The sequence below is a fragment of the Crocosphaera sp. XPORK-15E genome, from assembly GCF_034931425.1.
GTDB lineage: Bacteria > Cyanobacteriota > Cyanobacteriia > Cyanobacteriales > Microcystaceae > UHCC-0190.
This window is the reverse complement of sequence record NZ_JAYGHQ010000039.1, coordinates 1-51,445: the sequence shown is the minus strand read 5'-3', so window position 1 is coordinate 51,445 and position 51,445 is coordinate 1. Positions and strand designations below refer to the sequence as shown.

Annotated in this window: 34 protein-coding genes and 3 pseudogenes; 25 read left to right on the top strand and 12 right to left on the bottom strand. The window is 35.7% G+C overall.

Annotated features, from left to right (window positions below; translation table 11 throughout):
- The first annotated feature begins 199 nt into the window (after positions 1-199).
- The 9 genes from VB691_RS23595 to VB691_RS23555 all read left to right on the top strand — a co-directional run bounded on the left by VB691_RS23595 (position 200) and on the right by VB691_RS23555 (position 12,759).
- Positions 200-1,282 (top strand): tyrosine-type recombinase/integrase, encoded by a 1,083-nt coding sequence (locus VB691_RS23595; protein ID WP_323293974.1) that lies wholly within the window; start codon positions 200-202, stop codon positions 1,280-1,282.
- Entirely contained in the window at positions 1,275-2,750 is a 1,476-nt protein-coding gene (locus VB691_RS23590) for a tyrosine-type recombinase/integrase (RefSeq protein WP_323293973.1), read from the top strand. The genes VB691_RS23595 and VB691_RS23590 overlap by 8 nt, the downstream gene beginning before the upstream one ends.
- 241 nt (positions 2,751-2,991) lie before the next feature.
- The gene (locus tag VB691_RS23585; RefSeq protein WP_323293972.1) at positions 2,992-4,713 is read left to right on the top strand and encodes a site-specific integrase; all 1,722 of its coding nucleotides are present in this window, start codon (positions 2,992-2,994) and stop codon (positions 4,711-4,713) included.
- A complete protein-coding gene (locus VB691_RS23580; protein WP_323293971.1) occupies positions 4,710-5,573 on the top strand; it encodes a DUF6262 family protein in 864 nt (287 codons plus the stop codon). The genes VB691_RS23585 and VB691_RS23580 overlap by 4 nt, the downstream gene beginning before the upstream one ends.
- A 2-nt stretch (positions 5,574-5,575) precedes the next feature.
- Positions 5,576-6,892, top strand: coding sequence for a replicative DNA helicase (gene dnaB / locus VB691_RS23575; RefSeq protein WP_323293970.1), 1,317 nt, complete (start codon positions 5,576-5,578; stop codon positions 6,890-6,892).
- A 105-nt stretch (positions 6,893-6,997) separates the two neighbouring features.
- Positions 6,998-9,430, top strand: coding sequence for a dynamin family protein (locus VB691_RS23570; protein ID WP_323293969.1), 2,433 nt, complete (start codon positions 6,998-7,000; stop codon positions 9,428-9,430).
- 94 nt (positions 9,431-9,524) lie between these two features.
- A complete protein-coding gene (locus tag VB691_RS23565) occupies positions 9,525-10,562 on the top strand; it encodes a diguanylate cyclase regulator RdcB family protein (RefSeq protein ID WP_323293968.1) in 1,038 nt (345 codons plus the stop codon).
- 7 nt (positions 10,563-10,569) lie between these two features.
- The gene (locus tag VB691_RS23560; protein WP_323293967.1) at positions 10,570-11,574 is read left to right on the top strand and encodes a patatin-like phospholipase family protein; all 1,005 of its coding nucleotides are present in this window, start codon (positions 10,570-10,572) and stop codon (positions 11,572-11,574) included.
- 243 nt (positions 11,575-11,817) lie between these two features.
- On the top strand, positions 11,818-12,759 hold the full coding sequence (locus tag VB691_RS23555; protein ID WP_323293966.1) for an ATP-dependent DNA helicase: 942 nt from the start codon (positions 11,818-11,820) through the stop codon (positions 12,757-12,759).
- Here VB691_RS23555 and VB691_RS23550 read toward each other — a convergent pair.
- Positions 12,701-13,577, bottom strand: a protein-coding gene (locus VB691_RS23550; protein WP_323293965.1) for an IS630 family transposase whose coding sequence is annotated in 2 segments (ribosomal slippage) — positions 12,701-13,315 and positions 13,317-13,577 — 876 coding nt in all. Because the reading frame shifts where the segments join, the coding sequence is not laid out codon by codon here. The two genes, VB691_RS23555 and VB691_RS23550, sit on opposite strands and share 59 nt — an antisense overlap.
- An 87-nt stretch (positions 13,578-13,664) precedes the next feature.
- On the opposite strand from VB691_RS23550, the gene VB691_RS23545 reads away from it, so the two are divergent.
- The gene (locus VB691_RS23545; protein ID WP_323293964.1) at positions 13,665-14,045 is read left to right on the top strand and encodes a hypothetical protein; all 381 of its coding nucleotides are present in this window, start codon (positions 13,665-13,667) and stop codon (positions 14,043-14,045) included.
- Positions 14,042-14,386, top strand: coding sequence for a hypothetical protein (locus tag VB691_RS23540; protein WP_323293963.1), 345 nt, complete (start codon positions 14,042-14,044; stop codon positions 14,384-14,386). Before VB691_RS23545 ends, VB691_RS23540 begins: the two co-directional genes overlap by 4 nt.
- Positions 14,387-14,543: 157 nt before the next feature.
- Here the strand turns inward: VB691_RS23540 and VB691_RS23535 are convergent, their stop codons facing one another.
- A complete protein-coding gene (locus VB691_RS23535) occupies positions 14,544-15,008 on the bottom strand; it encodes a type II toxin-antitoxin system HicB family antitoxin (protein WP_323293962.1) in 465 nt (154 codons plus the stop codon).
- A complete protein-coding gene (locus VB691_RS23530; RefSeq protein WP_323293961.1) occupies positions 14,977-15,210 on the bottom strand; it encodes a type II toxin-antitoxin system HicA family toxin in 234 nt (77 codons plus the stop codon). Before VB691_RS23530 ends, VB691_RS23535 begins: the two co-directional genes overlap by 32 nt.
- Positions 15,211-15,325: 115 nt before the next feature.
- Here VB691_RS23530 and VB691_RS23525 point away from each other — a divergent pair, with 115 nt between their 5' ends.
- A complete protein-coding gene (locus tag VB691_RS23525; protein WP_323293960.1) occupies positions 15,326-17,572 on the top strand; it encodes a protelomerase family protein in 2,247 nt (748 codons plus the stop codon).
- Positions 17,573-17,643: 71 nt separating this feature from the next.
- Here VB691_RS23525 and VB691_RS23520 read toward each other — a convergent pair whose 3' ends face one another.
- The 3 genes and pseudogenes from VB691_RS23520 to VB691_RS23510 form a co-directional block, all read right to left on the bottom strand.
- Positions 17,644-17,892: a hypothetical protein gene (locus VB691_RS23520; RefSeq protein ID WP_323293975.1), complete on the bottom strand. Its 249-nt coding sequence runs from the start codon at positions 17,890-17,892 to the stop codon at positions 17,644-17,646.
- Positions 17,837-17,998: pseudogene (locus VB691_RS23515) on the bottom strand (transposase-like zinc-binding domain-containing protein); the annotation flags it as partial. The gene VB691_RS23520 and the pseudogene VB691_RS23515, both read right to left, overlap by 56 nt.
- A gap of 101 nt (positions 17,999-18,099) precedes the next feature.
- A complete protein-coding gene (locus VB691_RS23510) occupies positions 18,100-18,573 on the bottom strand; it encodes a dTDP-4-dehydrorhamnose 3,5-epimerase (RefSeq protein WP_323293959.1) in 474 nt (157 codons plus the stop codon).
- A 322-nt stretch (positions 18,574-18,895) separates the two neighbouring features.
- Here VB691_RS23510 and VB691_RS23505 point away from each other — a divergent pair, with 322 nt between their 5' ends.
- The 10 genes from VB691_RS23505 to VB691_RS23465 all read left to right on the top strand — a co-directional run bounded on the left by VB691_RS23505 (position 18,896) and on the right by VB691_RS23465 (position 41,981).
- Positions 18,896-28,822 carry a non-ribosomal peptide synthetase/type I polyketide synthase gene (locus VB691_RS23505; RefSeq protein ID WP_323293958.1) on the top strand — a complete coding sequence of 3,309 codons (9,927 nt, stop codon included), beginning with the start codon at positions 18,896-18,898 and terminating at the stop codon, positions 28,820-28,822.
- Positions 28,819-35,097, top strand: a complete 6,279-nt coding sequence (locus tag VB691_RS23500; protein WP_323293957.1) for a non-ribosomal peptide synthetase — start codon at positions 28,819-28,821, stop codon at positions 35,095-35,097. Before VB691_RS23505 ends, VB691_RS23500 begins: the two co-directional genes overlap by 4 nt.
- 284 nt (positions 35,098-35,381) lie before the next feature.
- Positions 35,382-36,698, top strand: a complete 1,317-nt coding sequence (gene gntT / locus VB691_RS23495) for a guanitoxin biosynthesis MATE family efflux transporter GntT (protein ID WP_323293956.1) — start codon at positions 35,382-35,384, stop codon at positions 36,696-36,698.
- A gap of 68 nt (positions 36,699-36,766) precedes the next feature.
- A complete protein-coding gene (locus VB691_RS25895; RefSeq protein WP_416245469.1) occupies positions 36,767-36,874 on the top strand; it encodes an integrase core domain-containing protein in 108 nt (35 codons plus the stop codon).
- Between the two features lie 199 nt (positions 36,875-37,073).
- On the top strand, positions 37,074-37,835 hold the full coding sequence (locus tag VB691_RS23490; RefSeq protein ID WP_323293955.1) for an SDR family NAD(P)-dependent oxidoreductase: 762 nt from the start codon (positions 37,074-37,076) through the stop codon (positions 37,833-37,835).
- A gap of 1 nt (position 37,836) precedes the next feature.
- A complete protein-coding gene (locus VB691_RS23485; RefSeq protein WP_323293954.1) occupies positions 37,837-38,619 on the top strand; it encodes an SDR family NAD(P)-dependent oxidoreductase in 783 nt (260 codons plus the stop codon).
- Between the two features lie 66 nt (positions 38,620-38,685).
- A complete protein-coding gene (locus VB691_RS23480) occupies positions 38,686-39,792 on the top strand; it encodes an alkene reductase (protein WP_323293953.1) in 1,107 nt (368 codons plus the stop codon).
- Between the two features lie 40 nt (positions 39,793-39,832).
- Positions 39,833-40,441, top strand: coding sequence for a LysR family transcriptional regulator (locus tag VB691_RS23475; RefSeq protein WP_323293952.1), 609 nt, complete (start codon positions 39,833-39,835; stop codon positions 40,439-40,441).
- Positions 40,431-41,078: a cupin domain-containing protein gene (locus VB691_RS23470; protein ID WP_323293951.1), complete on the top strand. Its 648-nt coding sequence runs from the start codon at positions 40,431-40,433 to the stop codon at positions 41,076-41,078. Before VB691_RS23475 ends, VB691_RS23470 begins: the two co-directional genes overlap by 11 nt.
- 108 nt (positions 41,079-41,186) lie before the next feature.
- A complete protein-coding gene (locus VB691_RS23465) occupies positions 41,187-41,981 on the top strand; it encodes an SDR family oxidoreductase (RefSeq protein ID WP_323293950.1) in 795 nt (264 codons plus the stop codon).
- A 12-nt stretch (positions 41,982-41,993) separates the two neighbouring features.
- Here the strand turns inward: VB691_RS23465 and VB691_RS23460 are convergent, their stop codons facing one another.
- The 3 genes and pseudogenes from VB691_RS23460 to VB691_RS23450 form a co-directional block, all read right to left on the bottom strand.
- Complete coding sequence (locus VB691_RS23460) at positions 41,994-42,755, bottom strand: class II aldolase/adducin family protein (RefSeq protein ID WP_323293949.1); 762 nt, start codon at positions 42,753-42,755, stop codon at positions 41,994-41,996.
- A 174-nt stretch (positions 42,756-42,929) separates the two neighbouring features.
- Positions 42,930-44,534, bottom strand: coding sequence for a glycosyltransferase family 39 protein (locus tag VB691_RS23455; RefSeq protein ID WP_323293948.1), 1,605 nt, complete (start codon positions 44,532-44,534; stop codon positions 42,930-42,932).
- A 204-nt stretch (positions 44,535-44,738) separates the two neighbouring features.
- Positions 44,739-44,937 (bottom strand): annotated as a pseudogene (locus VB691_RS23450) (IS66 family transposase); the annotation flags it as partial.
- 315 nt (positions 44,938-45,252) lie between these two features.
- Between VB691_RS23450 and VB691_RS23445 the strand changes: the two are divergent.
- Genes VB691_RS23445 through VB691_RS23435 form a run of 3 tightly spaced genes read left to right on the top strand, consistent with a single transcriptional unit; the run spans position 45,253 to position 48,303 of the window.
- A complete protein-coding gene (locus VB691_RS23445; protein ID WP_323293947.1) occupies positions 45,253-46,404 on the top strand; it encodes an aminotransferase class I/II-fold pyridoxal phosphate-dependent enzyme in 1,152 nt (383 codons plus the stop codon).
- Positions 46,405-46,444: 40 nt separating this feature from the next.
- Positions 46,445-47,338 carry a dihydrodipicolinate synthase family protein gene (locus VB691_RS23440; RefSeq protein WP_323293946.1) on the top strand — a complete coding sequence of 298 codons (894 nt, stop codon included), beginning with the start codon at positions 46,445-46,447 and terminating at the stop codon, positions 47,336-47,338.
- Positions 47,339-47,370: 32 nt separating this feature from the next.
- Positions 47,371-48,303 (top strand): phytanoyl-CoA dioxygenase family protein, encoded by a 933-nt coding sequence (locus VB691_RS23435; protein ID WP_323293945.1) that lies wholly within the window; start codon positions 47,371-47,373, stop codon positions 48,301-48,303.
- Positions 48,304-48,422: 119 nt separating this feature from the next.
- Here VB691_RS23435 and VB691_RS23430 read toward each other — a convergent pair.
- From VB691_RS23430 to VB691_RS23420, 3 genes and pseudogenes are all read right to left on the bottom strand, one after another.
- Positions 48,423-49,022, bottom strand: a pseudogene (locus VB691_RS23430) (GtrA family protein); the annotation flags it as partial.
- Positions 49,012-49,203 (bottom strand): hypothetical protein, encoded by a 192-nt coding sequence (locus VB691_RS23425; RefSeq protein WP_323293943.1) that lies wholly within the window; start codon positions 49,201-49,203, stop codon positions 49,012-49,014. The gene VB691_RS23425 and the pseudogene VB691_RS23430, both read right to left, overlap by 11 nt.
- 19 nt (positions 49,204-49,222) lie before the next feature.
- Positions 49,223-50,845, bottom strand: a complete 1,623-nt coding sequence (locus VB691_RS23420) for a glycosyltransferase family 39 protein (protein WP_323293942.1) — start codon at positions 50,843-50,845, stop codon at positions 49,223-49,225.
- Positions 50,846-51,445: the final 600 nt, after the last annotated feature.

The following is a 51,445-nucleotide window of genomic DNA, read 5'->3' as shown; positions in this document are numbered from 1 at the left end:
ACGCATCAGTCTTTCACCGCAGCAGCAAGAAGCCGTAACAATGGCAGCAGCTTCACGAATTATGGTGTTGACGGGGGGGCCAGGTGTAGGTAATCTGATACAAAGAATATATAATAAACAACAACAACAACGATCTATTTTTTTTATTCATTGTTAAACTATATACAATGACACATTTTTATTTATATAATGTATAATTATGATAAGTCTTCAAAAAGGGGTTGACCCCCATACACAGGAGATCATCTGGCTAGTGTTAAATGAGAACTACCAAGTGATAGAGCCGATTCAGCGTTATCTCACCTTCCTGTGTGGGGCAAAATCCCCCAATACCGTCGAATCCTATGGTTATGGGTTAAAAGCATGGTGGGAGTTCCTCCAAAACAAAAACCTTGACTGGAAAGCTGTCAAACTAACGGATCTTGAAGACTTTGTTTATTGGTTAAGGGTAGGAGATACCAGTAACATCGTGTCCATGCAACCTGTGAAAGCGAAACGAAGCGAACGTAGCATTAATCTGGCGGTAACGGCAGTGACGACCTTTTATGAGTATCATGTGGCTCATGATAACGTTGACTCCAAGACTTTTGACCGACTCATCGTAACCAGAGGTACAACTCGTCGTGGCTTGTTAACTGGTATCAGTAAGTCAAAACCCACTCGACAGAAACTCGTTAAACTCAAAGAGCCGAAAAAATTCCCTGGCTGTTTAACCGATGAACAAGTAGAAATATTAGTCAATAGCTGTCACCGACTCAGGGATAAATTTTTGATTCTCTTACTCAATGGAACGGGAATGAGAATTGGTGAAGTGTTAGGATTACAACACGAAGATATAGGGGATGGAAATGATTACTTTGTCTATCCCAAGAAACGATTAAATTCTAATGGTGCAAGAATAAAAACCTTAGAAAGAGTCATTCCTGTTATCCCTGAACTTCTAAAAATGTATAACGATTACCTCATTTACGAATATCCAGAGGTAGAATCAGACTATGTTTTTGTTAACATTTGGGAAGGAGAAATAGGACAACCAATGAAAGCAGGGGTGATTAATACTATGTTTTCTCGGTTAAGTAAAAAGACAGAAATTAAAGTTTATCCCCATTTATTTAGACACACTTATGCTACCCGTCTTTTAAAGGCAGGTGCATCACCTGAACGAGTCAAGTATTTATTAGGACATAAGAGTATTCAAACTACTTTAGATGTCTATTCTCATGTCATTGAAGAAGCTAATTTAAGAACGGTGATTGATGAGGAGAAGAACAGCAATGAATAGTTTAATAGATAGGAATTTAAAGCCTGAAAGTTGGTTAATTGAGCAGAATAGTCAAGCAAGACAATTACTTAAAAATCCTTTGTTGAAAAAGGATGTATGGCACACAATTAATGATTTAGGATTAGAAGTCTATCAACATAAGAGAATTTTAACAATCAATTTTAAAAAAATACAACAAGATTGGCTAAAATTATTAATAAAATTATATACTCTATTGAGAAGCCAGCTAAAATTATCTCCTTCATATATTTACACTGAAGTTCTTCACTTAAGTCGATTTTCTACTTTTCTCATTAACCACTCTATTCTTGTTCCTGAACAAATTGACTTTCAAGTGTTTGAAGAATTTGAGCGTCACTTGCAAACTTTAAAGCTATCCGAAAAAACTATCATAGCGTATCAGACAACTTTAAAGAATTTTTTTAATGTTTGTAATAAAGAAGAATGGCTAAATATTAATACTTATTGGTTTGATGGTAAAATCAGACAAGTTAAAATCCAAAAATTAACAGTTAAATATATTCCAGAAGATGTTTGGCAACAATTAGATAAACATCTTCATCATTTACCTGAGCCATTACAAAGAATGGTATTAATCATTCGAGCAACAGGGTTAAGAATTGGAGAATTGCTTAATTTACCCTTAGATTGTCTTCGTCACAGAAATAATCAATGGCGTTTAAGATTTTTAACTGAAAAATACAAGATTGTTGATGAGATGCCTATTTGTGACGAATTGGTAGCTATTATTCAGGAACAACAAGAATATATAAAACAACATTTTAAAAATGATTATGATAACTTATTTGGTAGTAATGCTAGTAATGTTGGAACATCTAACTATATTCCAGCACCTAAAGTTATGTTACGAACCTCATTTAATCATTGGCTAAATAAGTTAGCTAAAAATCATAATATCTGTACCCAAAATGGTGAACTTTGGCATTTTCAGTCACATCAGTTTAGAAGAACAGTAGCTACAGTGATGGATAATGCGGGAGTGCGCTCTTTAATTATTCAAAAATATCTCAGACACCGCTCCCCTGATATGCAAGATCATTACAAACATTTGCTAAAAGAGGTTTTAGGAGAAGAATATCAAGAATTGATGAAAGAGACTAAATATGTTGATAGCACAGGTAAATTAGTAGCTACTCATAAACCCAAAAATCCGATTACTGAAATGATACGCCAAAAAATGTATCAAGTTACTACTCAGTATGGAGAATGTCATCGACCTCAATTAAAATCTCCTTGTCAAACTGTTAATGCTTGTTGGCGATGTGAACATTGGCGAACATCAACAGATGATTTAGATTACCTAAATCAAGATTTAGCTAGACTTGATGAAGAAATTAAAATCGCTCATCAGTTAGGTATGGTTAGACAAGAAAAAGGCTTAATAAGTGACCAAAAAAGTTTACAAATTCACCTTCAAGGATTGGAGGTAATTAATAATGGAAATTAATTGGAACAAAGATTACAATCGTGAATTTATTTGCCCTAAATGTACTAAAGGAGTTTTAAAGCTAGGTGGATTTGAAAAAAGCGGGAAAAGACTTTTAGTGTGCCTAAACTGTAAAAGACACACATCAACATCAAATCGTCTGAATGCTCGCTCTCGATATCTAAAAACAAATGATGAATATATAAATTGTAAGGAAGAATATCATGGTAAATTTATCTGTCCTGAGTGTAAGAATCTAGGAATGAGAGTGTGGTATATAGGGAACAGTGAAAAAACCCGTTTTTTTTGTGCTAGTTGCAATTATTCATGTCCTGAATCTTGTAACATACATATCAAAGCTGTCGAAGATATTCTTAACCCTGGAGTTATCTGGTACACAGATTATCGCTATCAAGAGTTTATTTGTCCAAAGTGTAAAGCCCAAGATATATCTTTCTGTTGTATAGCAAGAGGCAAAAAGATTTTTCGGTGTCGTACCTGTAATAAAAAAGAACAGGATTGTCTTGATTTAACAAGTAAGAATCTAGGACGTTATAGTCAGACAGACGCTGCTGTAATAACTTTTGATTTTAATAATGATAAGTGGGATTTAAGAAGTATTAACCCTAATTTTGATAGACAAGATGTACCACGACGTACTGCTAACTTTAGCAACATAGAACCTGATTGGTTCAAGCAAAACGTCAAGAAATATATTGAATATTTATGTCAAGCCAATAAATCTAATTCTTTAAAGACAATCCAAGGGCATTTATCTACTTTACGAATTTTTGCTCGCTATCTCAATAATAATAATATCCAAGAATTTTCAGAAATTACGCGCAGTCTAATGCTTAATTACTTAGCACAGGATGAAAAAGTAAATAAATCAAAACTAGGAGCATTAGGAAGTTTTTTTGAGACAGGTTCGGTGAGAGGATGGTTTATCGTAGAAAAAGATATTATTCGAGATGATGACTATCCAAAACAAAGGAGAGGGAATCCAGATCCTTTATCAGATATTGTCCGTGAAAAAATTGAGCAAAATTTACATAAATTACCAGAACCTATTGCCCGAATGTGGATTATTTGCTTTTTCGCTGCTATGCGTCCCTCAGAATTGGCATTACTTAAAAAAGATTGTTTAGTACAAGAAGGACAACACTGGAAAGTCGTATGGCAACGAAAAAAGTCTAATGATTATCATGAGATTCCTATCAGTAGAACAATTGCTAAAGTTATTCAAGAACAAACAGAATATATTAAAACCATTTTTGGAGAAGACTGGGAATATCTTTTCTGTCATTATCAAGGGTTATCCAAAATCGACTTTTCACGACTTAATTTAAAACCAGTTAAAAAAGTAATTACTTCTTCTTCTTATAATCCTCTTAGAATTGTGATTGATTGTCTAATTAAATCTGAGAATATTTTAGATGAAAATGGAAAATTAGCTAAATTTACAACAAAGATTTTAAGAACAACTCGCCTAACCCAACTCTTTGAACAAGGTCATGATTTAGCTGTAGTTAGTGCATGGGCCGGTCATAAACATTGGGCTATCACTAGCACTTATTACACCGAAGTCAGTTGTGAATTAATAGAACGAGAAGCCGGTCATATTCAACGTGCTTTAGTCAATGCAGAAGGACACCGTTTACCCTATGAATCTTTACCTAAATCTTTCTGGGAAAAGCCTCAATCTCATAAATTAGAACTTTCTGGCACTCATATTAATACCCCCATTTATGGCTATTGTGGACTAGATTTAGACCAAGATTGTGACAAATTTAGGGCTTGTTATACCTGTCAATCTTTTGTCGCTGTGCCTGAAAAGCTATCCCAATATATCAAGGTTCGTGATGAATTAAGAAGTAAAGAAGCCAAAGCCTTAGCCAATGGTCAAGACGTATTAGTTGAACAATTTAGCAAACAGGCAGATCAACTTGACAAAATCATCGCTAGTTTACAGGAGGCAGCATGAGTCAAAAAACCAAAGAGGAAAGAATTAAGACCCTAAAAGTAACACAAGAAGCCCGTAAACAAGCGACGTTAGCTAAGGTGAATAAAGCAATTGAAAGACTAATCAAAACAGGGGCAAAAATTAACTTTCAATCTATTGCTAGAGAAGCTAATGTTAGTGTTCCTTATCTATACAAATACCCTGAACTAAAAGAACGAATCCAACAGCTACGTTCAAATCAGACTAAGATGCCTAGTGGTCTAGTTAATCAACCACCTGTAAGTGCTAAAAGTCACTCTCAAATAGTTGGTCGTCTGAAAAAACGGATTCAACAATTAGAGGGAGAAAATAAGGAACTAAAACGGAAAAATGAAGCCTTAGCAGGACAGGTTTATCGGGTTCATACTTTACAAGAACAAGTTGAGAGACAAAAAGACCTAATTATTACTCTTGAATCTCGTCTTAAAGCTTCTCCTAAAGCCGATGTCATTCCCATTAATCGTAATGTAGTTGACTCAACTTATAATGACCCTACTCCTTCATCGCTAATGAACTTTATGGAAATAGTAGAACAGGAAAGTAAAGCAATGGGAATTATGCTAAATGCTACTCATAAAAAGCTTATTAAAAAAGCCTCAGAAGATATAGTTATTAATGCTTTAGAAGCAGTTAAAGAGCAATTAGATAAACGAGAAATTGATAATCCAGGTGGATTATTGACTAAAGCCATTAAGGAAAAATGGACAAAAGCTGAACCATTAATCCCTCAAGTAAATCAACAGAAGCCTAAAGTTTATACTTCTCCCAGTACAGAGGAAGAAAAAGAACGCATCTCTCCCCAAGACTTAGCTAAACTCAGTAACTTATTCAAAGATAAATAATCATGTCTAATAACATTCCCCCTCAAAATATAGAAGCAGAAGAAAGCATTTTAGGAGGTATTCTCTTAGATCCTAATGCTATAAGCAGAGTAGCAGATATATTACCCCCTGAAGCATTTTATGTAATGGCTCATCAACAAATCTATCAAGCTGCTTTAGACCTCTACCATAAAGACCAGCCTTGCGATTTTATGACAGTTAGAACTTGGTTAAAAGACCAACGTCTCTTGACAAAAGTAGGGGGAGAAAATAAGTTAACCCAGTTACTTGATAGAACGGTTTCTGCGGTAAATATAGACCGTTATGCAGCTTTAGTGGTCGATAAGTATCAGCGTCGCTTATTGATTAATGCAGCCCGTGAGATTGAGGAATTAGGGTATGATACAGTAACAGAATTACCTTCTGTTTTAGAACAGTCAGAAGATAAGTTATTTAAAGTCACAGTTGATGAAAAAGATCCTTTTCAACCTCAATCTATTCATGATTGTCTTCAAGATGTATTTAATGAATTAGAAGAAGGAAAAAGTCCTGGTTATTCCACTGGTTTAACTGACTTAGATAAGTTAACAGGAGGATTGACGAGAAAGGACTTAATTATTATTGCTGGTCGTGCTTCAATGGGTAAGACTTGGTTCTCTATTTATCTAGCTAACCATGTGGCTATGACTTACAAAGTTCCTGTGGTTTTCTTCTCAGCAGAAATGTCAAAAACCCAATTAACTAAACGATTTTTAGCCATACATTCAGGCATTGATTCATCACGATTAATGCGGAATGAAATCTATCAGGATGAATATGACGCTTTGGTTAAAGGGTTAGAAATACTGGCCGAGTTACCCATTATTATTGATGATACTCCTGCTAATACCTTAACCCCTTCGAGAATGCGGTCTGTGTTGCGTAGAATTAAGGCAGAAAAGGGAACTATTGGGTTAGTGGTGATGGATTATATTCAAAAGCTAGGTGATAGAGCAGCAGGAAATCGAGCGCAAGCTGTGGGTAAGTTTTCAGGGGCATTCAAGGACATGGCTAAGGAGTTTGATTGTCCCTTTATTGCCTTGGCACAAATTAACCGAGGCGTAGAAGGACAGGCTAACAAACGACCTTTTATGAGTGATATAAAAGACTCTGGGGACATTGAACAGGATATGGATTTAGGACTCTTACTGTACCGTGACGAATATTATAATTCTGACACCAAAGATAAAGGTATCATGGAGATTAACGTGGCTAAAAATAGGAATGGACAGACAGGAGTGTGTCAAGTGTTGTTTAATCCTATAGTTGGGTCATTTATTTTTAGCCCGAACAAGTTATAAAATTCTATTGGAACTAAATATCTACATCTCCTGTTAGAAATTGCAAAAAACTGGGAATACTATCAATAAAGACACACATTTTTACAACATAAGGACGTTATCTGGATGGTTGCTACTCCCGAAAAGCCTTCTCTTAAGCCCAATGCTCAAGACTTACAGGGCGACGTTATTGACTGTTTAGAAAAAATCGTTGAATTGATGGGACGAGCTAGAGATATTCTCAGTGGAGAGAGACATGGGGATAATTCTGGTGAGAAATACGGAGTATTTCAGCAAGAAATCAAAAATGCCGCGCAAAATGTCCAACAACTAGAGCTAAGAATGGCAGTTGTTGCTCCTATGAAGGCAGGAAAATCTACTATTGTTAATGCTATTGTCGGTCAAGATTTACTGCCTAGTCGTAATGCAGCAATGACAACCCTGCCAACGGAAATTGTGTTTAAGGATGGAATTCAAGAACCTATCTTAATACTCAGTGAAGAAATTCAACAAGTATTTCAGAATACTTTAGTTTCTCTCAACAATAAAATCCGAGAAGATGGGCCGGAAATAATACAAGAAAAAACGGCTCAATATCCTCATCTATTGGAGTTATTAAAAGAAATACAAACACAACCATTGTTTATTAGTAAGGGTTCAGTAACAGGACGTGAACGAATTACTGAACAGTTAACCAAGCTCAATGATATTGTTCGTCTCTGTAGCGTTATCGACCCAATAAAAGACCCTTTAAATCAATTATTTGATGTTATTCGGATTGAGACTCCATTTTTAAATTCTCAAGAAACAAATCAAACAGAAAATCTCGGTAAATTAGTCATTATAGACACACCTGGACCGAATGAAGCTGGAGAAAATCTTCGATTAACCGCAGTGGTGGAAGAACAATTAAAAAGAAGTTCTATTGTCTTGATTGTTCTAGATTTTACCCAACTGAATAACGAAGCAGCAGAAAAAGTTAAAAAGCAGGTTCAGCCTATTATTGATTTAATTGGAAAAAATAATCTCTATGTTCTGGTGAACAAAGTTGATCAAAGACGTAAAGGAGATATGTCTCCAGAACAGGTAAAAGAATTTGTATCTGCTGACTTAAATTTAAGTGAGTCAAGTAAAATAGACAGTGTGTTTGAAATAGCAGCAATTCGAGCTTTTACAGCAGCAAAATATTTATTGGAGTGTCAACAGAATAGTCATCTTGATTTAGATAAAAATGCGACTATTTTACAAACAGCAGAAGCATTAGCGCAAGAAGTTTTTGGAATAGACTGGGAAGAAGATTTAGAAGAAGCAACCATCGAAGAACTTCAGAAAAAAGCAAAAAGACTTTGGAAAAAATCTGGCTTTGATCTTTTCTTAGAAAAAGCGATTAATGCTTTAATGGAAAGTGCTGCTCCTCGTTGTATGCTCTCAGCGTTAAATTTGAGCCGAAATCGACTTCTAAACATTACAGATGACCTAAAACTTCGTAACAGTGCAATTCTCAAAGATGAACAAAAACTACGAGAAGAAGTAGATGCACTAGAGGCTGATTTAAAACGCATTGACTTATCTCGAATTCAGTTAAAAGAAGTAGAAAAAATTAGAGCAAATTTACAAAGTAATCTTAATAAAGTTCTTGAAAGTCTTAAAGAAGAAGCTCAAGTTAATATTGAAGATTATTTTAGAGAAGAAAGTTATCAACTAGCTCCTACTTTTCAAAAATTTGACATAATAATTAGAGAATTATTTTTAATTCCTATTTCAAATTTTGCTCCCTTTGGATTCTCTCACAAAATAAAATCTGCATTAGAGTATAAATCATCTAATACAATTGAATTTAAAACAAAACAAGAAGCTGATAATTTTGCTAATGATGCTATAGCTTGGGCAAAGCAAAGGGCTGAAACACTACTGGCTTCAACAAGAGACTATTCTATCAAAGAAATAGATAAAGCGCGTAAGGATTTAATTGAATTTTTGGAAAAAGAAACTAAGCCAATTATCGATAAAGCACGAAATAGGCTGAATCAAGAATTTGACGTTGAACTTTCTTTTCCACAGCCTCCATCTTGGGAGGATAATAATTTAGAAAAAACTCAGATATTAGTTAATCATTCAACGCGCAAGAAAACAATTCAGCGTTCAGATAAAAAAAGACGCTGGTATGTTCTTTGGTTATTGGAAGTAGAACATACTTGGGAAGATACAGTGGATGAAAATTACTATTATGTTTCTTTAGACTCATTGATCGATACATTTAATAATTCTATTACTAAGGCTGTTGCTAATATCAATAGTCAATTTATTCAATATATTGATGAGGAGTTTAAAGAAGAAATTGACCGCTATTTAGATTATCTTGATGAGTATCTTTGTCGTTATCGAGATAGTCTTAAACAAGCTCAACAAGATCAACAATTATCGCTTGAACAAAAAAATGAACTGACTCAGAACTTAAGCACATTAATTCCAGAAACATCTAACTATGTAGAAAAGGTAGATAGTTATCTAGAAAGAACTGAAAGCTTAATGCCTGAATCTGATGAAAAGTTACACTAAAAGATAATAAAAAACGAGAGCATATCTTCCTTTTACCAAATGTGATGCTTTCTAAAAGACTGTACTTATTCTATTTAAGTCTACCTATTTCCCTATGTTGATCACACCAATAACACAGAGTTTAACTAATGAGTTTTCTCGTTCCTCAACAGACTTTTTAGACCAATTACAGAGACGAGTTCCTGTAGTTGGAGATAAAGCCTTAATTGACCTAATTAATGGGGTTCAAGTAAGTCAAGATATTATCCGATATCGTAAAAACAGAGGCTTTTTAGGTCAAATTTTTGATAAGATTAATGGAAGTAACCATCAACGACAAATCCTTTTAGATGGCAATTTGATTGCTGGACAAGAGACATTGTATCAATGGGTTCTTGAAGTCACTGATTCTTTAAGAATTAGTCAAGTTGCACTTCAAGTAACTCAACAATCCTTGTTAGAAACTCGTCAAGCGGTTCGACAAATTAAACAAAGACTGGTAGGACAAGAAAAGGAATTTAACCAGCTTATTCAAGGTTTGTCCCAGTTACATAAACAACTCAATGTCAAATTTCAATACCTAGAAAAAAGGATTCATAACTTAGAGGTTAGAGTTACGGCTAATGAAGACCTAGAACGTATTTTTACTGCTTGGACAGCCGGACAAACCTATACTAAACTCCCTTGGACGATCCAAGTTGCATTAGTCGCTAAAGAAGTTTTTAGCAGTGCTGTCCTAACTTATGAGTTAGAAACAGGCGATACTAAACGATTTCGACCCTTATTAGTCAATAAAATTCTCTCTAGCTTTCCAGACTTACCCAAACAGTTCTTTGGACTTGCCGATGTACTAGACCATACATGGCAGGACATGACTACCCAAGACTGTGCTTTAGCCCATGCACTATTAGAAGTCCATTCCCTTCCACAACAGCGTCTTTTTAATGTTCCAACTCTCTTTTCACTGGGGAAGACTTTAGAACTGGCTACACTTCCAGAAGATGCTAGGCCCAATCGACCTGGACAAAGTGCAGTTGCTCTATGTCGCAGTCAAATTAATGCAATTTCTCGTACCACTGATACCAGAGAATTTATTACCACCATCATCGAAGAAACAGCAAATGACCATTTATTCATTATGTTACGAGGTTAATTAAGGGATGAATTCAATCGGACTGGTTTTAGTCGGGGGTGGTGCAAAAGGAGCTTATCAAGCAGGTGCATTAACCTATTTGGCAGAAATAGGATTTGAGCCTCAAGTTATTGCGGGAACAAGCATCGGGGCATTAAACGGAGCCGTTTTAGCTTCCCATGCCTCTTTTTTTCAAGGGGTTAATGCCCTTAACCAACTATGGGAAGACTTGGGAAACGCTCAAATAATTAAACCAAATATCGGTGGCATTGCTAGAAACCTAAGTTATGTGAGTAAAACAACTATTCCCCATTTTAATGAATGGATAGTGGATTATTTACAAGGGATGGGATTTCTTTCAGATAGTCATACTATTTTTGACCCAGAACCTATCGAATATTTTCTGAAAAATGCGATTAATTTTGAGCAAATACGCCAAGGATTAGAATTGTGGGTCACGGTTTTTCCGGCTTTGGATATCCCTGGTATTGACTATGATTTGTTGATGGTAGGACTGGACATTATACGAGCAAAAACAGGAACACAAGTTCACTGGTTATGCGCTCAAGATTTTTATGATAACGATACTTTATTCAATTTATTATTGGCGAGTGCTGCGATTCCGCTTATGTTTCCACAAAGAGAAGTCAATGGACAATTTTATGTTGATGGAGCCTTAGTTGATAACATTCCATTTGGTGTTTTAGCAGCTAAAGGGTGTACTCATGGGATTGTTATTCACTTAGATAATGGAGAGATTTGGAATCGTCATGATTTCCCAGAACAAACAATTATTGAGATTCGACCTTATAAGAAAATTAATCATTCTGATATACCGATTTGGGGCGCAATGAGTAGCATACTAGATTTTAGTGTGGACTATATAGCTGAATTAAAATACAGAGGATATAAAGATGCTAAACGATGTCTTAAACCTATTTTACAGAGCTTTAAACTAATCGGGCAACAGCGTCAAACAAACAACTCTCTGGTCTCTTCAACCTTTAATCTTCTTAATGATTCTCCTCTTTGATTTGACTCATCTCAATAAAGAATTAGTCTCATTCTCATAGTAAAAATAAAGACATAATAGAAATTAGTATAATTGAGAATTGTGATGTACAGACTGGAGTGTCTCAGATTCGCTTTAATTCTGTCATTGGTTCGGTGCGTTAACCTCTCCAATCCTTCTAGTTATTCTGAGGTATCATGATTTATGTCGTATAAAGTTTTGACTTTTGATCTTAATCCGTCATTGTATAAACCATAAATAACAATGAAAACCAAGTATATCAATCGTTATAAGTATTCTGTACTAGATAATGTAGGTAAGACTTTTTCATTAAAAACCCTTATCTGCTTATGGCAGGCCATGGGGAAAAAGATTGGTTTGGCTGCCCCAACCGGAAGGGCCGCCCAACGAATGGGAGAAATGGCCGGACTTGAAGCCAAAACTTTACACCGACTATTAGAATTTGACCCCGCCAAAAGAGGGTTTAAACGGGATAGTGACAACCCCTTGCCCTTTGATGCTGTCATTGTCGATGAAACTTCAATGGTGGATCTCTTTTTAGCACACTCTTTGATGAAGGCGATCGCAAAAGATACTCAACTTTTAATGGTGGGAGATAACGATCAATTACCCTCCGTCGGCCCTGGTAAAATTTTAGAGGACTTGATTGAATCAGGGAAAATTCCCGTAGTCCGGTTAACCCAAGTCTTTCGACAAGCGGCCAGCAGTGCCATTATCCGTAACGCTCACCAAATTAATCAGGGCCAATATCCTAAACTTGAACCAATTTCAGATAATCCTAAATCTGATTGTCTTTGGCATAATGGGGGGACGGAACCCGAACATAGTATACAAGCGATTTCAGAATTAGTTACCGAGTTTATCCCCCGTTTAGGCTTTAATCCGGCCACCGATGTACAGGTGTTATGTCCCATGACTAGGGGCGTGGTGGGAACTCGTAACTTAAACCAAGTATTGCAGCAGCTTCTTAACCCTCCTTCTCCTGAAAAACCGGAGATTACAAGAGCAGGAATGATTTTACGAATAGGCGATAGAGTTATTCAATTAAGAAATGATTACAACCGTCAGATATATAAGGTCGATTTAGGAATAGTTAAAGCCATTGATATAGCAACCGCCAAGGCGGTTAGGACGCTGTGCGAAGCACATCTTCCATTGCATCCCGAAGACAATCGAATTGACTAATTTTTTTACGAATACGACTCTTTAACCATGACCAGCATCGCTCAATTTTATTAAGATCAGGCGAATAGGGTGGCAAATATTTTAATTGACAACCGACTCCTTCAATTAATTCTTTAATCCGTCCACCTCGATGAAATGTTGCATTATCTGCTATTACTATTTGTCCAGGTTTTAGTGATGGTATCAAACAAGTTTCTAGCCAAATCTCAAACACGGTTCGATTACAGGCTCCCTCAATAGTAAATGGGGCGAATAATTTCCCATTACACCAAGCAGCTATCATATTAACTCGCCCTTGTCTCCTCCCATTTTTTAGGGCATGAAAGCGTTTTCCTTTTTCATTGTAACCATAGCTATAATCTTCCCTATTATCCATTCCGGCTTCATCTATATAAACTTTTTCCTCTTCTTTGTACATTCCTATTTCTTGGTTGAATTTTTGTCTTTTGATTTCATCTCGTTCTCGATAACCATAAGTTTTTTTTTTTCGAGTAAATCCAATTTTTTTTAAGGCTCTTGATATAGTGCGATCGCTAATTTCTTCTGGCCATAGTCGCAGCCCTTTCTTTTTGGGTCTTGTCGACCTTGGTGCGAGCAAACTCTTGAAATTTTGACCAATCAAGAATTTTGTGATTATTACCAGGAGGTTTATTCGGTAAGGCTTGAAAATCCCCTGTTTCTTGAAGCCGTTTGAACCATAAATCTATGGTATTACGACTAATGTTGAATAGTTCGCTTGCTTCACTCTTTTTCAGTCCATCTTGCGCGATCGCATCAATAACTTTCTTGCGGAGGTCATAACTGTAGGGTTTAGCCATAGAGGAAAGGGTTTTAAGGGGTTTTCTCTATTCTATGTCCTAATCGCCCTGGCGATTGCTATATCTAATGATGAGATTAAAAATCAATTGTGTACAGAACTTGAACAATTGGGAATTAAACATAATCTTTTAGAGATAATTAAAATTGCCAAAGTATCAAGTGGTTCAATTATTTTTCTTGAAAAAGGTAATAAGAAGTCAGGACTCATTCATATTCTAGAAAATCACCGACAAGACTTTATTAATCGAGGTATTCTAGAAACAGAAATTCCCGATTTTATTATCAAAGCTGTTGTTCAAGGAAACTTGATTGGTATTCAAGGGAAAAGTCGAAAGATCTATGAATTTGTCTTCAATAATTCAACTCATTATCTTTCTCTAGAAATTAGTACCAATGGCTATATTGTCAGTGCCAATCCTACACCGACTCGATTGATCGTGAAATACAAGCAAGGGGGTAAACTGTGAAACAACGAATTAAATTATGGGCAGATTATGGTTCTTATCCTCTTTGGGGAGTAGATGAAGTTGATAATTTTGCACCTGAAGAATTACCTTTATCTCCAGAAACAATTGCTGGCTTGCACCAATGGCAAGATTCTTATGATGCGACTTTAAATCAAGACTATCCCCCTTTATCTGGTTTTTCTAGTGCTGAAGTTGAAGCTAATTTTAAACAAGAGGGTGTTCAACTTTGGAAACAGTTAAGACAAGAACTTTCAGCCGAATATGAAGTCTATTATCAAATCAATGGACAATTATTTAAACATCCTTCGGAGCTTGATTTAAGTAAAGCGATCGCTTATTAACTTAACCCATCTAACCCTATTTTAGCCTTACCTCCACTGATTTATTAGGACTACCCTTAATCGTCTGCTTAAGGATTTTACAAGTATGAGTATAGGTTAAGAAAAAGGTAGTCGCCAAGGAGCGATCACCGATCCTCTACTGATCCGTCATCTCGATTTAACCTAACTCTGAGATTACCGTCAGTGAAATTTGTTGCCCTAAAGCTTTTAAAGCACGTTCTATGGTTGGTAACTTAGTCCCATGCTCTGGGTCTAATATTCTACGAACTTCTTTCTCATCAAGACCAAGAATCTCGGCTAATTGGACTTGAGATAATTTGGCCTCTTTCATAGCTAAATAGAGTGAGGCTTTGAGTGCTGTTTGAATCGGTAAACACACCCCATATTCTCCTTGAACGAGGGATGATGGTACAGGAATATCCCGCTTATCATCAATCCGTGCTGCGATCGCTTCTTCTAAGCAGTCGTCCGCTTCCCTTAATGCACCTTCTACATCATCTCCTTGGGTAATTGCCTCTGGCAAATCTCGGAAAGTTACTACCCATCCCCCATCTGTCTCATCAGGTGTTAATTTAGCTCCATAGGAAAATCTACTCATTGTCATCGCTTGTTGTAATGTCATTCTCTTTTAAATCCAATTGTTTCAACATCGCTTTTAACGTTCGAGTCTTCAATTCATCCGATGGGTTTCGGACAATTGTTAATCTATCTCCAAAGTATAGGGTTACATGACTACCTTTCCCCCTTTTTTTGTCAACATAAGCCTCAATCCCTCGCTTTTTAGCTAACTTCTTGATTTTACGAATAAATTCACTTCCTTTCATTCTAACATCTTCGGACATTATTGTCCGTTAGTCAATCCCTAAATCAACCTATACTTATTTAGTTGACTTATACTCAAAAATTAAGTATAATTAAATCAGCGTTGAACTTATACTCATGTCTAAGCCTGAGAGCATTATCCATTTTTGTGAACGAGAATCAGAGCTTGATTTAACCGAAGCTCTCGCTTGTGCGCGAACTCAATGGCTAAAATCTTGGCTTTATCTTCATTTGCCCGAAATCCTCCCCCTCACCGATACCCCTGAAGACCATTTGATTGCTCAACAATGGGACGCGATCGCTAAACAAATGATGGCTGATCGCGGTTTAGTCACCTTCTCTCAACAAAAGAACCCCCTGACGGATATCCGCAACGCTATTAAAACCATTGACCCGAACCATCCGACTTTACAAGATGTTGGGTTCACTGCTGAGGAATGGGAGGAAATCAATCGCCCTTCTGAACAGGTTGTTAGCGATCGCACTACAAAGTTTTTGACTAACCCTGATGCCATTGTTGACAAAGCGATCGCTCTCCTTGATAGCTATGATTGGTACGACTTAGCTGCGGGTTTGGCTGTCCTCACGGGTCGTCGTTGTGCTGAAATCCTCAAGACCGCTACTTTTGAGTATAAGTCTTCCTATTCGGTGACGTTTACAGGGGCGGTTAAACGCCGTGATGAAACTGTTCCTCTTTTTTTTGAGATTCCTACTTTGGCTCCTGCGGTTAAAATCATTGAGAGTTTAGCAGATCTTAGGGATTGGGTTAACACCGAGAATATGGATAATCGGGCGATTAATAATTGCTATGCTAACCCTGTTATTCAGTCGAGCGATCGCCATTTTAAGGGGTTGGTCCCTACCCGTGATGGGAAGGATAATCTCTATACCCATCTGTTTCGGGCGGTTTACGCGACCATCGCTTGTCACTGGTTTTGTCCCCCGTCTGTCCCTGAGTTGGAGTTTCGGGCTTACATTCAGGGTCATTTCAAAATTCTTGATGAGCAGAACCCTGAACTTCGACGTAGCTTGGCTGCTGGACGTAATTATTTTGATTACAAGATTGCTGATGGCCAAGGAAATGTTGATGGCCGCTTGGGTATTAAGTTAACTGACCCCGATGTTACTGTGGTTGAGGCGTTTGCCAGCTACTATCAACCGACTATACCCCCAATTTCCCCTGTCGAACCTGACTCTCAAGCTGAAACTACACTGCCGACTCCTGTGGGGGATAATGATTTGTTGCTTGATGCTTTGGCAAAAATGCTTGAAAGTAAGGCTTATACGGTTCTTTTGACAGGATTGATGGGGGTCACTGGACGGACTCCGGCTGAACTTCTGAAATCTGGGGTTTTTAAACGGGCTGACTCTGATAGAACGGTTTTGTTTTCTCCTACTGGTCTTTCTACTGAGCTTTCCCCTTTGCCTACTCTGATAGGGGGTGATGCTGTCTTGAGCGCGATCGCTTCCCTGCGAAAACACCGTAATGTCCAGTTTTTACTCTATCTGAGTCCTAACCAAATTAATGCCCATTGTCTCCCTTATGTGGAGAAGGCGGTGGTTCAATCCCTTGGTCTGATTGATGTTCAACAATTATACTCGTTCTATTCCTCAAGTTGTTCTACTCATACTCAAGTAGCTGCTCAACCCCCTCAATCCCCTGATTCTTCATCTTCCCATCTGCCCACCTCGAATTCCCTTACCTGGGAAAATGCTGCTCAACAGTTAGCCCACTCCCTTAACATTGATTCTCCGAATCAATTACTCGATTGGTTCAAGTCTCTCCCTGAACCGTCCCCAACTCCTGAGACTCCTGATGTCACCGAAACCCCCGATCTTACTTCAACTCCTCTGGAAATAGTTGATGATGCCCCTGTCGTCTCTCCACTGGCTGATGACCAACTCAAGCAAATGTTCCTCGCTCAACAACAGTCTTTAGAAGGTTTAACTCAGGCGATCGCGGATTTGGTTTCTTCCTTTTCTACTCCTTCTACTCCTTCTACTCCTTCTACTCCTACTGCTACTATTGCTCAACCCATGGACTCCCCTAAAACTTCTCCTAGTGAGTCTATATCCCATTCCTCCTCCACTAAATCCTCGAATGGTGAACAAAAGGTTGAGCGGGCGATCAATGCTATCATTCACTACAACAATCGGGTGGCTACCACTAAACGCGATAAATGGCGCATTGCTATTTCTTCTCTCAAGCAATTAACCAAGTGTAATCAAGCTCTCATTCAACGAGTTCTCACTCGCTGTCATGATGAGATTGAAGCCCATCATCATCTTCACGAGTTAGGCCAATTCCATAATTCTAAGGGTAAATCCGCTCCTAAAATTAGTGCGGTTATTTCCTTGGAGTAAACCATCATCTGATTTATCTCTATGGGTTCATCAGACTTTTGGCCCATCGATGCTCTCTAAACCTATTTTAACTATATTTTTACTTTTCTTTGCATTACTTTAGCTTTTTTAAAATTATAAACTCTCTTTTCTTGTTTAGTTTTCCCTAATAATTGTCCATAACTATTATCTATTCTACCTTTTAGACTTTTTTCTTTTGTTAATTTATGTGTGCCTAATGGATAGGGGTTATAAAAATCTGGCAACAGTATTCCTACTTGTTTTATACATTTTAAGACATTCTCGTTTAACATCTTCAGCGTAACCTCTATGGGGTTCATAACAATCTATAAATTGTCGGCCACAGTTCACACAAATATAGTTCTGTTTTCCTTTTTTATGCCCGTTTTTATTGATATGAGTCGACTTACATTCAGGACATTGCATTATATTTGATTCCCATAGGTGTTAGTTTTTGGTAATCGCGCCTTTCCCTAATCATACCTTAATTCAGCAACGCCGGAAATTTCTATTAGTCTTAAAAATTCTCATTTCTCATCTCTGAATTGGGGTTTCAAATCAATTTGTGAGAAATGCGGGTAAAGTCCCATTAGTTTATTCACTTTTAATTGATTAAAAGTGAAAGGTTTTTGAATAGGTTTATAATCTTTGTTATGGGGTTTTCCATGACGAATAACAGCATTAATATAAAAACAAGAATCAGAAGTTGGATTCATCACGGCATGAGGTATTCCCGGAGGGATTATCACTAATAGTGGGTTTTCTTGAGTCATCAGAACATAATGGTGATCACGATTTTGGATAAATACTAAAACTAAAGTCCCTCGAATTACAAATAATTTATCTGTCTGAAAACGATGACAAAATAAACCATCATCTGTATTCTTTGGAGGAATTTCATAGACAACTGTCTCATTACTTAGAACTGGACCAAAACGAGAAAGACTTTCATCTTTAAATCGTTCCAGTTTAACAAATTCGACTTGATTGATCAGACCCATATTTTGAGATTCTTAAAACTATTTCAATATTTTAACAAATTTTTGCTTCTTTATCCTACAATATTATAATCACTAAGTTTTGATTGTACAGATAGAAGAATCGGGGGTCTTCTTTCCCAGAAATCACCTTAACTATATCCTGTCACTCTAGGCAATTTTAACGAAGGCAAGCCTTTTCAGCCAACGAGAAATCGGGGTTTTACCCCAGTCTAACAGACGCGAGTTAAGTGCTTAAACAATTAAACAAAATTAATTCCCCACTCGGATTCTCTATAATGCTTACATCATCAGGGTTTTTGTTTTAGATAATGTGTAATTAATTTTGCGTACCTACTTAATACTCTGGAGACAAAATATGTATCCTGATGGCAACGAATCTTTTCCACTTTCATTTGAACAAGAAAGGATGTGGGTTTTACAACAACTGGAACCTGGCAATGCAGTATATAATATCCAAGCAGCTATTTCAATTAAGGGTTTACTTGATCAAGGTATTTTAGAAAAAAGCCTCAAGAAAATAATTAAACGCCATAAAATCTTACGCACTACTTTTGAAACTATTGATGAGAAACCAAGACAGGTAATAGGTTTACCCTTTAACCCAGATTTGTCGGTAGTCAACATAGAAACATTAACTAATCATCAACAAAGTCAAAAAGTAAAACAACTAACTACCCAATTTGTTCAGCAACCATTTAATCTTCACCAAGTTCCTCTATGGCGGTGTCTATGGCTAAAGATAGAACCTACTCAACATTTGATCATCTTAAGTATTCATAACATCATTTGTGATGGTGATTACTCGACAAGCATATTTTTCCGAGAGTTAGCAACCATTTATTCAGCAATGGTTGCAGGTAAACAGTCACCTCTTTTACCTTTACCAATTCAGTATCAAGAATTTGCTCTTTGGCAACAGCAATATTTTCAAGGGGAATTTTTTGCAACTCAACAAAACTACTGGAAACAAAAACTATCTCATAATTTACCTATCTTACAACTACCTACTGATCGCCTAAGACCAGCTATTCAAACTTATGAGGTAGCTAGTTGTCAACTGAATTTACCGCAGAATCTTAGTGAACAAATTAAAAATTTAAGTGAACAACAAAGTGTTACTTTATTTACTCTGTTATTAACAGTGTTTAAAATACTACTTTATCGCTACACTAAACAAGAAGATATTATCGTTGGTTCTAAAGTATTAGGACGCAATTTAACTAATACAGCAAATCTAATTGGTTACTTTGGTAATTTAATAGTTTTGCGTAGTGATCTATCGAAAAATCCAACTTTTCTCGAATTATTATCTCGTATTACTAAGGTAGTAAATGAAGCTCAAGAACATCAAGATTATCCTTTTCAAAAATTAGTAGAGGAACTAAAACCAGAAAGGGATACGAGTTTTCACCCTTTATTTCAGGTATTATTTGTTGTGCAAGAGCAACTGATGCCAACCATAGAATTGCCCTCACTCACCCTAACACCTGTAGATTTAGAGAGTAAATCAGCACTCTATGATTGGGTTGTTTCTCTCAAAGATACAGAACAAGGATTAATCTTGACATGGGAATATCATACTGATTTATTTGATTCAGAGACAATTAATCGCATTATCAAACATTTTCAGAATTTACTAGAAAATATTGTAACTAATCCCCAGGAATATATTGGTAAACTATCCCTTTTAACTAGAGAAGAACACAATCAACTATTAATTAACTATAACAATACCAAGATCAACTATCCACAAGTTTGTATTCATTCCTTATTTGAACAAATTGTCTCCCAAAAATCGGGATTTGTTGCTGTAGTTTACGAAAATCAACGGCTAACCTATGAAGAACTTAATCATAAAGCCAATCAATTAGCTCATTATCTTCAGACGTTAGGAGTAAAACCAGAGAGTTTAATTGGAATATGTATAGAGCGATCGCTCTATATGGTAATTTCTATCTTAGCTGTACTTAAATCCGGTGCTGGTTATGTTCCATTAGACCCTGCTTATCCTAGAGAACGTTTAGAATATATGGTATTAGATTCTAATGTGAACATAATTATAACCACCGAAACGTTATTAAATACATCATCATTTATAGCACAGATAGCAACGAACCATCTGTTAGTTTGTTTAGATAGGGATAAACAAATAATTGGTCAGTATAGTCAGGAAAATTTAGATATTCCCGTTACTCCCCAAAATTTAGCTTACGTTATTTACACCTCCGGCTCCACAGGTAAAGCGAAAGGAGTAATGATGGAACATAAAGCCTTAGTTAATATGATTAACTGGCATCTTCAACAGCGAAAAGTTGGGGTTAAAACATTACAATTTGCTTCTATAAGCTTTGATCTGTCCTTTCATGAAATGTTCTCAACTTGGTGTTCTGGTGGAACGCTGGTGTTGATTTCTGAGACTATTCGTTATAGTCCTGTTGACTTATTAGAGAGCATTATCAAAAATAAAATAGAAAAACTCTATCTTCCTGTTATCGCACTACAACAGTTAGTAGACGTTGTAGATGAACACAGGCTTCCTACTACAATTTGTGAAGTCATAACCGCAGGGGAACAGTTAAAAATAACACCAAAAATTACTGAGTTTTTCCAACAAATAGGTGCAACTCTCCACAATCATTATGGTGCAACGGAAGTTCCTGAAATCACCAGTTTCACTTTAACCGGAGATGCAAAAACTTGGGCTACGCTTCCTCCTATTGGTCGTCCTATTGATAATATTCAAGTTTATATTCTTGATGAGTTTTATCAACCTGTTCCCCTGGGGGTAGTAGGGGCAATTTATGTGGGAGGAGATGGAATTGCTAGGGGTTATTTTAATCGAGAGGATTTAACACAGGAAAGATTTATTCCTAACCCTTTTGGCACTGGTTATCTTTATCGAACAGGAGATAATGGCCGTTATAATAGCGATGGTAACATTGAACATCTTGGTCGTAGCGATCGCCAAGTTAAAATTCGAGGATTTCGCATTGAATTAGGTGAAATTGAAGGAGCATTAGGGCAACATTCTCTGGTGAACGAATGCACAGTGAGTATCCGTGAAGATATACTTGGAAACTCACGATTAATTGCTTATGTGGTGGGTATTCAGGAAGCAGAAAATGATGATTTAGAAGTAACTTTACGAAACTATCTTAAAACACAACTACCTCATTACATGATTCCCGCAGCCATAGTAAGGCTTGAAAAAATGCCTTTAACACCCAGTGGTAAGATAGATCATCGAGATCTTCCTGTTCCTGATAAATTGCGTCGGGAGATAGCTGAAGTGTTAATTAAACCCCAGTCTGACAGTGAAAAAATCATTGCTCAGGTATGGCAAGAAGTTCTGCAATTAGAGGAAGTAGGAATTGAGGATAACTTCTTTGACTTAGGTGGTAATTCCTTACTTTTAATTCAAGTTCATCAGCGATTAATTAAACATTTTTCCCACCTATCAATCTTAAACTTATTTCAGTATTCTACTATTCATAGTTTAGCTCAATATCTCAGCTATCAGAAAACTGAAAAAACCCAAGTAAAAGAGCAGAAAGAAGCTGATAGTTCCCCTAATTCTCCCTCAGATATTGCTATTATTGGGATGGCTGGTCGCTTTCCAAAAGCAGACAATATTGCTCAATTTTGGCAAAATTTGCGTGATGGTGTAGACTCAATTGCTTGGTTTTCTGAAGCAGAAATAGAGTTAGAAGATCATGAATTGCTAAAACAACCTAATTATATCAAAGCTGGTCAAATTTTATCAGATATTGATTTATTTGATGCTGATTTTTTTTGCTATTCTCCCAAAGAAGCACAAGTTACAGATCCTCAACAGCGTATTTTCTTAGAATGTGCTTGGGAAGCTTTTGAAAATGCTGGTTACAATCCCAAAACTTATAAAAAAGCCGTAGGGGTTTATGGTGGTGGAAGTCTCAGCACTTATTTAATTAATAATATTTGTCCTTCCCTCCAACAGAAACCTTTTTTAAGTCATCGGTTATTTAAAAATGCCAATGAGTTTCAAGTAGAGCAAGGAAATGGCAGCGATCATTTACCCATGCGTGTCTCTTATAAATTTAAATTGACAGGACCTAGTGTTAATGTTCAAACAACCTGTTCTACTTCATTGGTGGCAGTTCATTTAGCTTGTCAAAGTTTACTGAATGGGGAATGTGATTTGGCTTTAGCTGGAGGGATTTCGGTTAGTGTTCCTCATAAAGTCGGTTATCTTTACCATGAAGGGATGATTTTATCACCTGATGGACATTGTCGAGCTTTTGATGCTCAGGCTCAAGGCACAATCTTTGGCAACGGTTGTGGTATCGTTATTTTAAAACGTTTAGATGAGGCGATCGCTGATGGAGATAATATTTATGCAGTGATTAAAAGTTCAGCTATTAACAATGATGGGTCATTGAAAGTAGGCTATACTGCACCTAGTATTGAAGGACAAGCTAATGTTATTTCTCAAGCCTTAACTAAAGCTAAAATTGACCCTAGTACCATTAGTTATGTCGAAACTCATGGCACTGGAACACCACTAGGAGATCCAATTGAAATTGAAGCTCTAACTAAGGCTTGGAAGGCACATGGCAACAGCCTGAACAATGGTTTTTGTGCTATTGGTTCAGTTAAAACCAATGTAGGACATTTAGATGAGGCGGCGGGGATCACTGGGTTAATTAAAACAGTTCTAGCCCTCCAAAATCAAGCTATTCCTCCGAGTCTTCACTTTAGTGAGCCTAATCCTCAGATTGATTTTGCTAATAGTCCTTTTTATGTTAATACTCAACTCAGGGATTGGAAAAGTGAGGATAACCCTCGCCGTGCCGGAGTTAGTTCCTTCGGTATTGGAGGCACAAATTGTCATGTTTTACTCGAAGAAGCTCCTAATTTACTTGAAAATAAACCATCAAAGCTTGAAAATGACCGTCAGTTCCATCTTTTAACCTTATCAGCCAAAACAGAACAAGCACTCGAACAACTGATCCAAAATTATGTGACTTATCTGAACTCAGAAACGACCTTAGACATTGGAGATCTTTGTTTTACTGCTAATACAGGACGAGAGCATTTTAAATATCGTCAAGCAATTATTTGTGAGTCTAAACAACAACTTCACCAAAAATTGCTAAGTGTCTTAAATACTCAGAATAAGAACTCTCTAATTAATTCTAATCTTTCTTCTCAAAAAATTGCTTTTCTTTTCACAGGACAAGGCTCTCAGTATGTAGAAATGAGTTATCAACTTTATCAAACTCAACCTACTTTTAGAAAAATCATTGATCACTGTGATAAGATTCTACGTTCAGATTTTAATGTTCCTTTAACTTCAATTTTATTTACCGAAAACGAAAAGCAAAACCATGATTTCTCATTAGATGACACCATTTATACTCAACCTGCTTTGTTTGCTGTAGAATATGCTCTTGCTAAATTGTGGCAATCATGGGGCATTGAACCTGAGCTAGTTATGGGTCATAGTGTGGGAGAATATGTTGCTGCTACGATCGCTGGAATATTTAGCTTAGAAGATGGGTTAAAATTGATAACAACTAGGGGACGCTTAATGCAATCCTTACCCCAAAATGGAGCAATGGTAGCCCTTTTAGCCACTGAAGCACAGGCAAAAGAAGCGATCACTCCCTATGGTAATCAAGTTTCTCTTGCCGCTATTAATAGTCCTCAAAGTGTGGTCATTTCTGGAGAAAGAGAAGCGATTACTGCTATTGTTAATGATTTAGAAAAATCTGGAATCAAAACTAAACAATTAAAGGTTTCTCATGCCTTCCACTCCTCCTTAATGCTCCCAATGTTGGCAGAATTTGAGCAAGTTCTCAAGCAAGTAAAATTTTCTACGCCTCGAATTAAAATTTACAGCAATGTGACAGGAGAATTAGCAGATTCTGAGATCACCACTGCATCATATTGGTGTCGTCATATTCTGATGCCCGTTCAATTTGCTGCAACTATGGAAAGCTTGGCTCGGCAAGATATAAAGCTATTTATTGAAATTGGTTCTAAGCCAATTTTATTAGCAATGGGTCGTCAATGTTTGAGAGAATATCAAGCTCTTTGGCTACCGAGTTTACATCCAGAACAAAAAGATTGGGAATCCTTACTCACAAGCTTAGGACAACTATATGAAGCAGGATTTTCTATAGATTGGGGACAATTTGATAGGGACTATCGGCGATATCGTCAACCTTTACCTACTTATCCTTTTCAACGACAGCGTTATTGGATCGAAGCTCCCCAAAAGAAAGATGATCAAGGTTTAGTTTTGTCTGTCTCAAACCAGATGCTTCATCCCTTGCTCGGACAAGAACTATCTATGGCTGGAACAGAGCAAATTCGCTTCCAAAGTCAAATCAGTAAAAATTCTCCCCACTGGTTACAAGATCACCGAGTATTTGAAACAACAGTTGTTCCAGGGACTGCTTATTTAGAGATGGCTTTAGCTGCGGGAATAGCAGTTACTAAAAGTTTCAATATCTCAGTGGAAAATGTTTTAATTCGCCAGGCACTTACTTTACCTGAAGATGGGACTTCTAAAATTATTCAAGTATTGTTAACGCCAAGGGAAAATTCATCCTATGAATTTGAAATTTTTAGCCAAATATTACCAACAGAAACAGATTTAGAAACAAGGTCATGGATACTTCATTGTTCAGGTAAACTAAAGCTATTAACTCAAGCTAAAACCTTATTTGATGACAAGATAGACTTAAACCTATTAAAAAATCAATGCCAAAAAGAAGTTTTACCCGATACTTTATATCAGAAAAGTAAAGCTCAAAATATAGATTATGGAGCGAGTTTTTTTGCAATAGAAGAAGTCTGGTGTGGTAAAAATATGGCATTAGGTAGAATTAAACTACCAGATTTTTTAACAACAGAGGCTACTAATTATCATTTACACCCTGTTTTATTGGATACTTGCTTACAAATTTTAGATGCCACATTGATAGAAGATGACTCTGATCATACCTATGTGCCAGTTAGTGTGGAAAAAGTAGAAATTTACCAACAACTGAGTAATGAGTTTTGGTGTTATGCTCAGTTACATGAAATAGAAGATAAAAACATTGCTATAGAGGGTGATTTTGATCTCTTTAATGATCAAGGACAAATAATTGCCACCATGAAAGGAGTGTTACTGAAACACACTGTTAGTGAAGTAATGATCAGCACAACTGAAAAATCTTGGCAAGATTGGTTATATCAGGTAAATTGGAAAACTGAGGTTTCTTTTGGTCTTGTCCCCAATTATTTACCAACTCCAACAGAAGTGATCTCAAATCTTCAATTAAAACTAGATCAGTTATTAACTAATCCTAACTTAAAAAATTATAGTCAAGGCTTTGTACAGATTGAAGAATTAAGTGTAATTTACATACTAAAAGCCTTAGCAGAAATGGGTTTTGAGTTTCAAATTGGCTTACGTTTTTCAACGGAACAATTAATAGAACAGTTACAAGTAGTTACACAACATCAAAGATTAATACCTCGCTTACTAGAGATTCTGGCAGAGGTTGAAATAATCAAACAGATTAATAAAAAATGGGAAGTTTTATCAGTTCCACAAAAACAAGAACCAATTGAACAAATAAGTTGTCTATCATCTTCAGAAAAAGAAGCGATCACCGCAGAATTTACTCTTCTTAACTCTTGTGGTTCTAGTTTAGCCCAAGTTCTTCAGGGGAAATCTAATCCCTTACAATTACTATTTCCCAATGGTGATACAAGTAACTTGAGCAAATTATATCAGTATTCTCCCATCATGGAGGTTACAAATACATTGGTACAACAAGCTGTATTGTCAGTTGTAGAAAGTTTACCTCCACAACAAGGTTTAAGAATATTAGAAATCGGAGCGGGTACTGGTAGTACCACATCTTATCTTTTACCCCATCTTCCACCTGATCAAACAAAATATGTTTTTACTGATATTGGAGCTTTTTTTGTGACTAAAGCCCAAGAAAAGTTTAAAGACTATTCTTATGTTAGCTATCAAGTATTAGATATTGAACAAGATCCACAACAACAAGGCTTTGAACTAGAACAATTTGATTTGATTGTAGCAGTTAATGTCTTACACGCTACCCGCAATCTGAGTGAAACTCTACAACATACAAGGCAGCTTTTAGCCCCTAGTGGCATGATAATCTTAATGGAGGATACTGCACCTCAGCGTTGGATGGATTTAACTTTTGGCTTAACAGAAGGTTGGTGGAGGTTCCAAGATCTGGATTTGCGTCCATCATACCTATTACTTAGTCCCCAACAGTGGCAAGAAATATTAAGGGATACAGGATTTGAAACGGTGGAAACTATCTCTACCAAGTCCTCAAACCCACAGCAGAAATTTTCACTACCTCAAGAAACTGTTATTTTAGCTAAAGCTACATCTCAAGTTTCTCAAAAATTACCACATAACTGGCTTATTTTAGCCGATAATCAAGGTATTGGCCGCCAATTAAGTAAACTTTTGGATCAGCAAAAAGCAGTTTGTACTTTAGTTTTTCCTAGTGAAGAATATCAACAAATCTCAACAGGAGAATATTATCTAAATCCTGCTAATTACACTCATTTTAATCAACTCTTGTCAACTCTACCGAATCTTGATGGAGTGATAAATTTATGGAGTTTAGATGGGTCTGAAAACCTCAGTAATAGTTCCTTACCAGAAATTTGTTTACAAAATTGTAGTGCAACCTTACATCTAATTCAAGCATTACTTAATAGTTATACGAAAGCTCCTCATTTATGGTTGATTACCCAGGGAGCGCAAGGGGTAAATGGCTCTGTTACTCAAATAGCTCAATCTCCTTTGTGGGGTATGGGAAATGTCATAGCTCAGGAACACCCTGAACTTAAATGTATCCGAGTAGATTTAGATCCACAAATTAACAGTGAGGGAGTGCAAACATTATATAACGAGATTGTGTCGTCCTTTTCCAGAACAGAAATAGAAGATCAGGTAGCTTTTCGTAATCAGATGCGTTATGTTCCTAGATTGGAACGTTTTAGAGATTTAGAAACACAAAAAGAACTTCTTTTGCGTCAAGATGGCACTTATCTAATTACAGGTGGTTTTGGTGCTTTGGGATTATTAATAGCTCGTTATTTCGGGGAAAAAGGCGTAAAAAACTTAGTTTTGGTGGGTAGAAGTTCGGTAACACCAACGATAACTAATCAGTTACGAGAAATTGAAGAAACTGGTGTTAAAATAACTGTTCTTCAAGGAGATGTGTGTGATCCTAACCAAGTACAGCAAATATTAAACACCATTAACCAAACCTTACCTCCCTTGCGAGGAATTATCCAGGCTGTAGGAGTTGTAGATGATGGTGTTATTTTGCAACAAAATTGGCAACGTTTTCATCGGGTATTAGCACCTAAAGTTGAGGGAGCATGGAATTTACATAATCTAACCCAGAATTACCCAATAGATTTCTTCGTGCTATTCTCATCTTCTGCTTCAATCTTAGGAAATGCAGGGCAAAGTAATCATGCTGCTGCTAATGCTTTCCTAGATGCTTTAGCCTCTTACAGACGATGCCATCAACAACCATGTTTAACTATTAACTGGGGTGCATGGGCTGAAGTAGGAGCAACTGCAAGATTAGGATTAGTTGAACAGTTAAACCAAAAAGGAGAAGGAAGTATTAAGAATGAGGAAGGTTTACAAATATTAGAAAGGTTATTAGTAGTTCAACCGATTCAAGTAGGAGTTATGCCCATCAATTGGGAACGTTTTTTACCTCAGCGTTCAATGTTACAATCTTTATTTGCGTCGATCATTAATGAACAGCAAAAATTAAGTCCTCAGTCGATCATTAATAAACAGCAAAAATTAAGTCCTCAATGGAGAGTCAAGACACAAAAAGAGGTTGAGTCCCTTTCCCCAAATGCCCTTTGGTCTAATCAGCCAAAAGAAAAGGCTACATTAATAGAGTTTCAAATTACAGAACAAGTGGCTAATGTTTTAGGAATACCCCAGTTTAAATTAGATCCCGATACATCACTAACAGCCCTAGGGCTTGACTCTTTAATGGCGATTGATTTGCGAAATCGGCTTAATAATGAGATAGGATTAAACCTACCCATCATGAAAATTATGCAAGGTTTGAGCATTTCATCTCTGACAGAGTTAGTCATTGAACAATTAACATTGGCTAATGTTATTCTATCTGATTCGACTTCTAATGAACTAAGTGATGATATGGAGGAATTTTCCCTGTGAATATTAATCAATTGCTGACTGAATTAGCCGATCTGGGAGTAAAGTTATGGATTGAGGGAGAAAAGTTACAAGTTCGCGCCCCTCAAGGTGTATTGACCTCAAAACTTCGTGATTTATTGAAATTACATAAGCCAGAGTTAATTTCATTACTAAATCGCAATCAAAGCAATACAATTAACACTGATGTACCTCTGGTCAAAGTTTCACGAGAACAAAACTTACCAGTTTCTTTTGCTCAGGAACGTTTATGGTTTTTGAGCCAATTAGAGCCTGAGAATCCTGCTTATAATGAGTTACTTGTGTTGCGTTTAGATGGTTTTCTCAATGTTAAGGCACTCAATTCAAGTCTTAATCAAATTATTCAACGTCATGAAATCCTACGCACTAACTTTACGAGTATTAATGGTCAACCAATTCAAGTTATTGCTCCTAGCTTTACCTTAAATTTGTCAGTGGTAAATTTAAGTGATTTACCCAAAAATGACAGAGAAACTGCTTATCAAGAATTTATAACAAAACAAATACAAAATCCCTTTGATCTAGCCAATGAGCCTTTAATTCAAGGAACTTTGTTGAAGGTAACAGAAACAGAACAGATATTGCTGATCAAAATTCATCATATTATTTGGGATGCAAAATCAGCCGATTATGTATTTATGAAGGAATTAGCCCATTTTTATACAAGTTTTTGCAAAAATTTACCTGTAGAACTTCCAGCATTGCCCATTCAATATGTTGATTTTGCAATTTGGCAAAGAAAATGTTGTTCATCTAAAAGTCTTGCTCCTCACCTTGATTACTGGAAAAAACAATTGCAAAATGCACCTGCTTTGTTAGATTTGCCAACAGATCGAGTGCGAGGTATAACTCAATCTTTTGAGGGCAAGGTTTTGCCTTTTTCCCTGTCTCCAACGATGACAGAAGCATTAGTTACTTTTAGTCAACAAAGAGAAGTTACTCTATTTATGACACTTTTGGCTACTTTTCAAGTCTTACTATATCGTTATACGGGACAAACTGATATCTGCGTTGGTACACCTATTACAAACCGCAATCGCTCCGAACTTGAGAGCTTAATTGGATTCTTTATTAATATGCTGGTGCTACGGACGGATCTCTCTGGTAATCCTCGTTTTGAAGATTTATTGGAGAAGATAAAAACTGTGGCTTTAGGTGCTTATGAACATCAAGATTTACCCTTTGAAAAATTAGTGGAAGAATTGCATCCAGAAAGAAATCTAAGCTATACACCACTATTTCAAGTAGGGTTTGCTCTCTATGCACCGATGTCAGAAATTTCCATGGAAAATTTGACAGTTAAACCCTTAGTTGTAGAAACTGGTACGGCAAAATTTGACTTAAGTTTAGCCTTACAATATACTGAAACAGGTCTAATTGGACAATGGCAATATAAAACTGCTCTTTTTGATGAGATTACTATTGCGAAAATGGCAGAGCATTTTCAAGCTTTACTAGAGGGAATTATTCAAACCCCTGAAGAAAGAATATCCTTTTTACCAATTTTAAGTACAACTGAAAAACAAAAATTATTGTTTGACTGGAATTGTACTCAAACTCCATATCCTCAGAATAAGTGCATTCATCAACTATTTGAGGAGCAGGTAGAAAAGACACCAGATAATATAGCGGTAAGATTTAAAAATCAGCAATGGACTTATCAAAAGTTAAATACTAAAGCTAATCAGTTAGCATCCTATATACAACAACTTGGCGTAACTTCAGATGTTTTGGTCGGAATTTGTATCGAGCGATCGCCCCTAATGATTATGGCATTACTAGCAATTCTCAAAGCGGGTGGAGCTTATGTTCCTCTTGATCCCCATTATCCTGCGGAGCGTTTAGCCTATATCCTCAAGGATGCTCAAATATCAGTCTTAATAACGAAACAAACCTTAATTAGTTTATTCCCCAAATATGAGAGTCAGTTGATTTGTTTAGATAGGGATGATTTCATCTTTAAAGAACAAAGTCAAGAAAATATTACTAATCAAGTAACTCCCAAAGATTTAGCCTACATAATTTATACATCAGGCTCTACTGGAAAACCAAAGGGTGTCATGATTGAACATCACTCTGTAGTAAATTTTGTTCAAGTCGCAATTTTTGAACATCAAATTAGTGCGCTGGATCATGTTCTTCAGTGTGCCTCGATCAATTTTGATGCCGCCGTTGAAGAAATTTTCCCCTGTTTAACCACTGGTGGCACTTTAGTTTTACGCAGTGACGAAATGTTAAACTCTGTGGCAGAATTTAGGCAAAAGTGCCAAGATTGGCAATTAACCGTTTTATTTTTACCGACAGCTTATTGGCAACAGTTAATCTCTGAATTGGTAAGAACTAATCAAAGCCTACCAAAAACAGTGCGTATCATTAATATAGGGGGCGAAAGACTTGTCCCCGAAAAATTTAGACTATGGCAAAAGTATATACAGGATCATGGTGATCCAATTAATCAAACTCCAGTCTTAATTCATGGTTATGGTCCCACAGAAGCAACAGTAGTCACCACTTTCTGTAATTTAACTCAGTTAAACTCACAATCTTGGTACAGGGAAGTTCCCATTGGCAAACCCATTAATAATGCGGAAGTTTATATTTTAGATCAATATCTACAACCATTGCCAGTAGGGGTTTCTGGAGAACTTTATATAGGAGGAGAAGGTTTAGCAAGGGGATATTTCAATCAGCCTGAATTAACTAAGCAAAAATTTATTGACAATCCTTTTACTAATCAAAAATATAATATAGGTGACAAGGGTATATTATTAACTGTTCAAGATAGAGAAAAGGGAAAAGGGGACAGGGAAAGGGAAACAAGGAACGGGGAACAAGGAACGGGGAACAAGGAACAGAATGATCCCAAAAACTCAATTTATGACCTTGGAAAGTATAGTTCTAAACGTCTTTATAAAACAGGAGATTTAGTTCGCTATTTACCCAGTGGCAACATTGAATTTCTGGGGCGCATAGATCATCAAGTCAAGATTCGAGGGTTTCGGATCGAACTAGGAGAAATTGAGTCTGTACTTACTCAACATCCTGGTATCACAGAAGCAGTTGTTGTTACTCAAAAAGATCAATTGGGTAATCAAAGTTTAGTAGCTTATGTTATTTGTGAGAATCAATCCAACAATCAAAATCAATTACAGACTTTTTTGAAAGAAAAATTACCAGACTACATGATACCTAGGGTTTTTCTATTCTTAGAGCAGCTTCCCCTCACACCTAATGGTAAAGTAAACCGACAAGATCTTCCCCTTCCGAATTGGCAAAATCTTGAATCCACAGACAATTTTATAGCACCAGAAACGGCTACACAAAAGATATTAGCTCAAATTTGGGGTGATGTGTTAAGGCAAAAACAAGTTGGTATTAATGATAACTTTTTTGAACTGGGTGGCGATTCAATCCTGAGTATTGCAATTATTGCTCGTGCTAACCAAGCAGGTTTACAGCTAACTCCTAAACAACTTTTTCAACACCAAACTATTGCTGAGTTGGCGATGGTAGCAAATACCACAACTCCTATTTGTGCCAAACAAGAGTTAATCACAGGAGAAATACCATTAACACCGATTCAACATTGGTTTTTTGAGCAAAAAATGCTTGAACCTCAGCATTTTAATCAATCTATGATGTTTCTTGTTCCTGCAAACCTAAAGCCAGATATATTAACCCAAGCTGTTAAACAATTATTATGGCATCATGATGCACTGCGGATATGTTTTAGAGAAAATGAGCAGGGATGGCAACAAATTAATCAGGATTTTTGCCAAGATGATATCATTGAGGTTGTTAACTTGTCAGAAATTCCCCATAATCAACAATCAGAGACGATTGAAAAAATAGCTAGTCAACGCCAGACTAACTTAAATTTGTCAACAGGAAAACTTATCAAAGTAGTGTTGTTTAAGTTAGGTAATAATGTCCAAAATCGTTTACTGATCGTGATCCACCATTTAGTTGTAGATGGAGTTTCATGGCGCATTTTATTAGAAGATATCTCTACCGTATATCAACAACTATTACAAAAAGAAACGGTTAAGTTACCACCTAAAACTACATCTTTTCAAGATTGGGCAATTCGTTTGCAAAATCATGGCACTTCTGAGGTTATTACAACAGAGTTATGCTACTGGTTAAATCAGCAATGTGTTAATTCCCTACCATTAGATAAATTAGGAATAAATACTAATACTGAAGCAAGTGTGAAAACAATAACTACTGCTTTAAGTAAGGAAGAAACTCAGATACTGTTGGAGATTGTGCCTAAAGTGTATAACACTATGATTAATGATGTTTTGTTAACAGCATTAGTAGAAAGTATAACTCAATGGACAGGTTTTTCTTCCCTACTGATTAATTTAGAAGGACATGGTAGAGAAGATTTATTTGAAGATATAGATTTATCTCGCACTGTGGGTTGGTTTACTACTATCTTTCCTATTTTACTAAATTTAAAAGATGCTAAGAATCCCCAAACAAAACTCAAGTTAATTAAAGAGCAATTACGAACATTACCCCATAGAGGTATTGGTTATGGTATTCTGCGTTATTTAAGTCAGAATAGGGAAATAAGTCAACAATTACAAAAACTACCTGTACCTGAAATATCTTTTAATTATTTAGGACAATTTGAACAACTGTTCAGCAACTCTATCGTTACAGGTTTTGCACCTGAAGGAATTGGAGCAAATTTTAGTTCTTTAACTAAGCGTACTCATCTTTTAGATGTGGTAGGATTAATAAGTGAAGGGCAATTACAAATTACTTGGTATTATAGCCAAAATTATCATAGAGAGGAAACAATTAGCCATCTTTCAGATGAGTATATTAATGCTCTTAGTGTTTTGATAAAAGACTGTCAGCTACAGGTCGAAAAAAGTTATATTTTATCAGATTTTAATGAATCTAAATTAAGTAATAAGAAACAGATCCCTTTCCATTTATTGCAAATTCCAGAGGAGATAGGGGCTTTAGTTTCAAAGGATATTGAAGATGTCTATCCTCTAGCTAAGATGCAAGAATTAATGTTACATCATTATCAGAAAAATCAGGGTAAGGGAGTTTATCATTGTCAACATTCATTTAATATTTATGATGATGATTTTTCCCTAGAGAACTTCAAAGAGTCTCTCAAAATGATAGTGCAAAAACATCCAATTTTGAGAACAGTATTTATTTGCCAAGATAAACTGCCTGTATTTCAAGCAGTAAGAAAAAATCCAAAATTTGTAATAAAGGAACAAGATATCAGTCATTTAACATCAGCAGAACAGGAAAATTATCTTGATGAAATCTTAAAAGAAGATCGACAAAACCCATTTATAACTGAAGATCAAGAACAATTGCTTTTGCGATTTTTTATCTTCAAAAAAGATAATCAAAATATTGAGTTTTTAATGTGTTTTCATCATGCCATTATAGATGGGTGGAGTAGTATTGAATTGATTAATGAGTTATCTGAATTATATTCTAGTCTTAAACAAGGGGAAAATATCATAGCATCTAATCTTTCTAATACTTATAAAGAGTTTGTTGCTTTGGAAAAAGAAATTCTTATTTCTAAGCAAACCTCTAATTTTTGGAAAGATTATTTAAGTAAATGTAATTATAAACCACTAGAATTAGAGCAAGAATATGTCTGTAAACTAGATTCTGCTTATGAAGAAACTGGTTTAAGTTCTGAAACTATTTTAGAACTTAAAAATGTTTCTCGGAGGCTAAAAGTATCATTAAAAGCTATCTTTTTGAGTGCTTATCTTGAGCTTTTTGCACAAAAACAGGAAGATAAGATAATTTCATTAGTGGGAGTTATATCCAATGGTCGAACTGAGAAACTATCTAACCCATTTAAGTCTTTAGGTTTATTTTGGAATATTATACCTTTTTACCAATCACTTATAAATAATAAAGATTTACAAGTTCAAAATGTTCAACGCTCTCTTATTGAAATTGGATACTATAGTAGATATCCTTTTTGTCAAATTTTATCAGACCAAAAACAGAATAATTTATTTTTTGCTACATTTAATTTTTTAAATTTTCACAACTCAACTTCTTCTCCAGAAAAAACGGATTTACACATTCAAGAGAGTAAATGTCATGATAGATTTCACTTTCCACTCAATTGTACAATTTCAATAAATTCTTTTGACCAAAGTGGAACTATTCGTATAGAATATGATCCTAATTATTTTAGTGGTGAAACTATTGTCGAAAGAATCAAAAACTATCTTAGATATCTCCAATAATCAGACTGTGTGATACCCAATCCGGTTAAGAAAAGCTCATTTATAGTATTTGTACAAAATATGAAAACCCTCTTTATCCCTGATCCATGCTTTTTATAATCAGCCTATAAAAACCAGATTTAGTATGATGTCTTCACCTAAGTGTGTAAGTAGTCGGACATAAACAAACAATGTTATGTTAAGAAATATTACAAAGACTGAAACCCTTTTTTATTGCCTATTGCCGATTCCCTTGCCTCACGGTTAACTTTAATTTTGTCCGACTACTCAGTGCTATAAATACCATGAACCTAAAGTTTTCAGAAAAATATGACTTTGTTCCTCGCTTTTTTCGACAGGCAATTGCTAATATCCTTGCGAATGTTATGACACCCCTAGCAAGTTTAATTAGTGTCATCTTTTTAGGTCATCTTGACAAAATAGATAACCTAGCAGGAGTTACTCTAGCAGGTAATATACTGAGCTTTATTTTCTTTATTCTTACCTTCTTGCGAATGAGTACCACTGGAGTAACAGCACAAGCAGTCGGACGAGATGATCGAGAGGGTATTTTATTAGTAGGATTTCGGAATGGCTTTCTTGCTTTAGCTATTGGTAGTTTATTAATAATGTTAAGTTATCCTTTAGGAGAATTAGCTTTTGCTCTGCTTAATATTACAGATGAATTTAAAGCCTCTGCTCAAACTTATTTTAATATAACCATGTTGTCGGCACCAGCTAATCTACTCAATATGGTTATTCTTGGTTGGTTTTTAGGACGGGAAAAAAATCTTTTAGTGATTCTGTTATCTGTAGTAGGAAATGTAGCTAAAGTAGTATTAGACTATGTTTTAATTATCCGATGGGGGTGGGAAAGTTTAGGTGCTGGCACATCTTCCGCGATAAGTCAATATTTATCTCTATTTGTGGGACTTTTGTTTGTGTTTAAAGAGATTCAATGGCAAGAAGTACAAGCTATTAAAGCAAAAATTTGGCAGATATCGGAGATTAAATCTTCATTAAAATTTAATGCGGATATACTTATTAGTAACTTTTTCATTATTTTTGCTTCTTTGTTGTTCAACTATGAAGGGACAATGATGGGAACAATGATTTACACTCAAAATGCTCTGCTCATACAAATTTGTAACTTGAGTGTCTATATACTTTTAGGTTTATCATTTAGTACCGAAACCCTGCTTGGAAATTTTAAAGGTCAAAAAGTTTTGGATAAATTATTTCCCCTCGCCTTTGTTTCTTTTGGAAGTGGTTTATTCGTAGCAGTTTCCATTGGTGGAATATGTTGGCTATTTCCTCATACTATCTTTGGACTATTAACCAACCACTATGAATTGATTGAAAATATTGAGATTTATATTCCCTGGTTAATGCTTGTTTTATTATTTGATGCTATGAATTTTATGCTTGATGCACAATTCTTGGCATTAGCAGAAGGAAGTATCCTTCGCAACATGAGCATGATAGCTATAGTAGGATTTTTACCCATGACTTTTGTAGCTATGAAGTATGAAAGTAATCAAATTCTATGGTTATCTTTATTTTTATTTCTGGCGATTAGAGCAATTATGTTAGGAGCTAAATTACCAGAAAAACTTAGGTAATTTAGTTGAAACGAACCCCAAAAGTTCTCTGGTTTTAATAGAGAACTTTAACTCGTCTTTTTTTCAAAATGAGAATTACTGGCTGGTTTCAATGGTATAATCAAGAAAGATTCCATCAAGCGATAGATAATCAAACTCCAGATATCGTTTATTGGAAGAGTTTAAGAGGGAATTGAAAAGAATAGATAGAACAAATGCTCTATCTTAGGTTAGAGCTTAACAACCTATAAAATTTGTTCGACCGATGGTAAGCTTAGACGCATTTACATTGCATGATAATAACAGTGAAAGCTTTGTGGAGAGGGCTGTGGACAAGAAACTTTAGTGCGTCTAAGCTTATCCACTTCATATTTTTAAACCAAATGGAAAAGTACCGTGAACTATGCTCGATTTGATTTAACGAATAAAGTTGCTGTTGTCACAGGAGGAGCTAAGGGAATTGGTAGAGTCATCGCTCAAGGATTAGCCCAAGCCGGTGCGAAGATAGCCATTGGCGATTTAGACCTATCCTCTGCACAAACAACTGTAGAGATGATTAGAGATCATGGTGGGGTGGCTATGGCTGTTCAAACAGATGTTACTAAATATGATAATTGTTTCCAATTAATTAACCAAACTATTGTCAGCTATCAGCAATTAGATATTATGGTTTGTAATGCAGGTATCAATATTGCTAGACCGGCTCTCTTACTGTCAGAATTAGAGTGGGATTCCATCATTGATGTTAATCTAAAAGGCTATTTTAATTGTGCTAAGTTAGCCGCCCAACAGATGATTCAACAAAATACAGCAGGATCAATTATTATGAATTCATCGGTGGCTAGTATGGTAGGATTAGTTGAGGCTGTAGCCTATAGTGCTTCTAAAGGCGGTGTAAATCAGTTGGTGCGAACTTTAGCCCTAGAGTGGGCTGAATATAATATTCGTGTTAATGCGATCGCCCCTGGTTACATCAACAATATCATCAAAGGATTAGAAAATCCCACCTCATCAGAGGAAGTAAAAAACCTTGTTCCTATGAAGCGTAGAGGTGAACCAGCAGAATTAGTAGGTCCGGTGGTGTTTCTTGCCTCTGAAGCAGCTTCCTTTATTACTGGGACAATTTTGTTGGTAGATGGAGGTTATAGCATTCAATAAAATGCAACAGAAACAGTTTCTTTTTGATTTAACTGACAAAGTAGCTATTATCACAGGTGCTACCAGAGGAATTGGAAAAGCTCTGAGCTATGGATTATCCCGCGCTGGGGCTAAGATAGTCATAGTCAGTAGAAATTTGTATGAAGCAGAAACCAACGCTAAAATTATTCAAGATCTTGGTGGACAAGCAATTGCTATTCAAACTGATGTGACACAAACTCAAGATTGTCAGAACCTCATTAGTCAAGTCATTGCTCACTACAACCAACTCGACATTATGGTTTGTAACGCTGGTATCAATATTGTCAAACCAGCCTTAGAGCTTACAGACAATGAATGGGATGCTATTATTAATGTTAACTTAAAGGGATATTTTAACTGTGCTAAATTTGCCGCCCAACAGATGATTCAGCAAGGTCAAGGCGGTTCGATTATTATGAACTCCTCAATTGCCAGTGTTGTTGGAATGCCAAATTCTGTAGCCTATAGTGCGTCTAAAGGCGGTGTAAATCAGTTGGTGCGAACTCTAGCTCTAGAGTGGGCTGAATATAATATTCGTGTTAATGCGATCGCCCCTGGATGGATGGAACATACAATGAAAGGTTCAACAACTGAGTTGCTCGCTCTCGACATCAAACAAAAGCTGATCAAAACCTATATTCCCATGAACCGTCTAGGCAGATTAGAGGAGTTAATCGGCCCAACTGTGTTTCTTGCATCAGCAGCTTCTTCTTATATTACAGGAACTATACTTATGGTAGATGGAGGTGAAAGTAGTCAATAACTGTAAATTGGGGCTATTTTATCATAAATAATTACCATAAATCTAATTTTTATACTTTTTACTTTGATGAATAAGCATCTTTCAAATTTATTGAAACCGATCAAGCTCGGTGATTTGGAACTTCCCAATAGAATAGTGATGGCTCCCATGACTCGTAAGCGTGTAACAAAGGGAAATGTGCCTACTAAAATCAATGCTACTTACTACGCCCAACGAGCTAGTGCAGGATTGATTATTAGTGAAGCTACCCAGATTTCGCAACAGGGAACTGGAACTATTGCAACCCCCGGAATTTATACACCAGAACAGATAGCTGGTTGGCAGTTGGTTACAAAAGCTGTACACAATTGTGGCGGACGGATTTTTTTGCAATTGTGGCACGTTGGGAGATATTCTCACCCTTCACTACAAGCCCAAGGAAAATTACCCGTTGCACCTAGTGCCATAGCCCCTCAAATAGATAACCAAATTATGACACCAATAGGCTTACAAAACGTGGTTACACCTCGGGAGCTTTTAAGTGAAGAAATTCCCAACATTATTCAACAGTATCGCGAAGGATCTAAAAATGCTCAAAGAGCAGGTTTTGATGGTGTGGAAATTCACAGTGCTAATGGCTATCTGCTGGATCAATTTTTGCAAGATAATACTAACCATCGAACTGATCATTATGGCGGTTCGATTCAGAATCGTACTCGCTTACTGATGGAAGTTACTGAAGCAGTCACGGAAGTTTGGGGAGGGAATAGAGTTGGCGTTAGGCTATCGCCAAGCAGTACCTATGGTGATATGCACGACTCCAATCCAACTCTTTTATTTAACCATGTTGTAACCGAGTTAAATAAGTTTGAGTTAGCTTATGTCCATATTATAGAACCTAGAATCAAAGGATCACAGGATGATCCAGATGAACCAAAAGTAGAGTTAGGGGTTCGCTATTTTCGTCCCATGTACAAAGGTAAGTTGATTACAGCCGGTGGCTATACCTATGACACAGGAGAAGCTATACTAGCCAATGACATGGCAGATTTTGTCGCCTACGGTAGATTATTTATTGCTAATCCTGATTTACCACAGCGTTTTGCTCTAAATGCCCCACTTAATCAATATTACCGTGACACTTTTACTCAAGGAGATCATCATGGCTATATAGATTATCCATTCCTAGATTAGTGGTAACAATTTACTACCTTTTTGAATATCTCTTAAAATCATGTTGAAGTTTCAATTAGAATCTGATACGAAGATTTCCACTACAAAAACATTAACTCTTGGAACTTTAGGACCGAGTGGGAGTAGTAGTGACTATGTTGCTGATTATGTTACGAATCAATTTAAGACACAAAATTTAAGAATATTAGCCAAGTTATTTGAAAATTTTTTTCAAGTAAAAGAAGCCTTATTCAACAAACAGATAGACTGGGCTTTGGTTCCTCATGCCTATAACCAAATAAATGAGTTTTATATGGAGTCAGATTTTGATTTGAGCTTTATTTTTATCTACCCTACTCCTGTATATGGATTAGCCAAGAAAAAAGATAAGAATGTTACTTTAAAAGGGGCTACAATCATTAGTCATCCTGCCCCTTTACCCCTACTATCAAAGCTATTACCAGAGCCTTTAACTATTAATGATGTAAAGGTAGAATTATGTTCATCCACCAGTTTTGCGGCAATTCAAGTTAAACAAGAGTTAGCTGATTTCGCAATTACTAATGAAAATGCGGCTCTAGCTAATAATTTAGAATTTATTGCTATCTATGGCAATATTAAAATGAGTTGGTCAATTTTTTCAAGAAAACAAAAAGAAAATGAATTGTAAATTTTTTCCTCAAGCTCAAATCATTAAAGTAAGTTCAGATGTTGAATTAACAGCTTTTAACTGTTCAGATATTGTGGTTCAATTAGCTAAAATTGCACCTAATGCAGTTTTTCCTTTACATAAACACCCCGAAAGTCAAATTGGAATGTTATTTTCAGGACAATTAGAAATGAATATTAATGGAACAAAAACAATGATTGAACCTCTCCAACAGGTTTATATTGCTCAACCTAATATTTTACATGGTTCTCTTAATCCATTCTCAGAAATCGCGTTAGGGTTTGATGTAAAGCGGATTATTAAGGATCAATTTCAGTCTAAGCTTGAAAATGGGATCTTCCAACTTACTACAAATCAATATAAAAACACCAATTTTTCTTGTCAATCTCTGGCAGGTTCTTGGTTTGAAGTTCTGGTTACTCAAATTCAGCAGGGAGAAAAAATTCCTATACACAGTTCAGAAAAAGAACAAATAGGTATTATCATCAATGGAGAGTTAACAATGACTGTGGATAATCAAAAGCAATCTCTAAAATATGGAACAATCTATTATGTTCCTCCTCATCTTCCTTATAGTGGATATAATTCTTCTGATGAATTAGTTTCTTTGATTGAAATTTCAATAAATAAAGATTGAAATTTTAATAAATAATTAGAAGAATCTTTGCTTTACAATTGAAAATATATCTTAACCTTATTGTGTTGTGCTAGAACTTAAAAAGTTAGTTATCAAGGAACATTAATCATGGATCTAGGTTTAAAAGAAAAAGTTGCTTTAGTGACAGGCTCTAGTGCAGGTATTGGCTATGCTATTGCTGAAAAATTAGCTCTTGAAGGATGTCAATTAATTATCTGTGGTAGGAATCAAAAACGATTAGAAGAAGCCGAACAAAAATTAGCAAGATTTTCTGGCAAAATCCTCAAATTTGTTGCTGATATTCAGCAAGAACCAGACTCAAAATTGTTGGTTCAAGAATCTTTAAAACAATTAGGTAAAATTGATATTTTAATTAATAATTCAGAAGGAGCTAAATTTGATAACGAAGCCGTTGAAAATATCTCTAAAAACCAATGGAATGATGCTTTTTCCGGAAAACTAATGGGCTATATTCGCATGACGAATTTAGTTTTACCGACTATGAAGCAACAAAAATGGGGAAGGATTATTAATATTGTCGGAAGCTCTGGAAAGGAACCTTCTGCTCGTCTCATCAAATCAGGAGTCGCTAATGCTGGTTTAATAAATTTTACAAAAGCGGTAGCTACTCAAGTAGCACCTTGGAATATATTAGTTAATACTGTCAATCCCGGTTTGATTGACACTCCTAGACATCAAGAGTTTATTAATATGTTTGCTCAACAAGAAAATAAATCGGTTAATTATCTGGTGGAAAACATAAACAACTCTATTCCTCTTGGTCGTCGAGGGTCTCCTGATGAAGTCGCTAATTTAGTTGTATTTTTAGCTTCAGAATGTTCTAGCTATATTACCGGAGTGGCGATTTCGGTGGATGGTGGTGGATCTTCTTCTGCTTTTTAAGTTTATAAAATCTCACTGAAGTAAGTCTGATTCTTTTTTAAGAATCATATCATAAAGGGGTTGGAAATTAAACCAAGCCTCGTAATGCGTACCAAGCTGTTTACACGTTAACTGAGCAATTTCTGGCTCAATTAATTTCAATTTCCCCACAGATTCTGCTAACAATTGCACTTGACAACAACGCTCCATAATGATGAACCACCAAGCAGCTTCATCAACAGAGTGACCAACAGTAAGTAAACCATGATTTCGCAAAATGATCGCTTTTTTATTACCAAGAGCAACAGTAATTCGCTCACCCTCACTAATATCTTCTATTAAACCTGTGTAGTCTTTAAATAGAGCGTGGTCTTCGTAGAAAAGACAAGCTTCTTGAGTAATTGGTGCCAGAAGACGTTCAAATACAGACCAAGTTTTACCATAAGTTGAATGAACATGAACAGCAGATTCTACATCAGGTCTTTTAAGATGTATTTGAGAGTGAATAGCGAAAGCAGAAATATTTACAGGGTGGTTTCCTTCTAAAATTTCACCTTGATTATTCATTAAAACTAAATCGGAAACTTTGATATGACCAAAGTACATTCCGAAAGGATTAACCCAGAAACAATCATGAAATTCGGGATCACGAACGGTAATATGACCAGAAGCCCCCTCTTCAAATCCATAGTAAGCAAATAAGCGAAATGTAGCCGCTAAACGCTGTTTTCGATGGAGTCGTTCGTCTTCTATACATTCAAATTGAGGTGGTTGTATCAGATCAAGTGTAGTCATAAATAATATTTGGTAAAAGTCTCTGTCCTTGTTAGTGTGTTATTATACAATTCTTTTGGGTGGTGTAGCGAATTTGTGGGGGACTATTTCAAGAAGTCAGAAGTCAGCAATTCGACAAGCTCAGTGACCAGTCAGAAGTAACAATTAGTGGGAGATTGAAACTCGCATTTTATCTTATTTTTTTTTGAGTTGCCAGAAATTTATAGTTGGCACGATCAGCTTTTTAAAATAAGTTTCATCATTATCAATTTGAGTAATTAAAGTATTATTAAAATCAAAAAAGAAAATAGTTTTATACTCAGGAGGTATCTTTACTAAATGATTATGATGTATGGGTAATATCTTAACTTTTGATGGTAAAATCTGACTCAAATTTAAGATTGCTCCCAAATTAGAAACATGGTCATCACTCAGTAATAAAGGATGCTCATAATCTTTTACTATCTTTGCTATTTTTAGAGTATTTCTACCATTGATCTGTAACCACCAACTGTTAGTATTAAATAGAGCAAAGTCAGAAACCAAGCCAGCTATTATAAATAAACAAAGTATTAACTGAGATATCCTTTGGTTACATCTGTGTTCAGAAAAAACATGACAACATAAAATATAAACTAAGATAATTTGTAAACTTAAATAAAAAGGTAACTGATATCTAAAGTAAATAGAGCGAATTCCTCCCAATACTAAATCAGATAAAAACAAGAACAAGCAAGGAATTATACCTAATAAAAATATCAATAAATCTCTTTTGAGAAAAAGTCGATTTTTTACAAAAAAATATATAAAATAAGCAATTAATAGGAAACAGATTACTATTGTAACAATGCTATAGCTAAGAAGACTCTCAGATGCTAAATTGTAAATCCAAGCGGCATCAGAACCTAAGTTAACATCAAAAAAAATTCTTGTAGTCCGAGTCAATAAAATAGCGATTATAGTTAAAGGATTAGTGATGATTGTAACTGATGACCATGACGTTAGCCGTAACGCAGTATGAATATTATTACAAAAAATAATTAGCCAAGGTATAAACATTATAAAAGAAAATATTCCAGCCAATAAATAATTTTGTAAAGTTTTGTTCCAGAGAAAGCTTTGCTTTATCAACACATAAACACCTTGGGCAATGGCTACTAAAATGGCAAATAAATGGGTGTATAAGCCTAAGATTAAAGTTAGGCTATAAATACCCCAACTTAGAATAGTTTCCTTTCTCATGGCTCGTAATAAAGTAGCAGAAGATAGCAAAATTGTGACCATCCATAAGCCATATTGTCGTGCCTCTTGAGCAAAAAAAATTTCTAAAGGAGAAATTGCGATTAACCCCAGAGCAACCCATGCTACTATCGGGGAGTTAAATAACTCTATACAGAGCCAATAAACACAAGGGAATATCAACAGGCTGATCAACGCTGATAAACTTCTAATTTCTGTCGGAGAATCTCCAAATATTTGTACCCATAATCTAGCCATAACATAGTACAAAGGAGGATGTTGAGGATCAGAGGTGATTAAATAGTTCACCGTATCAGCTACCCCTCGCTCTGGATTAAGATGTTGATATTGCTCTAAAATTGTAATGGAGAAAGCCTGATCATGATTAGATATTTCTTGTTGTAATTCAGCTAAGGTATGACCAGAAATAGCCAGAGAGGTAAAGGCTTCATCATGCCAATAAATTTTTTTTCCTAGATGAGAAAAACGAAAGAAAATACCTAAAATCAATAAGCTGACTACAATAACTTTTAGCCAAGTTGGACTATCCTTTAAACGCATAATTCTTAACAAAATAAAAATAGCAAAAAGCTAGAATCTATCAATAGTACACAGCTAACTTCATTGAGAAAATCCAAGTCTTCTTGCTTTTTCCAGTGGGTTAACAAGCTTGATGTTTGCCACACACTAGGCATCTCCAAAAGTCCAGATTTTACCTCGATGCTACAAGGGTTTGAGGTTAATTTCTGGAGATGTCTACTGAAAATAAAGATGTCTATCTTTATCTTGTTGCCAAGTGCGATAATGACGAAAAGCCTCATCGATTAAATCCTTAAAGGCTTGACCTATGGCCTGATTATGTAAACCTGGAGTTTAGATCAATTTCTGGAAATGACGACGTAGACGTAGCTCAACATTTTTGTTACGCCCGAACAGCAGAACCATTATAAACACTCAAATCATCTTTGACAATTGGTTTAACTCGTCTGAATTGAGTGGCGACCCTGACTGACTCTGACTCATACCGTTAGTTTAGCTTAATTGCCCTTTTTGTCAATCCCTTACACCTGAATCCTTACGATCACGGGCGGTTGCTATACCTCATATTTTAATATAAAATCCGATTTTGTTACCCCCTTATGGGCTAAAATGGACGGATATCTAAAAAAGCTCATCTTCAGGATTTTAAGCCGATTTCATTTTAGTGGGTTTTCTTTAATTCTTGATGATTCTGGGGCTTTCCCCTCGCATTCAGATAAAAAATAAAGGTGATTTATTTATGACGATTCAAGATTTAACTCAACACGAAGTTCAAGGGCTTAAATACAAATACAATTTTTCTGATGCCCATACCCATCAGTCACAATCTGTTTCTCAAATGGAAATTATCAAAAAATTACCTGAATTATGGTTAGAATCTCAAGGAATTAAACAAGAAGAATTAAATCATAGATTTATTAAAACATTTTATCAATTAAGAGGCATTGAAACAGCTTTAGTTCCGAATAATATCATGCTTTATTATGCGGCTTCTATTGCTATTATTCATATAGCCAATTTTTGTCTTAAGAAGAAACTAAGTGTTAGTTTGATTGAACCTTGTTTTGATAATCTTTATGGAATTTTAATGAACTTGGAAATTCCTCTTTTTCCTTTTAATGAGAAATTGCTTCATGATCAAGAAAATATTTATGAAAATCTTAAAAATAATGTTAAAGGGGATGTTCTATTTCTGGTAGATCCTAATAATCCCACAGGTTTGACTTTACTGGGTAAAAAAAATCAACAAGCTTTTGAAAATGTAGTTCGGTTTTGTAAAGACTATGACAAAATTCTAGTTATCGATCATTGTTTTGCTAATTTTTTAATAAACGATGAAGATTTTGAACTATATGATACATATCAGATATTGAAAGAATCTGGTATTAAATATATGGCGATTGAAGATACAGGTAAGACTTGGCCTATTCAGGATGCTAAAATAGCTATGCTTAAAGTTAGCGAGGATCTTTATGAAGAAATGTATTCTATCTATACATCTTATATTTTAAATGTATCTCCTTTCATTCTCAATTTTCTAACAGAGTATCTTAAAGATTCTGGTAAAAATAACTTTGATTCAACAAGAAATCTTCTCAATACGAATAGAAAAAAACTCGAAGATATTTTTCAATGTACTATTTTGAAACCAATTAAACCGAGGGCAAAAGTAAGTGTAGCTTGGTGTCAAATTACAGATCCTCAACTCAATGGGACTCAACTACAACAAATTCTGAGAAAAGGAGGAGTTTATGTGTTACCTGGAGTTTACTTTTACTGGCATAATTCTACATGGGGAGACAAATATATCCGGATCGCCCTAGCTAGAGATTCTGACAATTTTTTGGAGGGGATGTTATTAATCACTCAAATTCTTGATCAGATTAGATAAAGCTTGCTTAAACAAACTTAATGAGGAGAAATAAGCTGAAATGAAATGGAATGGTGTGATGACAGCTATCACCACTGGTTTTAAAGAAGATCTAACCCTGGATAGAGAACAGATCGCCAAGCACGTTACTTGGCTAGTTGATCATGGATGTACGGGAATTGTGGCTAATGGAACTCTTGGAGAGGCCACATCTTTAACCCGTGAAGAAAAAATCCAAGTTCTGGAAATATGCTTGTCTCAAGTAGGTGATCGTGTGCCAGTTATTTCTGGTATTGGTGCAATGACCACAGCACAAGCCGTCACCCTAGCAGAAAAAGCGGCGAAGGTAGGTTGTAGTGCCTTGATGGTTTTACCGCCTTATCAATACAGCACAGACTGGTATGAGATGAAAGCTCATGTAGCTGCGGTGATAAGTGCAACCAAGCTACCTTGTATGTTATATAACGATCCTGTAGCTTATGGAACAGATTTTTTACCAGAAAACATTGCCCAATTAGCTCAAGAATATCCTAACCTTGTTGCTGTTAAAGAATCCACTACTGATGTCCGCAGAATTACGGCAATTAGGGCTTTAGTAGGAGAAAGGCTGTCTATTGTGGTGGGGATGGATGATGTTTTATTAGAAGGGATAACAGCAGGAGCAACCGCTTGGGTAGCTGGAACAGCTAATGCCTTACCTCAAGAAAGCGTAAATCTCTTTAATTATGCGATTCAAGGGCAATACGACCAAGCCTTTCAACTTTATAAATGGCTCATGCCTTTAATGCGACTTAACGCTGTCCCTAAATTTGTGCAAATGACCAAGCTCATGCAGAAGGTTGTGGGTTTGGGAAATACCTTTGTCAGACCTCCTCGTTTGGAACTTACAAAAACTGAATATCAGGCTGCCCTTAATATCATCAACACAGTCTTATCACAACGTCCATCTATTTAGATTATTTTAGATTATTGAAGGAGAAAACTTTTATGATTAACCAAATTAATGAGACTATCTTAACTCCAAGAGAGCCTCGAAAAATTCAGACTATCCGTCCTCTTTCCTCCACACAGATTGCACAATACCATACAGAAGGATTTGTGATGATCCCTAACTTTTTTGACCCTGAAGAACTAGAACCTTTACGTTTAGAATGCGACCAAGATCCTCATATCAAAGGATCACAAACATCCGTAATTGACGCTCAAGGGAGAACTTTTAAAGTAGCAACTTGGAATGATTTAGGCAATACGATGTTAGGGATAATCCCTAGAATGGCAAGGCTCATTGATGCAACAGAGGCTTTATTAGGTGAGGAATGTTATCATTGGCACTCTAAAATTATTAGAAAACAACCACAGAGTAATAGTGCCGTGGGCTTTCATCAAGATTATTGGTTTTGGTATCATGATGGCTGTCTATTTCCTAACTTACTCACTTGTACTATTGCTATTGATAAACAGACCCAGGAAAATGGTTGTCTCCAGATTGCCAAGAAATCCCATTTAATGGGTCGCCTTGACCATTTTCAGAGTGGTAATGATTATTGTACTGATCCAGAGCGAGTCGCAAAAATTCTCGCAAGACTAGAAAAGGTATATTGTGAGATGGAAATAGGCGATGCTCTATTTTTCCACAGTAATACATTACACTGGTCTGATGGTAACTTTTCAAATTTGCCTAGAACAGTTCTTCATTGTAGCTATAATGCTGTGTCAAACGCACCATTTTGGATAGAAGGGCAAGAACATCATCAATATTCTCCTATACAGAAGTTATCAGACTCCGTACTAAAGGAAGGAAGCTATGATTCAATCTTTGAAAAACATCAGTTTCATGTAGTTGAAACTGATGACAAGTCGGGTGTTAGTATATTCAGAAGACAGCACAATTTGACTTCTCACAAAGCTAGTTTAGAATAGTGGATTGACACAGCTAAAATGGGTCAATAGATTTTCAATTATTATCTCTAATTTGGTGGTCATTGCCCACCCTTCTAACCGAAGACCGCCTCCTGCCTTTTAACTCCTGCCTCCGTTAACTATTCATCTTCGGTAACACACCAATTGAATTTAAGATTCAGCGAGAAATTCCAAATGGTGACAATAGCGATCGCCATTAAATTTGCAATATATTCGGACTTAGGAATCATTTTAACATCAAATAAATTATAGAAAATATTTAATAATAAAACGTTTAAAATGCCACCAGTTAAACAGATCAAATAAAACTTGAAAAAACGTTTAATTTTTTTTCTGCAACCCTTTTCACGATCAGAAATATCTCCAAAAGTCCAAGCATCATTCCAGAAAAAGTTGTTAATAATAGCAACTCCTACAGCAATAATTTTACTGCGAGTAAGCCCCCAATTTAAAGTAGTAGGATCATGCAGTAAATATAAAACCGCCATATCGACAAAAATACCGCTAAAACCGACTAATCCAAAAGTCAGAAATCTCTTAACAGGCCAAAAAGAGAAACTTAAGGTCAATAAATGCTGAATATACTCCAAATATTGCTCCCGTGTCACTTTACTTTCTCCTGCTTGTCTTTCCTAAAAAAAATAACTCACTTCACCAATATGACTAATATCACCCCTAGCTAAAACTTCGATCAGAATTTTATATCCTTTAGGATTTAGCTATCCCATGAGATGAACAAGTATTGTACAACAATTTATGAAGTTTTCGCCATTCATAAAACTTAACTTCTTGTTGTTTTGTGGGATCAAGACAGAAGGTGATTCGTCTGGTAGTTAGCCCTTCGACTTCGCTCTGGGCTAACACCGAGCGTAGCCGAGGTGTTAGCATTTTCGACCACATTGAACTGCTCCCAAATCTGTTAAGTTGATTTCTTTTTGATCACCCAAAATCCAATACTTGGATCTATTAAAGTAAGGGAATAGCTTGTATCCTGTTGTAGTTGATGTAATAAATTGCTATCACGGTCAACAAAAAAAACATTACTATAGTTTAGGGGAAATGTTACTGGCTCATTTAGAGGTATTGTTAATAAATGAGCTTTTGAGTCTAAGCGACGACTTAAGGTTAGGCTTGCCCCGATACAAATATTACAGTTTTCACTAATTAGTAAAGGTTGCTCATTCTCATTCATAGTTTGAGCCATTTTAATGAAATAAGAACCCCTAACTTCTGTCCACCAACTCTGGGCATTAAAAAAAGTAACACTAGAGATCATTCCAGCTATAATAAACCCAGATAAAATTACAGCCCATAACCCTTTTGTTTTGCTATTTTCTCTAAAAATGTGGTAAGAACAAATATAAGCAACAGCAATTTGCAAACTGAGATATAAAGGTAATGTATAACGAGGATGAATGGCTAAACTTCCTCCAAAAAGAAGATCACAAATTAGTAAACAGAGAAATGGAATTGTGCCTAAGATCCCAACAAATAAAATTCCTTTACTATTATTTTTAGTCCAAAAATATAATAAATATAAAATAAAACAAAAACTTAACACTATCAGGATAATAGTAGAGACAATAGGTCCTTCTAAGGATATGTTTTTAATCAACCAATTGTCTGAAGCTAAATTAATGTCAAAAAATGTTCTGCTACCTCGAATAAAAAAAAGAGCTATGCGTTCGAAAGGGTTATTGATAATACTTTCTGACCAAAGTAGATTAAGTTGTAAAGCCGTGTGAATATTATTAATTAAGATGATCAGCCAGGGCAAAAAGAATAAAAAAGCCCCTATTCCAGCTAATAAATAATTCCGTAAAGTTTTGAGATTACGAAATTGCGGATTAACCAAGATATAAACGCCTTGAGCAATGGCAACTAAAATCATAAATAAATGGGTGTATAAGCCCAAAGTTAAAGTTAGGCTATAAATCCCCCAACTTAGAATAGTTTCCTTTCTCATGGCTCGTAATAAACTGGCGGAAGATAGCAAAATTATGACCATCCATAAACCATATTGTCGTGCCTCTTGAGCAAAAAAAATTTCTAACGGAGAAATTGCAATTAACCCCAGAGCAACCCATGCTACTATCGGGGAGTTAAATAACTCTATACAGAGCCAATAAACACAAGGGAATATCAACAGGCTGATCAACGCTGATAAACTTCTAATTTCTGTCGGAGAATCTCCAAATATTTGTACCCATAATCTAGCCATAACATAGTATAAAGGAGGATGTTGAGGATCAGAGGTGATTAAATAGTTCATCGTATCAGCTATTCCTCGCTCTGGATTAAGATGTTGATATTGATCCAACGTTGTAATGGGAATAACACTCTCATGATTAAATACTTCCTCCTTGACTTCAGCTAAGGTGTGACCAGAAATAGCTAGAGAAGTAAAAGTTTCATCAAACCAATAAATTTTTTGTCCTAGATGAGAAAAACGAAAGAAAATACCTAAAATTAATAAGCTGACTACAATAATTTTTAACCAAGTTGAGGGATATTTTTGGGCTAATATAGTTGAATTATTCATTAATGATACTTTTCCTTTTTACTTAATTAGGGTTTGCTGAAAAAATTATAATTCTTGGTTTAGATAGGTATTAGATTTAGATAAATAAACTAAGTTTTACAATAATATAACTAAAATTTAGTAATACTCTATTTTTTTCCAAAATGATTGTTGTTTATGTTATGACTTTCTAAAGTATCTTCTTAAAAAATAGTTATTTCCAGATTATCGTAATTAATTTTGTCCTCGACTATTATGAAAATTTTGACCACTTACCTTAATTTCAAGTTATTATAGCATAATATCCCATAAGCATAATAAATATATCAATTTTACCCAATATTCTTCCATACTTCACCCCTAAGTTTAGCTTCCTTCACTAGCTTACTTTACCCCTTTTGTTTTTGTCAATCCTGAAATTTGTTCAGCTTTTTTTCCTTGATTAAATCATTATCCCTCTTTCATCACTCTGGGGGAAGACCAGATAGAAGTTAAACTCTGTACCTCTTTCTGGGTAAACTTTCCGGCGATCGCTAACCAATAGAAATCAAAAATTTTACTTTTTATTAGAACCCACATTCCGCACTTCAAAAAAGTAGTATGAAATACTACAGTTATCTC

Bases quoted from the DNA above. Each gene is read 5' to 3' on its own strand.
- VB691_RS23510 (WP_323293959.1), bottom strand. From the start codon at position 18,573: ATGGGTCTGATCAATCAAGTCGAATTTGTTAAACTGGAACGATTTAAA.
- VB691_RS23595 (WP_323293974.1), top strand. From the start codon at position 200: ATGATAAGTCTTCAAAAAGGGGTTGACCCCCATACACAGGAGATCATC.
- VB691_RS23520 (WP_323293975.1), bottom strand. From the start codon at position 17,892: ATGAACCCCATAGAGGTTACGCTGAAGATGTTAAACGAGAATGTCTTA.
- dnaB (WP_323293970.1), top strand. From the start codon at position 5,576: ATGTCTAATAACATTCCCCCTCAAAATATAGAAGCAGAAGAAAGCATT.
- VB691_RS23465 (WP_323293950.1), top strand. From the start codon at position 41,187: ATGGATCTAGGTTTAAAAGAAAAAGTTGCTTTAGTGACAGGCTCTAGT.
- VB691_RS23560 (WP_323293967.1), top strand. From the start codon at position 10,570: ATGAATTCAATCGGACTGGTTTTAGTCGGGGGTGGTGCAAAAGGAGCT.
- VB691_RS23455 (WP_323293948.1), bottom strand. From the start codon at position 44,534: ATGCGTTTAAAGGATAGTCCAACTTGGCTAAAAGTTATTGTAGTCAGC.
- VB691_RS23425 (WP_323293943.1), bottom strand. From the start codon at position 49,203: ATGTGGTCGAAAATGCTAACACCTCGGCTACGCTCGGTGTTAGCCCAG.
- VB691_RS23485 (WP_323293954.1), top strand. From the start codon at position 37,837: ATGCAACAGAAACAGTTTCTTTTTGATTTAACTGACAAAGTAGCTATT.
- VB691_RS23535 (WP_323293962.1), bottom strand. From the start codon at position 15,008: ATGACATTACAACAAGCGATGACAATGAGTAGATTTTCCTATGGAGCT.
- VB691_RS23590 (WP_323293973.1), top strand. From the start codon at position 1,275: ATGAATAGTTTAATAGATAGGAATTTAAAGCCTGAAAGTTGGTTAATT.
- VB691_RS23470 (WP_323293951.1), top strand. From the start codon at position 40,431: ATGAATTGTAAATTTTTTCCTCAAGCTCAAATCATTAAAGTAAGTTCA.
- VB691_RS25895 (WP_416245469.1), top strand. From the start codon at position 36,767: ATGAGAATTACTGGCTGGTTTCAATGGTATAATCAAGAAAGATTCCAT.
- VB691_RS23565 (WP_323293968.1), top strand. From the start codon at position 9,525: ATGTTGATCACACCAATAACACAGAGTTTAACTAATGAGTTTTCTCGT.
- VB691_RS23440 (WP_323293946.1), top strand. From the start codon at position 46,445: ATGAAATGGAATGGTGTGATGACAGCTATCACCACTGGTTTTAAAGAA.
- VB691_RS23480 (WP_323293953.1), top strand. From the start codon at position 38,686: ATGAATAAGCATCTTTCAAATTTATTGAAACCGATCAAGCTCGGTGAT.
- VB691_RS23555 (WP_323293966.1), top strand. From the start codon at position 11,818: ATGAAAACCAAGTATATCAATCGTTATAAGTATTCTGTACTAGATAAT.
- VB691_RS23585 (WP_323293972.1), top strand. From the start codon at position 2,992: ATGAGAGTGTGGTATATAGGGAACAGTGAAAAAACCCGTTTTTTTTGT.
- gntT (WP_323293956.1), top strand. From the start codon at position 35,382: ATGAACCTAAAGTTTTCAGAAAAATATGACTTTGTTCCTCGCTTTTTT.
- VB691_RS23420 (WP_323293942.1), bottom strand. From the start codon at position 50,845: ATGAATAATTCAACTATATTAGCCCAAAAATATCCCTCAACTTGGTTA.
- VB691_RS23530 (WP_323293961.1), bottom strand. From the start codon at position 15,210: ATGAAAGGAAGTGAATTTATTCGTAAAATCAAGAAGTTAGCTAAAAAG.
- VB691_RS23445 (WP_323293947.1), top strand. From the start codon at position 45,253: ATGACGATTCAAGATTTAACTCAACACGAAGTTCAAGGGCTTAAATAC.
- VB691_RS23475 (WP_323293952.1), top strand. From the start codon at position 39,833: ATGTTGAAGTTTCAATTAGAATCTGATACGAAGATTTCCACTACAAAA.
- VB691_RS23525 (WP_323293960.1), top strand. From the start codon at position 15,326: ATGTCTAAGCCTGAGAGCATTATCCATTTTTGTGAACGAGAATCAGAG.
- VB691_RS23460 (WP_323293949.1), bottom strand. From the start codon at position 42,755: ATGACTACACTTGATCTGATACAACCACCTCAATTTGAATGTATAGAA.
- VB691_RS23435 (WP_323293945.1), top strand. From the start codon at position 47,371: ATGATTAACCAAATTAATGAGACTATCTTAACTCCAAGAGAGCCTCGA.
- VB691_RS23580 (WP_323293971.1), top strand. From the start codon at position 4,710: ATGAGTCAAAAAACCAAAGAGGAAAGAATTAAGACCCTAAAAGTAACA.
- VB691_RS23570 (WP_323293969.1), top strand. From the start codon at position 6,998: ATGGTTGCTACTCCCGAAAAGCCTTCTCTTAAGCCCAATGCTCAAGAC.